At 71.3% G+C, this 55,873-nt stretch carries 53 protein-coding genes and 1 pseudogene (2 of these 54 cut by a window edge); 19 read left to right on the top strand and 35 right to left on the bottom strand.

Annotated elements, in window-relative coordinates; translation table 11 throughout:
* Positions 1-267, bottom strand: the beginning of a protein-coding gene (locus ACFWPQ_RS06645) for a ZIP family metal transporter (protein ID WP_384030599.1). It extends 462 nt beyond the left edge of the window; only the first 267 of its 729 coding nucleotides appear in the window; it begins with the start codon at positions 265-267; the stop codon falls past the left edge of the window.
* Positions 268-351: 84 nt separating this feature from the next.
* On the opposite strand from ACFWPQ_RS06645, the gene cobM reads away from it, so the two are divergent.
* The 6 genes from cobM to cobC are packed head-to-tail and all read left to right on the top strand — an operon-like array spanning position 352 to position 6,765.
* Complete coding sequence (gene cobM, locus ACFWPQ_RS06640; protein ID WP_384030597.1) at positions 352-1,188, top strand: precorrin-4 C(11)-methyltransferase; 837 nt, start codon at positions 352-354, stop codon at positions 1,186-1,188.
* Complete coding sequence (gene cbiE, locus ACFWPQ_RS06635) at positions 1,185-2,441, top strand: precorrin-6y C5,15-methyltransferase (decarboxylating) subunit CbiE (protein ID WP_384030595.1); 1,257 nt, start codon at positions 1,185-1,187, stop codon at positions 2,439-2,441. The genes cobM and cbiE overlap by 4 nt, the downstream gene beginning before the upstream one ends.
* On the top strand, positions 2,438-4,141 hold the full coding sequence (gene cobJ / locus ACFWPQ_RS06630) for a precorrin-3B C(17)-methyltransferase (RefSeq protein WP_384030593.1): 1,704 nt from the start codon (positions 2,438-2,440) through the stop codon (positions 4,139-4,141). Before cbiE ends, cobJ begins: the two co-directional genes overlap by 4 nt.
* The gene (locus tag ACFWPQ_RS06625) at positions 4,138-4,722 is read left to right on the top strand and encodes a precorrin-8X methylmutase (RefSeq protein ID WP_384030591.1); all 585 of its coding nucleotides are present in this window, start codon (positions 4,138-4,140) and stop codon (positions 4,720-4,722) included. Before cobJ ends, ACFWPQ_RS06625 begins: the two co-directional genes overlap by 4 nt.
* Entirely contained in the window at positions 4,719-5,645 is a 927-nt protein-coding gene (locus tag ACFWPQ_RS06620) for a sirohydrochlorin chelatase (RefSeq protein ID WP_384030589.1), read from the top strand. Before ACFWPQ_RS06625 ends, ACFWPQ_RS06620 begins: the two co-directional genes overlap by 4 nt.
* A complete protein-coding gene (gene cobC / locus ACFWPQ_RS06615) occupies positions 5,635-6,765 on the top strand; it encodes an Rv2231c family pyridoxal phosphate-dependent protein CobC (RefSeq protein WP_384030587.1) in 1,131 nt (376 codons plus the stop codon). The genes ACFWPQ_RS06620 and cobC overlap by 11 nt, the downstream gene beginning before the upstream one ends.
* Positions 6,766-6,884: 119 nt before the next feature.
* Here the strand turns inward: cobC and ACFWPQ_RS06610 are convergent, their stop codons facing one another.
* From ACFWPQ_RS06610 to ACFWPQ_RS06590, 5 genes are all read right to left on the bottom strand, one after another.
* The gene (locus ACFWPQ_RS06610; RefSeq protein ID WP_384030585.1) at positions 6,885-7,805 is read right to left on the bottom strand and encodes an SCO1860 family LAETG-anchored protein; all 921 of its coding nucleotides are present in this window, start codon (positions 7,803-7,805) and stop codon (positions 6,885-6,887) included.
* 142 nt (positions 7,806-7,947) lie between these two features.
* Positions 7,948-9,045 (bottom strand): amidohydrolase family protein, encoded by a 1,098-nt coding sequence (locus tag ACFWPQ_RS06605; protein WP_384030582.1) that lies wholly within the window; start codon positions 9,043-9,045, stop codon positions 7,948-7,950.
* Between the two features lie 115 nt (positions 9,046-9,160).
* Positions 9,161-9,931: an amino acid ABC transporter ATP-binding protein gene (locus tag ACFWPQ_RS06600; protein WP_384030580.1), complete on the bottom strand. Its 771-nt coding sequence runs from the start codon at positions 9,929-9,931 to the stop codon at positions 9,161-9,163.
* The gene (locus ACFWPQ_RS06595) at positions 9,928-10,764 is read right to left on the bottom strand and encodes an amino acid ABC transporter permease (RefSeq protein WP_384030578.1); all 837 of its coding nucleotides are present in this window, start codon (positions 10,762-10,764) and stop codon (positions 9,928-9,930) included. The genes ACFWPQ_RS06600 and ACFWPQ_RS06595 overlap by 4 nt, the downstream gene beginning before the upstream one ends.
* Entirely contained in the window at positions 10,761-11,615 is an 855-nt protein-coding gene (locus ACFWPQ_RS06590) for an ABC transporter substrate-binding protein (protein WP_384030576.1), read from the bottom strand. The genes ACFWPQ_RS06595 and ACFWPQ_RS06590 overlap by 4 nt, the downstream gene beginning before the upstream one ends.
* Positions 11,616-11,845: 230 nt before the next feature.
* Between ACFWPQ_RS06590 and ACFWPQ_RS06585 the strand changes: the two genes are divergently transcribed.
* From ACFWPQ_RS06585 to thpD, 5 genes are all read left to right on the top strand, one after another.
* Entirely contained in the window at positions 11,846-12,967 is a 1,122-nt protein-coding gene (locus tag ACFWPQ_RS06585; protein WP_384030760.1) for a pyridoxal-phosphate-dependent aminotransferase family protein, read from the top strand.
* Positions 12,968-13,189: 222 nt separating this feature from the next.
* Entirely contained in the window at positions 13,190-13,705 is a 516-nt protein-coding gene (ectA, locus tag ACFWPQ_RS06580) for a diaminobutyrate acetyltransferase (protein WP_361284303.1), read from the top strand.
* Positions 13,706-13,714: 9 nt separating this feature from the next.
* Positions 13,715-14,986 carry a diaminobutyrate--2-oxoglutarate transaminase gene (ectB, locus tag ACFWPQ_RS06575; RefSeq protein ID WP_384030573.1) on the top strand — a complete coding sequence of 424 codons (1,272 nt, stop codon included), beginning with the start codon at positions 13,715-13,717 and terminating at the stop codon, positions 14,984-14,986.
* 24 nt (positions 14,987-15,010) lie between these two features.
* Positions 15,011-15,409 carry an ectoine synthase gene (locus ACFWPQ_RS06570; protein ID WP_361284297.1) on the top strand — a complete coding sequence of 133 codons (399 nt, stop codon included), beginning with the start codon at positions 15,011-15,013 and terminating at the stop codon, positions 15,407-15,409.
* Positions 15,410-15,412: 3 nt separating this feature from the next.
* On the top strand, positions 15,413-16,348 hold the full coding sequence (thpD, locus tag ACFWPQ_RS06565) for an ectoine hydroxylase (protein WP_384030570.1): 936 nt from the start codon (positions 15,413-15,415) through the stop codon (positions 16,346-16,348).
* A gap of 122 nt (positions 16,349-16,470) precedes the next feature.
* Here thpD and ACFWPQ_RS06560 read toward each other — a convergent pair whose 3' ends face one another.
* Both ACFWPQ_RS06560 and ACFWPQ_RS06555 read right to left on the bottom strand, forming a co-directional pair.
* A complete protein-coding gene (locus tag ACFWPQ_RS06560; RefSeq protein WP_384030568.1) occupies positions 16,471-17,121 on the bottom strand; it encodes an NAD(P)-dependent oxidoreductase in 651 nt (216 codons plus the stop codon).
* Between the two features lie 202 nt (positions 17,122-17,323).
* Positions 17,324-18,384 (bottom strand): annotated as a pseudogene (locus tag ACFWPQ_RS06555) (alkene reductase).
* Positions 18,385-18,543: 159 nt separating this feature from the next.
* Between ACFWPQ_RS06555 and ACFWPQ_RS06550 the strand changes: the two are divergent.
* Positions 18,544-19,044 (top strand): MarR family winged helix-turn-helix transcriptional regulator, encoded by a 501-nt coding sequence (locus ACFWPQ_RS06550; protein WP_384030566.1) that lies wholly within the window; start codon positions 18,544-18,546, stop codon positions 19,042-19,044.
* 24 nt (positions 19,045-19,068) lie between these two features.
* Here the strand turns inward: ACFWPQ_RS06550 and ACFWPQ_RS06545 are convergent, their stop codons facing one another.
* From ACFWPQ_RS06545 to ACFWPQ_RS06525, 5 genes are all read right to left on the bottom strand, one after another.
* Positions 19,069-20,130, bottom strand: coding sequence for an aminotransferase class V-fold PLP-dependent enzyme (locus tag ACFWPQ_RS06545; protein WP_384030564.1), 1,062 nt, complete (start codon positions 20,128-20,130; stop codon positions 19,069-19,071).
* A gap of 175 nt (positions 20,131-20,305) precedes the next feature.
* Positions 20,306-21,022 carry a DsbA family oxidoreductase gene (locus tag ACFWPQ_RS06540; RefSeq protein WP_384030562.1) on the bottom strand — a complete coding sequence of 239 codons (717 nt, stop codon included), beginning with the start codon at positions 21,020-21,022 and terminating at the stop codon, positions 20,306-20,308.
* A gap of 63 nt (positions 21,023-21,085) precedes the next feature.
* On the bottom strand, positions 21,086-21,589 hold the full coding sequence (locus ACFWPQ_RS06535) for a GNAT family N-acetyltransferase (RefSeq protein WP_384030560.1): 504 nt from the start codon (positions 21,587-21,589) through the stop codon (positions 21,086-21,088).
* Between the two features lie 109 nt (positions 21,590-21,698).
* Complete coding sequence (locus ACFWPQ_RS06530) at positions 21,699-22,307, bottom strand: DUF1349 domain-containing protein (RefSeq protein ID WP_361284281.1); 609 nt, start codon at positions 22,305-22,307, stop codon at positions 21,699-21,701.
* Positions 22,308-22,434: 127 nt separating this feature from the next.
* Positions 22,435-23,964, bottom strand: a complete 1,530-nt coding sequence (locus tag ACFWPQ_RS06525; RefSeq protein WP_384030558.1) for an aldehyde dehydrogenase (NADP(+)) — start codon at positions 23,962-23,964, stop codon at positions 22,435-22,437.
* Positions 23,965-24,120: 156 nt separating this feature from the next.
* On the opposite strand from ACFWPQ_RS06525, the gene ACFWPQ_RS06520 reads away from it, so the two are divergent.
* Together ACFWPQ_RS06520 and ACFWPQ_RS06515 are read left to right on the top strand one after the other, a co-directional pair.
* Positions 24,121-24,894: an IclR family transcriptional regulator gene (locus tag ACFWPQ_RS06520; protein WP_123978118.1), complete on the top strand. Its 774-nt coding sequence runs from the start codon at positions 24,121-24,123 to the stop codon at positions 24,892-24,894.
* A gap of 84 nt (positions 24,895-24,978) precedes the next feature.
* Positions 24,979-26,439, top strand: coding sequence for a peptidoglycan D,D-transpeptidase FtsI family protein (locus ACFWPQ_RS06515; protein WP_384030556.1), 1,461 nt, complete (start codon positions 24,979-24,981; stop codon positions 26,437-26,439).
* A gap of 113 nt (positions 26,440-26,552) precedes the next feature.
* Here the strand turns inward: ACFWPQ_RS06515 and ACFWPQ_RS06510 are convergent, their stop codons facing one another.
* The gene (locus ACFWPQ_RS06510) at positions 26,553-28,004 is read right to left on the bottom strand and encodes an NCS2 family permease (RefSeq protein WP_384030554.1); all 1,452 of its coding nucleotides are present in this window, start codon (positions 28,002-28,004) and stop codon (positions 26,553-26,555) included.
* 283 nt (positions 28,005-28,287) lie between these two features.
* Here ACFWPQ_RS06510 and ACFWPQ_RS06505 point away from each other — a divergent pair, with 283 nt between their 5' ends.
* Both ACFWPQ_RS06505 and ACFWPQ_RS06500 read left to right on the top strand, forming a co-directional pair.
* Entirely contained in the window at positions 28,288-28,860 is a 573-nt protein-coding gene (locus ACFWPQ_RS06505) for a SigE family RNA polymerase sigma factor (RefSeq protein WP_384030552.1), read from the top strand.
* The gene (locus ACFWPQ_RS06500) at positions 28,857-29,708 is read left to right on the top strand and encodes a hypothetical protein (RefSeq protein ID WP_384030550.1); all 852 of its coding nucleotides are present in this window, start codon (positions 28,857-28,859) and stop codon (positions 29,706-29,708) included. The genes ACFWPQ_RS06505 and ACFWPQ_RS06500 overlap by 4 nt, the downstream gene beginning before the upstream one ends.
* Positions 29,709-29,778: 70 nt before the next feature.
* Here the strand turns inward: ACFWPQ_RS06500 and ACFWPQ_RS06495 are convergent, their stop codons facing one another.
* The 19 genes from ACFWPQ_RS06495 to ACFWPQ_RS06405 form a co-directional block, all read right to left on the bottom strand.
* Positions 29,779-30,933, bottom strand: coding sequence for a right-handed parallel beta-helix repeat-containing protein (locus ACFWPQ_RS06495; protein WP_384030548.1), 1,155 nt, complete (start codon positions 30,931-30,933; stop codon positions 29,779-29,781).
* Between the two features lie 145 nt (positions 30,934-31,078).
* Entirely contained in the window at positions 31,079-31,876 is a 798-nt protein-coding gene (locus ACFWPQ_RS06490; protein ID WP_384030546.1) for an HAD family acid phosphatase, read from the bottom strand.
* A gap of 117 nt (positions 31,877-31,993) precedes the next feature.
* On the bottom strand, positions 31,994-33,106 hold the full coding sequence (locus tag ACFWPQ_RS06485) for a pectate lyase (protein ID WP_384030544.1): 1,113 nt from the start codon (positions 33,104-33,106) through the stop codon (positions 31,994-31,996).
* Between the two features lie 22 nt (positions 33,107-33,128).
* A complete protein-coding gene (locus ACFWPQ_RS06480; RefSeq protein WP_384030542.1) occupies positions 33,129-34,166 on the bottom strand; it encodes a pectinesterase family protein in 1,038 nt (345 codons plus the stop codon).
* A gap of 1 nt (position 34,167) precedes the next feature.
* Entirely contained in the window at positions 34,168-35,283 is a 1,116-nt protein-coding gene (locus tag ACFWPQ_RS06475) for a pectinesterase family protein (RefSeq protein WP_384030540.1), read from the bottom strand.
* Positions 35,284-35,386: 103 nt separating this feature from the next.
* Entirely contained in the window at positions 35,387-36,673 is a 1,287-nt protein-coding gene (locus ACFWPQ_RS06470; protein ID WP_384030538.1) for a polysaccharide lyase family 1 protein, read from the bottom strand.
* 43 nt (positions 36,674-36,716) lie between these two features.
* Positions 36,717-37,490 (bottom strand): rhamnogalacturonan acetylesterase, encoded by a 774-nt coding sequence (locus ACFWPQ_RS06465; protein ID WP_384030536.1) that lies wholly within the window; start codon positions 37,488-37,490, stop codon positions 36,717-36,719.
* 95 nt (positions 37,491-37,585) lie between these two features.
* Complete coding sequence (locus tag ACFWPQ_RS06460; RefSeq protein WP_384030534.1) at positions 37,586-38,920, bottom strand: ABC transporter substrate-binding protein; 1,335 nt, start codon at positions 38,918-38,920, stop codon at positions 37,586-37,588.
* Between the two features lie 107 nt (positions 38,921-39,027).
* Positions 39,028-40,167: a Gfo/Idh/MocA family protein gene (locus ACFWPQ_RS06455; protein ID WP_384030532.1), complete on the bottom strand. Its 1,140-nt coding sequence runs from the start codon at positions 40,165-40,167 to the stop codon at positions 39,028-39,030.
* A 70-nt stretch (positions 40,168-40,237) separates the two neighbouring features.
* Positions 40,238-41,122: a carbohydrate ABC transporter permease gene (locus ACFWPQ_RS06450; protein ID WP_384030530.1), complete on the bottom strand. Its 885-nt coding sequence runs from the start codon at positions 41,120-41,122 to the stop codon at positions 40,238-40,240.
* Entirely contained in the window at positions 41,119-42,054 is a 936-nt protein-coding gene (locus ACFWPQ_RS06445) for a carbohydrate ABC transporter permease (RefSeq protein ID WP_384030528.1), read from the bottom strand. Before ACFWPQ_RS06445 ends, ACFWPQ_RS06450 begins: the two co-directional genes overlap by 4 nt.
* A 105-nt stretch (positions 42,055-42,159) precedes the next feature.
* Positions 42,160-43,908: an L-arabinonate dehydratase gene (gene araD / locus ACFWPQ_RS06440; protein ID WP_384030526.1), complete on the bottom strand. Its 1,749-nt coding sequence runs from the start codon at positions 43,906-43,908 to the stop codon at positions 42,160-42,162.
* Positions 43,905-44,816: a dihydrodipicolinate synthase family protein gene (locus tag ACFWPQ_RS06435; RefSeq protein ID WP_384030524.1), complete on the bottom strand. Its 912-nt coding sequence runs from the start codon at positions 44,814-44,816 to the stop codon at positions 43,905-43,907. The genes araD and ACFWPQ_RS06435 overlap by 4 nt, the downstream gene beginning before the upstream one ends.
* Complete coding sequence (locus ACFWPQ_RS06430; protein ID WP_384030522.1) at positions 44,813-45,469, bottom strand: GntR family transcriptional regulator; 657 nt, start codon at positions 45,467-45,469, stop codon at positions 44,813-44,815. Before ACFWPQ_RS06430 ends, ACFWPQ_RS06435 begins: the two co-directional genes overlap by 4 nt.
* A gap of 164 nt (positions 45,470-45,633) precedes the next feature.
* On the bottom strand, positions 45,634-48,021 hold the full coding sequence (locus ACFWPQ_RS06425; protein ID WP_384030520.1) for a caspase family protein: 2,388 nt from the start codon (positions 48,019-48,021) through the stop codon (positions 45,634-45,636).
* Positions 48,022-48,038: 17 nt separating this feature from the next.
* Entirely contained in the window at positions 48,039-48,410 is a 372-nt protein-coding gene (locus tag ACFWPQ_RS06420) for a hypothetical protein (RefSeq protein ID WP_384030518.1), read from the bottom strand.
* Positions 48,411-48,628: 218 nt separating this feature from the next.
* Positions 48,629-49,381 (bottom strand): MBL fold metallo-hydrolase, encoded by a 753-nt coding sequence (locus tag ACFWPQ_RS06415; protein ID WP_384030516.1) that lies wholly within the window; start codon positions 49,379-49,381, stop codon positions 48,629-48,631.
* A gap of 96 nt (positions 49,382-49,477) precedes the next feature.
* On the bottom strand, positions 49,478-50,059 hold the full coding sequence (locus ACFWPQ_RS06410) for a TIGR03086 family metal-binding protein (RefSeq protein WP_384030514.1): 582 nt from the start codon (positions 50,057-50,059) through the stop codon (positions 49,478-49,480).
* Positions 50,060-50,099: 40 nt separating this feature from the next.
* Positions 50,100-50,507: a DUF6010 family protein gene (locus ACFWPQ_RS06405; RefSeq protein WP_384030512.1), complete on the bottom strand. Its 408-nt coding sequence runs from the start codon at positions 50,505-50,507 to the stop codon at positions 50,100-50,102.
* Between the two features lie 144 nt (positions 50,508-50,651).
* Between ACFWPQ_RS06405 and ACFWPQ_RS06400 the strand changes: the two genes are divergently transcribed.
* Positions 50,652-51,881 carry an MFS transporter gene (locus tag ACFWPQ_RS06400; RefSeq protein ID WP_384030510.1) on the top strand — a complete coding sequence of 410 codons (1,230 nt, stop codon included), beginning with the start codon at positions 50,652-50,654 and terminating at the stop codon, positions 51,879-51,881.
* Here the strand turns inward: ACFWPQ_RS06400 and ACFWPQ_RS06395 are convergent.
* Both ACFWPQ_RS06395 and ACFWPQ_RS06390 read right to left on the bottom strand, forming a co-directional pair.
* Complete coding sequence (locus ACFWPQ_RS06395; protein WP_384030757.1) at positions 51,824-52,981, bottom strand: hypothetical protein; 1,158 nt, start codon at positions 52,979-52,981, stop codon at positions 51,824-51,826. The genes ACFWPQ_RS06400 and ACFWPQ_RS06395 overlap by 58 nt on opposite strands.
* 116 nt (positions 52,982-53,097) lie before the next feature.
* Positions 53,098-54,039: a 5-dehydro-4-deoxyglucarate dehydratase gene (locus ACFWPQ_RS06390; RefSeq protein WP_384030508.1), complete on the bottom strand. Its 942-nt coding sequence runs from the start codon at positions 54,037-54,039 to the stop codon at positions 53,098-53,100.
* 284 nt (positions 54,040-54,323) lie between these two features.
* Here ACFWPQ_RS06390 and ACFWPQ_RS06385 point away from each other — a divergent pair, with 284 nt between their 5' ends.
* Positions 54,324-55,133 (top strand): NAD-dependent epimerase/dehydratase family protein, encoded by an 810-nt coding sequence (locus ACFWPQ_RS06385; protein WP_384030506.1) that lies wholly within the window; start codon positions 54,324-54,326, stop codon positions 55,131-55,133.
* A 245-nt stretch (positions 55,134-55,378) separates the two neighbouring features.
* Positions 55,379-55,873: the 5' portion of a DeoR/GlpR family DNA-binding transcription regulator gene (locus tag ACFWPQ_RS06380; protein WP_384030504.1), read on the top strand. 276 nt of this gene lie beyond the right edge of the window; the window shows 495 of its 771 coding nt (coding positions 1-495); it begins with the start codon at positions 55,379-55,381; the stop codon falls past the right edge of the window.

Raw genomic sequence — 55,873 nt, 5'->3', positions numbered from 1 at the left:
GTGCGCGGCCTGGCGGAGGGCCAGGGTGCGTTCCACCAGATGGGCCAGCAGGAATCCGGCCACGAAGAGGAGCAGGGCGGCCGGTACGCCGAAGACCTCGCGGCCGGCCGCGCGCAGCGCCTCCGGCAGCAGGTCGAGGCCGACCACCCCGAGCATCAGACCGCCGGCCAGGCCCAGGACCAGGTGGCGACGGTCGGTCACGCGCTGTGCCGTCCAGCCGCCGGCCAGCGTCATCAGGAACGCGCCGAGCGCGACGAAGACCGCCATGTGCCCTTGCTATCCGATCGACCCGCCTCAGCGCACATCCAGCAGCACCCGTAGCACCCTTTGTCCAGAGAGGACCGAATTTCCATGGCCGATGCCGCCGCCGCAGCAGGCGCTCCCGCCGGCAAGGTGACCTTCGTCGGTGCCGGCCCCGGCGCCGCCGATCTGCTGACGTTCCGGGCCGCGCGCGCGATCGCCGAGGCCGACGTCGTGATCTGGGCCGCGAGCCTGGTGCAGGCGGAGGTCCTCCAGCACGCCCGCGAGGACGCGGAGGTCCTTGATTCCGCGACGATGTCCCTCGAGGACGTCGTCGCCGTGTACGAGCGGGCGCGCGCGGAGGGGCTGCGGGTCGCCCGGATCCACTCCGGGGACCCGGCGCTCTGGGGCGGTACGCAGGAGCAGGTCGACCGGTGTGCCGGGATCGGCATCGAGGTCGAGATCGTGCCGGGCGTGTCCTCCTTCTCCGCCGTGGCCGCGCTCGCGCAGCGCGAGCTGACCATTCCCGAGGTGGCGCAGTCCGTCGTCCTCACCCGGCTCGGCGGCGGCAAGACACCGATGCCGCCCGGGGAGGAGGTGCGGGAGTTCGCCCGGCACGGGACCACCATGGCGATCTTCCTCTCCGCCGCGCGCAGCGGGCAGCTGGTGCGGGAGCTGCTGGAGGGCGGCTACCCGACCTCCACCCCGGTCGTCGTCGCCTATCAGGCGACCTGGCCGGAGGAGCTGGTCGTGCAGTGCACGATCGAGACGCTGGAGGAGACGGTCAAGGAGCACAGGCTCTGGAAGCACACCCTCTTCCTGGTCGGCCCGGCCCTGGCCGCCCACGGCACCCGCTCGCACCTCTACCACCCCGGCCACTTCCACGGCTTCCGCAAGGCCGACCCCGAGGCCCGGCGGGCGCTGCGCGAGCGGGGGGCCAGTACATGATCACGGTGGTCGGCACGGGGACGGGCGCGCCGCTGCCCCCCGGCGTACTGGCCGGCGCCCGGCTGGTCGTCGGCGGGCGCCGGCACCTGGACGCCGTGCGGCTGCCCGAGGGGGTCGAGCGGATCGTCCTCGGGCCGCTGGCGCCCGCCCTCGACACCATCGAGGAGTACCTCGGCAAGGACCTGCCCGTGACCGTGCTGGCCTCGGGGGATCCCGGGTTCTTCGGCATCGTGCGGGTACTGGCCGAGCGGTTCGGCGCGGACCGGCTGGACGTGCGGGCCGGGGTGTCGTCCGTCGCCGCCGCCTTCGCGCGGGTCGGCCTGCCCTGGGACGACGCGGTGGTCGTCAGCGCGCACGGACGGGAGCCGCGGACGGCGGTCAACGTGTGCCGGGCGCATCCGAAGGTGGCGGTCCTGACGGGGCCGGGGGCCGGGCCCGCCGAACTCGGCGCGGCGGTCCCCGCGGACCGGCTGCTCGTCGTGGCGAGCGCGCTCGGTGATCCGGAACGGGAGCGGGTGGAGCGGGTCACCCCGGCCGAGGCCGCCGCGCGCGACTGGGGTACGGCCGTGAGTGTCGTCCTCTGCCTCGACGAGTCGCGGGCGCTCGGTGCCGTGCGGACGGTGGCGGGCGGCCGGGCGGAACCCGCCGGGTGGGCGCTCGGCGAGGACGCGTTCGCGCACCGTGACTCGATGATCACCAAGTTCGAGGTACGGGCGCTGGCCCTGGCCCGGCTCGGGCCCCGGCTGGGCGACCTGGTCTGGGACGTCGGCGCGGGGTCCGGGTCGGTGGCCGTGGAGTGCGCGCGCCTGGGCGCCGCCGTCGTCGCCGTGGAGAAGGCGGCGGACGGGGTGGAGCGGATCGCCGCGAACGCGCGGGCGCACGGCGTGTACGTGGATGTGGTGTGTGACATAGCACCTGCTGCCCTGACCGGACTCCCCGATCCCGACGCCGTGTTCATCGGCGGGGGCGGGGCCGAGCTCCCCGCCGTCGTGACGGCCTGCGCGGCCCGCGCCCGGCGGACGGTGGTGGTCGCGATGGCCGCCCTGGACCGGGTGCCGGCGGCGCGGGCGGCGCTCACCGGTGCCGGGTTCTCCTGCGACGGGGTGCTGCTGCAGTCCTCCCGTCTCGCGCCGCTGCCGGGCGAGGTGACCCGGCTGGCGGCGACCAATCCCGTGTTTCTGCTGTGGGGGTCCAGGATCCCCGTTTCCGACCACGGACCCGAAGAAGGATCCGAAGAAGGAGTTGCTCTGTGATCGGCCTGATTTCCGCCACCGCGGCGGGGGCGGCGGCGCGCGACCGGCTGGCCGCGGCGTGGCCGGACCGCACGCGCGTGTACGACGGCCCCGTCAAGGACGCCGTACGGTCCGCGTTCGCGGAGTGCGAGCAGCTGGTGTGTTTCCTGGCCACGGGTGCGGTGGTACGGCTGATCGCCCCGCTGCTGGGCGAGAAGGCGACCGACCCGGGTGTGGTGTGCGTCGACGAGGGCGGGCGGTTCGCCGTGTCGCTGGTCGGCGGGCACGGCGGCGGTGCGAACGAACTCGCCGGGGAGGTCGGTGAGTTGCTGGCCGCGCAGCCGGTGGTGACCACCGCCACCGACTCGGTCGGGCTGCTCGGGCTCGACGCCCTCGGACTTCCGGTCGAGGGCTCGGTGGCGGCCGTGTCGCGGGCCCTGCTGGACGGCGAACCGGTGGCCCTGCGCGCCGAGTTGGGATGGCCGCTGCCCCCGCTGCCGCTGGCGGAGGAGGGCGCCCACTCCGTCCGGCTGACCGACCGCGCGGTCGAACCCGCCGAGAACGAGGTGCTGTTGCGGCCGCCGTCCCTGGTCGTCGGCGTCGGTGCTTCCAGGGGCGCCCCCGTCGAGGAGGTGCTCACGCTCGTCGACACCGCCCTGCGGGAGGCGGGGCTGTCGCCTCGCAGCATCGCCGAACTCGCCACCGTCGACGCCAAGGCCGAGGAGCCCGGGATCGTCGTGGCGGCCGCGCGGCTCGGGGTCCCGCTGGTGACGTACTCCGCCGAGGAGCTGGCCGGGGTCCGGGTCCCCAACCCCTCGGACGCTCCCCTCGCCGCCGTCGGCACCCCGTCCGTCGCCGAGGCCGCCGCGCTGGTGCGGGGCGGCGAACTCCTCGTCCCCAAGCGGAAGTCGGAGCGGGAGGACGGCCGGCCCGCGATGGCGACCTGTGCCGTCGTACGGCGTCCCGCGCGGGGGCGGCTCGCGGTGGTCGGGCTCGGCCCGGGTGCCCGGGACCTGCTCACCCCGCGTGCCAGGGCCGAACTCCGCCGTGCCGCCGTACTCGTCGGCCTCGACCAGTACGTCGACCAGATCCGTGACCTGCTGCGGCCCGGCACCCGGATCCTGGAGTCGGGGCTCGGCGCCGAGGAGGAGCGGGCGCGTACCGCGGTCGCCGAGGCGCGCGCCGGGCATGCCGTCGCGCTGATCGGCAGCGGGGACGCCGGCGTGTACGCGATGGCCTCCCCCGCGCTCGCCGAGGCCTCCGACGACATCGACGTGATCGGCGTGCCGGGGGTCACCGCGGCGCTCGCGGCCGGGGCGATCCTGGGCGCGCCGCTGGGCCACGACCATGTCTCGATCAGCCTGTCCGACCTGCACACGCCGTGGGAGGTCATCGAGCGCCGGGTGCGCGCGGCGGCCGAGGCGGACATCGTCGTGACGTTCTACAACCCGCGTTCCCGGGGCCGCGACTGGCAGCTGCCCAAGGCGCTCTCGATCCTCGCCGGGCACCGCGAGCCGGCCACGCCCGTCGGTGTCGTACGCAACGCCTCGCGCCCCGACGAGTCGAGCCGGCTGACCACCCTGGGCGCGCTGGACCCGGCCTGGGTGGACATGATGACCGTCGTGACCGTGGGCAACACGGCGACCCGGAACATCGCCGGGCGCATGGTCACCCCGCGCGGCTACCGCTGGCAGGAGAGCGCTCCGGAGGAGGCCAGGTGAACCGGATCGTCCATCCCATCGAGCAGGAGTCCTACCGGCGGCTGCGCGCCCGCCTGGACACCTCGCACTTCCCGCCGCTCACCCGGGCGGTCGTGGAGCGGGTCATCCACTCCGCGGCCGACCTGGAGTACGCGGCCGACCTGGTGACCGACGAGGGCGACCTGGTGAAGGCCCATGCGGCGCTGCACGCCGGGGCGCCGGTCGTCGTGGACGTCGAGATGGTCGGCGCCGGGATCACCCGCCGGGAGACCGTGTGCCGGCTGAAGGACGCCGAGGCCGGGCCGGGCCTGACCCGTTCGGCACACGCGATCCGGCTCGCCTACGAGCAGGTCGGGCCCGGCGCCCTGTGGGTGATCGGCAACGCGCCGACCGCCCTGGAGGAGTTGCTGACCCTGGACGCCTCCCCCGTGCTCGTCATCGGTCTGCCCGTCGGCTTCGTCGGCGCCGTCGAGTCCAAGGCCGCGTTGCGCGAGAGCGGGCTGCCCGCCGTCAGCAACGTGTCCGAGAAGGGCGGCTCGGCGGTCGCCGCCGCCGCGCTCAACGCCCTGCTGTACCACCCCACTTCCGAGGAGATGCTGTGACCACCCCGCCCGCCCTGCTCATCGCCGGCCACGGAACCCGGGACGAAGCCGGGGCCGAGGCGTTCCGCGACTTCGTACGGGAGCTGGGGCGCCGCCACCCCGAACTGCCCGTCGCGGGCGGTTTCATCGAGCTGTCCCCGCCGCCGCTCGGCGATGCCGTCGCCGAGCTGGTGGAGCAGGGGGTACGGCGTTTCGCCGCCGTGCCGCTGATGCTGGTCTCCGCCGGGCACGCCAAGGGCGACATCCCGGCCGCGCTGGCCCGGGAGAAGGAGCGGCACCCGGGGATCTCGTACACCTACGGCCGTCCGCTCGGTCCGCACCCTGCGCTGCTGTCGGTCCTCGAACGGCGCCTGGACGAGGCGCTGGACGGTTCCTCGCGGGCCGCGCAGGACCGCGCGGACGTGACCGTGCTGCTGGTGGGCCGTGGTTCGACGGACCCCGACGCCAACGCCGAGGTGCACAAGGCGGCCCGGCTGCTCTGGGAGGGACGCGGGTACGCCGGCGTGGAGACGGCGTTCGTGTCGCTGGCGGCGCCGGACGTGCCGAGCGGGCTCGACCGGTGTCTGAAACTGGGGGCGCGCCGGATCGTCGTCCTGCCGTACTTTCTCTTCACCGGGATCCTGCCGGACCGGGTGCGGCAGCAGACCGAGGGCTGGGCGGCCGCGCACCCGGAGATCGAGGTGCGTTCGGCGGACGTCGTCGGGCCCGAGCCGGAACTGCTCGACCTGGTGATGGAGCGGTACCGGGAGGCGGTCGAGGGTGATCTGCGGATGAACTGCGACTCGTGCGTCTACCGGATCGCGCTGCCCGGCTTCGAGGACAAGGTCGGGCTGCCGCAGCAGCCGCACTTCCACCCGGACGACGACGGACACCACCACGGACACGGACACCACCACCATGGCGGGCACGCGCATGCACACTGAGGACGGTTCCGGCGGCCCCGGAGGCGACAGAGGCTCCGGCGGCCCCGAGGGGACCGGAGGCTCCGGAGGCGGGCACGATCTGCGCCACCACGGGGACGCCGAGGTCCGGGACGGCGGTCCGGCGCTCGTCGACCTCGCGGTCAACGTGCGCACCGGCACTCCCCCGGTCTGGCTGCGGGAGCGGATCGCCGAGTCGCTGGGCGGGCTCGCGGCCTACCCGGACGGGCGGGCGGCGCGGGCGGCGGTCGCGGCGCGGCACGGGCTGCCGGTGGAGCGGGTGCTGCTGACGGCGGGCGCCGCCGAGGCGTTCGTCCTGCTGGCGCGGGCGCTGAAGGTGCGTCAGCCGGTGGTGGTGCACCCGCAGTTCACCGAGCCGGAGGCGGCGCTGCGGGACGCCGGGCACACCGTGGACCGGGTGCTGCTGCGGGAGGCGGACGGGTTCCGGCTGGATCCGGCGGCCGTCCCCGAGGACGCCGACCTGGTCGTGATCGGCAATCCGACCAACCCGACGTCGGTGCTGCATCCGGCGGAGGCGATCGCCCGGCTCGCGCGTCCCGGGCGGACGTTGGTGGTCGACGAGGCGTTCATGGACGCGGTGCCGGGCGAGCGGGAGGCGCTGGCCGGGCGTACCGACGTGCCGGGTCTGGTGGTGCTGCGCAGCCTCACGAAGACGTGGGGGCTGGCCGGGCTGCGGATCGGGTACGTGCTGGCCGCGCCGGAGATCATCGCCGAGCTGGAGCGGGCGCAGCCGTTGTGGCCGGTGTCCACGCCGGCGCTGGCGGCGGCCGAGGCGTGTGTGGCGCCGCGCGCGCTGGCGGAGGCGGCGCATGCGGCGCACCGCGTCGCCGCCGACCGGGCCCATCTGGTGGCGGGGCTCGAGGAGTTCGCGCCGGAGGGGGTGCGGGTCGCGGGGCCCGCGGAGGGGCCGTTCGTGCTCGTCCGGATGGCGGATGCGGCGGCGGTCCGCCGGCAGCTGCGGGTGCTGGGGTACGCCGTGCGGCGGGGGGACACGTTTCCGGGGCTGGACGAGGAGTGGGTGCGGATCGCGGTGCGGGACCGGGTGACGGTGAACCGGTTCCTGCAGGCGCTGGATCAGGCGTTGATGTTGATACGGGTGTGAGTGGGGAACTGCGCGCCGTGGCCGACCGGCGGGTGCGTCGTGGCTCGTCGCGCCCGCGCGGCGGTAGCCGCAGATCGACTACCGCCCCGCGCCCCTTCGGGGCGCTTCAGCGGGCGCTTCTAAGAACGCCTGCGGCGCGCCAGGAGAACGGCTCCCCCGCCCGCCACTACGAGCGCGAGGGCTCCCCCGGCCACGTACGGCGTCACCGAACTCCCGCCCGTCTCCGCCAGCTTCGTCTCCTTCGCCGGGGCGCCCTGGACCTTCACGTCGGACACCGGGTCAACCGGGTCGGCCGGATCGGCCGGGGCTGCCGCGGGGTCCGGCGGCATCTCGCAGGTCGTCCTCGCGAGGGTCAGCGTTCCTTCCACCTCGGCCACGTTGAGCTTCAGCGGGTTGACGGAGACCTTGAGTTCGAGGGCGCTGGCCACCGCCGAGGTCGACGTCGTCTCGCGCTTGGACAGGTCGAGGCGGACCTCGCCGACGCCGGGGACCCTGACGTCGGTGGGGCCGCCCGCGCTCAGCGTCACGCGCTTGCCGAACACGGTGACGGCGCCGACCACGTTGGCGTCGGCCTCCGGCTGCTTGCCGGTCTCGCAGACGGCCTTGGACGTGACCGTGTCGAGTTCGATCAGGGACAGCAGGGGCAGGCCCGGCAGGTGCAGCCGGGCGTGGGCGAGGTGGACGGAGGCCTCGGCGCGGCCGTCGGAGACCGTCGCCTTCGCCGCGGCGACGTCCGCGCCGAGGACGTGGAACGGCTTGCCGCCGTCCACTCCGTCGAGCGTGGCGGTGAGCGCGGTCCGGTCGGAGCTCTGCGGTGCCTGGACCTCGTTCAGGGAGACCGCGAGCGGGACGTTCACGGTCTTGTTGACGAGGGAGACGTCGAGCCCGGTGCGCAGGACGACCGCGCTCGCGCGACCGTGGTCGGCGGTCGCGTGTGCGGTGCCCGCGCCGGCCAGGACCGCGGGACCGGCGGCCAGGGCCGTGGCCGTCGCGAAGGTCGCGAGACGGCGTGCGGGCATACGGAATGTGTCGCTGTTCAAGGTGGTGGGACCCCCAGAGGAAACTTGCTCGGGACCCGCCAAGAATTACGCACTGTGGGTGAACGGGCGGCAATCCTGCGTTACTTCACTCCATAGTGGACTTTCCGTGCACGCATTCGAGTCGGCGGGCACAGGCGTTCCTTTACTCGACGACCTGCCCGTTCAGCACCACCCGGCGGGGGGACGCGAGGACGCGTACGTCGGCGCGCGGGTCGCTCTCGTACACCACCAGGTCGGCCGGTGCGCCCTCCTCCAGCCCGGGCCTGCCGAGCCAGGCGCGGGCCGCCCAGCTGGTCGCCGCGAGCGCGTCGAGGGGCGGGATCCCGGCGGTGACCAGTTCGGCGACCTCGCCCGCGACCAGGCCGTGGGCGAGGGAGCCGCCGGCGTCGGTGCCGACGTAGACCGGGATGCCGGCGTCGTAGGCGCCCCGGACGGTGTCGTAGCGGCGTTCGTGGAGCCGGCGCATATGGGCCGACCAGCGCGGGAACCTGGTGTCACCGCCCGCCGCGAGCTGCGGGAAGGTGGCGATGTTGACGAGGGTCGGGACGATCGCGACACCGCGGGAGGCGAAGAGGGGGATCAGGTCCTCCGTCAGTCCCGTCGCGTGCTCGATGCAGTCGATGCCGGCCTCGACCAGGTCCCGGAGCGAGCTCTCGGCGAAGCAGTGGGCGGTGACCCGGGCGCCCAGCCGGTGGGCCTCGGCGATCGCCGCCTCGACGGCGTCCCGCGGCCAGCTCGGCGCCAGGTCGCCGAGGTCGCGGTCGATCCAGTCGCCGACCAGCTTGACCCAGCCGTCGCCGCGCCGGGCCTCCTGGGCGACGTACGCGACCAGGTCCGCGGGCTCGATCTCGTGGGCGAAGTTCCTTATGTAGCGGCGGGTGCGGGCGATGTGCCGGCCGGCCCGGATGATCTTCGGGAGGTCGTCGCGGTCGTCGACCCAGCGGGTGTCGGAGGGCGAGCCGGCGTCCCGGATGAGGAGCGTGCCGGCCTCGCGGTCGGTGAGGGCCTGCTTCTCCGCCGTCGCCGCGTCGACCGGGCCGTGCGGGCCGAGGCCGACGTGGCAGTGGGCGTCGACGAGGCCGGGGAGGGCCCAACCGTCGACGGTTCGGATGTCGTCGGTGTGGGTGGGGCGGTCGTAGGTGACACGGCCGCTGACCACCCACAGTTCGTCGCGGATGTCCTCGGGTCCCACAAGGACCCGGCCCTTTACGTGCAGCACCGCCGCCGCTTGATCGGTCATGGGACGCACGATAGTTCGTCGGGTGCCGGTGCGTCGGGGCTGGTCGCGCCCACGCGGCGGAGCCGCATATTGATATAGCCCCGCGCCCCTTGCAGTGCGCTCTCCCAGCGGCGCGCTAGGACGGCTCCTCCTCCACATCAGCCATGGCCGGATTCAGCAAGCGGGACAAGAAGTGGCGGGTCCGGTCGTGCGTAGGGTTGGCGATGACCTGGTCGGGGGAGCCCTCCTCCACGATCACTCCGCCGTCCATGAAGACCACGCGGTCGGCGACCTCACGGGCGAAGGTCATCTCGTGGGTGACCACCATCATGGTCATGCCCTCCTGCGCCAGCATCCGCATCACCGCGAGGACGTCCCCGACCAGCTCCGGGTCGAGGGCCGACGTCGGCTCGTCGAAGAGCATCACCTCGGGGCCCATGGACAGCGCGCGGGCGATCGCCACCCGCTGCTGCTGGCCGCCGGAGAGGGAGGCGGGGTAGGCGTCCGCCTTCTCCGAGAGGCCGACGCGGGCCAGGTTCTCCGCGGCCGTCTTCGCCGCCGTCGCCTTGTCCCGCCGGAGCACCCGGCGCTGCGGCAGCGTGAGGTTCTCGGTCACCGTGAGGTGCGGGAACAGGTTGAACTGCTGGAAGACCATGCCGATACGGCGGCGCACGGCGTCGATGTCGACGTCCGGGTCCGTCAACTCGGTGCCGCCGACGAACACCTGGCCTTTGGCGGGTTCTTCGAGGAGGTTGACGCACCGGAGCAACGTGGACTTGCCGGAGCCGGACGGGCCGATCACGCAGACGACCTGGCCCTGGCCGATCTCCAGGTCGATGCCGCGCAGCACCTCGTTGTCGCCGAAGGACTTGTGCAGGTCCTTCACCTCGATCTCGGGTCGGCTCATCGGACGGCCTCCTGGGCCTTCGCCTCCATGCGGCGGACGACGAAGCCGAGCGGGATCGTGACCAGCAGGTAGCACAGGCCGGCGACGAGGATCGGCGTGGAGTTGGCGGTCGTACTGGCCAGGTCGCGGCCGTACTTGGACAGTTCGCGTTCTTCCAGGGTGACGCCGAGGAAGAGGACCAGGGAGGAGTCCTTGAAGAGGAGGACGAGTTCGTTGGTCAGCGGCGGGAGGATGATGCGGAACGCCTGGGGGATGATGATCGAGATCATGGCGCGTGCGGGTGAGAACCCCAGGGAACGGGCCGCTTCCAGCTGACCCTTGGGGACCGCCTGGATGCCCGCGCGGATCGTCTCCGCCATGTAGGCGGCGGCGACCAGGCCGAGCGCGAGGGCCACCTTGCCGTAGGTGCCGCCGACGATCTCGGTGCCGGGGAAGGCGAGCGGGACGGCGACGCCGATGAAGATGAAGATCAGCAGGGCGGGCAGGCCGCGGAAGATCTCGATGTAGACGCCGGCCAGCCAGCGGTACGGACCGACCGACGACAGCCGCATCAGCGCGATCACCATGCCGAGGGCCAGTCCGACGACGAAGCCGGACAGCGTGTAGAGCACGGTGTTCTTCAGCGCCAGCGTGATGACGTCCGGGAACATCTGCCTGGCGATGTCCCACTGGGCGAACTGGTTCTGCAGCCGTCCCCAGTCGGCGCCGGCCGCGAACGCGACCACGGCGGCGACGAAGACGACGTACTGGGCTCCGCGCGACAGCCGGCGCTTCTGCCGCCGGGACAGGCCCTTCCTGCGCGGCTGGAGTCCGGTGTCCGTGCCTGCGGTCATGAGGCGGCGGGGGACGCGGCCGAGGCGTCGTAGGGGCCGATCCACTTCTCGTACAGCTTCTTGTACGTGCCGTCGGCCTTGGCGTCGGCGATCGCCTTGTCGACGGCGGCGAGGAGCTTGGTGTTGCCCTTCTTCACCGTGAAGCCGTACTGCTCACCGGTGTTGATGTTGCCGGCGACCTGGAAGGCGTTCGCGTTGGCCTTGTCCTTGAGCCAGCCCTGGACCACCGGGTAGTCGATGACGACGGCCTTGACCTGGCCGGTGCGCAGGCCGTTGAGGACGGCGTCGGAGGACTCGAAGGAGACCGGGTCGAAGCCCTGCTTCCTGACGTAGTCCTCGCCGGTGGTCTGCGCCTGGGCGCCCAGCTGGACCTTCTTGGCCTTGGCGTCGGCGAGCGAGGTGATGCCGCTGTCCTTGTCGACGAGGAGGGCCTGGGTGGCGTCGAAGTACGGGGCGGAGAAGTCGACGTTCTTCTTGCGCTCGGCGGTGATGGTCATGCCGGCCGCGGCCAGGTCGCACTCGCCGGAGTTGAGGAAGGCGCCGGTCTTGAAGTTCTCGAACGGCGTGTCGAGGATCTGCTGCTTCACGCCGAGGTTCTTGGCGACCAGGTCGATCATCGACACGTCGAAGCCCTGCACCTTGCCGTCGATCTCCGACTGGAACGGCGGGTACGGCAGGTGGGTGCAGGTGGTGAGCTGCCCGGCCTTGACGAGGACGACCCCGCCGGCGGCCGTCCTGGAGGCGCTGGAGCCGTTGCCGCTCGACGTGCAGCCGGCCACGAGGGCCAGCCCGGCCGCGGCGGTGACGGCGGCCAGGGCGCGAGCCCGGCGGCGCCCGAGGAGCGTGGTCACGAGACCTCCCGTGGGTCTGTGGGGGCTCCCCGCGAAGCTGTGAGGGAGCTTTGGATTCCGATTCTGCGGGTTCCGATTATAAGGAGATGTTTGGGTTCCTCAAACCAAACCCATGGCGGTGGAGCCGTCCGGCCTAAGAAGTCGCCGGTCACAGGCGTGGACGGGGGGATGGACGGGTGCCGGTTACGCTCGTCTTGATCCACCTGTCCGTGACTGAGGAGAGCACCGCCGTGACCCACCCCTTCCTCGATCTGCCCCCGCTGACCGCCGCCCGCTTCGCCGCGATCGAGGACCGGGTGGCCCGGTTGCTGGACACCCGGCAGGACGTCGTGATCACGCAGGGCGAGGCGCTGCTGCCGCTGGAGGGCGCGATCAGGGCGACGGCCGGGCCCGGCACCACCGCGCTGAACGTGATCACCGGCCCGTACGGGCAGACGTTCGGGAACTGGCTGCGGGACTGCGGCGCGACCGTGATCGACCTCGCGGTGCCGTTCCACACGGCGGTGACGGCCGGGCAGATCCGGGAGGCGTTCGCCGCGCACCCGGAGATCGACTTCGTCTCCCTGGTGCACGCGGAGGCGGCGACCGGCAACACCAACCCGGTCGCGGAGATCGGGGAGGTGGTGCGGGCCCACGGCGCCCTGTTCTACCTGGACGCGGTCGCCTCGGTCGGGGCGGAGCCGGTGCTGCCGGACGCGTGGGGCGTGGACCTGTGCGTGATCGGCGCCCAGAAGGCGATGGGCGGCCCGGCGGGCGTCTCGGCGATCTCGGTGAGCGCGCGGGCATGGGCCCGGATGACGGCGAACCCGCAGGCCCCGCGCCGCTCCTACCTCTCCCTGCTGGACTGGAAGGAGCGCTGGGTCGACGGCGGCCGCAAGGCGCTGCTGCACGCGCCGGCGCAGCTGGAGATGCTGGCGCTGGAGGCGTGCCTGGAGCGGATCGAGGCGGACGGCCTGGACGCCGTGACGGCCCGGCACCGCACGGCCGCGCTGGCCACCCGGGCGGGCGCGGTGGCCCTGGGCGGCGGCCTGGAGCCGTACGTGTACGCGGAGTCCGACGCGGCACCGGTGGCCACCACGCTGCGGGTGCCGCCGGGCGTGGTGGCGTCCGAGCTGGTCGCCGAGGCCCTGGCGGGCGACGGCGGCCTGCCGCTGGCCGCGGGCGGGGGCACGCTGGCCAAGGAGATGGTCCGGGTCAACCACTACGGGGCGGACGCGACGGCCGACGCCGTCCGGTCGAGCCTGGCGGCACTCGGCGCGGGACTCACCGCGCGAGGGCTGACGGTGGACCCGGAGGCGGCCCGGCAGGCGGTGGAATCCGCCTGGCAGCACCCGAATTCAAAGCAATTTTGAATTCCCTTTCGGTCGATGGCTTTCCCGAGTTCTCCTGCCCGCTTTTTGCAGAGCTAAACGGGGGGAATTTCATCCGGATTTCAACCCTGTGACACATTCCACAAACCAGGGCTTTTTGCCCGCTTCGTGGTGGTGTATATCGGCACATACCCGCACGGCCGACGGAATCATCGATTCCACCGGCCGTGCGTTTTTGTATTTGCCTCGCTAAATTCAGTCCGCATGACTGCCCCACAAGCAGACCTGATCGTCGACCGCCCGCTGGTGACCGACGGCCCGGCGCTCTGGCGTATGGCCAGGGATTCCGGAAGCCTCGATCTGAACTCCTCCTACAGCTATCTGCTGTGGTGCCGGGACTTCGCCGGCACCTCGGCGGTGGCGCGCGGCGCGGACGGCGAGCCCGTCGGGTTCGTGACCGGGTACACCCGGCCGGACCGGCCGGACACGCTGCTCGTCTGGCAGGTGGCCGTGGCCGCCGCGCAGCGCGGCCGCGGCATCGCGGCCCGGCTGCTGGACGGACTCACGGCACAGGTGGCCGCCGACCGGCCGCTCACCGCCGTCGAGACCACCGTCACGCCCGGCAACACCGCCTCCGAGCGCCTGTTCACCTCGTACGCCGCCCGGCACGGCGCCACCGTCGAGCGCTCGGTGCTGTTCGAGGCCGGCGAGTTCCCCGACGGTCCGCACGACCCCGAAGTCCTGTACCGCATCGGCCCCTTGACCCCCACATCGCACTGAGGAGCCCCCGTGACCATCACCCCGCCCGACCTCGGCGTCTTTGAGACCCTGGAGTCCGAGGTCCGCAGCTACTGCCGCGGCTGGCCGACCGTGTTCGACCGGGCCCGGGGCAGCCGCATGCACGACGAGGACGGCCACGCGTACCTCGACTTCTTCGCCGGCGCCGGATCGCTCAACTACGGCCACAACAACCCCGTACTGAAACGGGCGTTGCTGGACTACCTGGAACGGGACGGCGTCACCCACGGCCTCGACATGTCGACGGTGGCCAAGCGGTCGTTCCTGCAGACCTTCCAGGACCTGGTGCTGCGGCCGCGCGAGCTGCCGTACAAGGTCATGTTCCCGGGGCCGACGGGGACCAACGCCGTCGAGTCGGCCCTCAAGCTCGCCCGGAAGGTGAAGGGGCGCGAGGCGATCGTGTCGTTCACCAACGCCTTCCACGGGATGTCCCTCGGGTCCCTCGCGGTCACCGGCAACGCCTTCAAGCGGGCCGGGGCCGGGATCCCGCTGGTGCACGGGACGCCGATGCCGTTCGACAACTACTTCGACGGGACCGTGCCGGACTTCCTGTGGTTCGAGCGGCTGTTGGAGGACCAGGGCTCCGGGCTCAACAAGCCGGCCGCGGTGATCGTGGAGACCGTGCAGGGCGAGGGCGGCATCAACGTCGCCCGGCCCGAATGGCTGTGCGCCCTCAAGGAGTTGTGCGAACGGCAGGACATGCTGCTGATCGTCGACGACATCCAGATGGGCTGCGGACGGACCGGTGCCTTCTTCTCCTTCGAGGAGGCGGGGATCGTCCCCGACATCGTCACCGTGTCCAAGTCCATCAGCGGGTACGGACTGCCCATGTCCCTGTGCCTGTTCCGGCCCGAGCTGGACGTGTGGGAGCCGGGCGAGCACAACGGCACCTTCCGCGGCAACAACCCCGCCTTCGTCACCGCGACCGCCGCCCTGGAGACCTACTGGACCGACGGCCCCGCGATGGAGAAGCAGACCCGGACCAAGGGCGAGCAGGTCGAGCAGGGGCTCGTCGCGATCGTCGAGGAGAACCTCGCCGACGTGAAGGAGTACCGGGGGCGGGGCCTGGTGTGGGGTCTGGAGTTCCACGAGAAGGAGCGGGCCGGGCGGATCGCCGCCCGCGCCTTCGAACTCGGGCTGCTCATCGAGACGTCGGGGCCGCAGAGCGAGGTCGTCAAGCTGCTGCCCGCCCTGACCGTCACCCCGGACGAGCTGGACGAGGGGCTGAGCGTCCTCGCCCGGGCCGTCCGCGAAACCGTCTGACGCACGAGGAGGCATCGCAGAACCGTGATCGTCCGTTCGTTCAAGGAAATCGAAGGCACCGACCGGCACGTGAGGTCCGCGTCCGGGACCTGGGAGAGCAGACGCATCGTCCTCGCGAAGGAGCAGGTCGGCTTCTCGCTGCACGAGACGGTCCTGTACGCGGGCACGGAGACGTCGATGTGGTACGCCAACCACGTCGAGGCCGTGGTCTGCGTCGAGGGCGAGGCCGAGCTGACCGACCACGAGACCGGGAGGTCGTACCGGATCACGCCCGGGACCATGTACCTCCTCGACGGGCACGAGCGGCACACGCTGCGCGTCAAGGAGGACTTCCGCTGCATCTGCGTGTTCAACCCGCCGGTGACCGGCCGGGAGGACCACGACGAGAACGGCGTCTACCCCCTGCTGACGGAGGAGGACTGACTCATGCCCACGCCCACGCCCACGACTGCGACCACAACCACGACCACGACCACGACCACGACCACCGATCGGTACCCGAGCCGTGGCCCCGTCGAGGTCTCCGTCCCCCGTAGGGACCCCGTCGTCTGGTCGGCACCCGGCGCGCCCGGACCGATCGCCGCGGACGGGCTGGAGGCGTTCGACCGCGACGGCTTCCTCGCCGTCGAGCAACTCCTCGGCGACGACGAAGCAGCCGTGTACCAGCGGGAGCTGGAGCGGCTGCTCGCCGACCCGGCGGTCCGGGCCGACGAACGCTCCGTCGTGGAGCCGAAGTCCAGGGAGATCCGGTCCGTCTTCGAAGTGCACCGGATCAGCGAGGTGTTCGCGGACCTGGTGCGCGACGAGCGGGTGGTCGGCCGGGCCCGGCAGATCCTCGGCTCGGACGTGTACGTCCACCAGTCCCGGATCAACGTCAAGCCCGGGTTCGGGGCGGGCGGCTTCTACTGGCACTCGGACTTCGAGACCTGGCACGCCGAGGACGGCCTGCCGAACATGCGCACGGTGTCCGTCTCCATCGCCCTGACGGAGAACCACGACACCAACGGCGGCCTGATGATCATGCCTGGCTCGCACCGGACGTTCCTCGGCTGCGCCGGTGCCACGCCCGAGGACAACTACAAGAAGTCGCTGCAGATGCAGGACGCGGGCACGCCGTCCGACCAGGCGCTCACCGCCATGGCGGGCGAGTACGGCATCAAGCTGTTCACCGGCCGGCCGGGGTCGGCGACCTGGTTCGACTGCAACTGCATGCACGGCTCCAGCGAGAACATCACCCCCTTCGCGCGCAGCAACGTCTTCATCGTGTTCAACAGCGTGGAGAACACGGCGGTGGAGCCGTTCGCGGCACCGGTGCGGCGACCGGAGTTCGTCGGGGCGCGGGACTTCACGCCCGTGCGGTGATCAGCTCCCGCTGACGACGCGGCCTGGGCGGCCGGATGCCGCCCCGGGCCGCAAGCCCCGAGCCCCGAGCCGCGACCCGAGCCCCGAGCCGCGACCCGGGGCTCGGGGCTCGGGGCTCGGGCTCAGTAGCCGACGGTGAAGCGCTCGCCGATGTGCCGGGGTCGTTCGATCTCGTCGAGCAGGGCGACCGCGTAGTCCTCGGCGGAGATACGGCTGCTGCCGTCCTGGGCGACGATCAGATCCTCCGTGGCGGTGCGGTAGGCGCCGGTACGCTCCCCCGGCTCGATCGTCGCGGCGGGGCTGAGGCTGGTCCACCGCACGTCGCTGACGGTGCGGCAGAAGTCCAGGGCGTCCCCGTGGGCGTGCATGATCTGGAGCAGGGGCTCCGGCAGGCCCTCCGCGTCCCAGACCTGCCTGCCGTCCGGCAGGCGCAGGGAACCCGCGCCGCCGACCAGGACGAGCCGGGGTCCGTCGCCCTCCACGGTGCGGATGCCGGCGACCAGGGCTTCGGCGCTGGGCCTGATGGTGGCGACGTGGCCGGGCCCGTCGCCTCCGCCGACCGCGCTGATGACGACGTCCTGCCCCGCGGCCACCCCGGCGACGGCTGCGGGGTCCAGAACGTCACCGGTGACCACGGTCAGGTCGGGGTCGTCCCGGGTGAGCTTCGCCGGGTCGCGTACCACCGCCGTGACCATGTGCCCGCGACGGAGTGCCTCGTCCAGCACGCGGGATCCGATGGTGCCGGTGGCGCCGAACAGGATGATCTTGGACATGCCGGTCTCCAGTTCCCGTTGATCGTCTCAGGATCCGCAGGTTAGTGAGACCTCCCGTGACGGACCCGAGGCAGCGGGCCGGTCCGGAGGAACATGACCCGTTCAGGCGACTGCGTGTCCTGCTCGCCGGGTGCTTCCCCGGGGCCCCCGCACGATCCCGCAGGACCGAGCGGGGGCGTGTCCGTGCGGCCTCCGGGCCGTGTCACAGTGCCGGGTAGTCCGTGTACCCCTCGGCGCCGCCACCGTAGAACGTCGCCGGGTTCGCGGTGTTGAACGGGCCGCCGGCCCTGAGCCGGGCCGGGAGGTCCGGGTTGGCGAGGAAGAGCTGTCCGTAGGAGACGAGGTCGGCCGTGCCGTCCTCGACGAGGGCGAGGGCCGCCGGCCCGGTGGGGCCCTCGGTCGCCGGGTTGAGGACGAACACCCCGCTGAACCGCTTGCGCAGCGCGGTGGTCAGCTCCCGGGTGCCCGGCACCTCCATCACGTGCAGATACGCCAGGCCCAGCGGCTCCACGGCGTCGACCAGCGCGGTGTACGTCGCCTCCGGTTCGGGCTCGTCGATGTCGTTGAGCGGGTTGCCCGGGGACAGCCGCAGGCCGGTGCGTTCGGCGCCGACGGCCTCCGCCACCGCCTTGACGGCCGCCACCGCGAACCGGGTGCGGGCGGCCGGGGAGCCGCCCCACTCGTCGGTGCGCCGGTTGCTGCCGGGGGCCAGGAACTGGTGGATCAGGTAGCCGTTGGCGCCGTGCAGCTCGACGCCGTCGAAGCCGGCCTCGACGGCGGCCCGGGCGGCGGCCGCGTACTCGGCGACCGTGGCCTGGACCTCGCCGTCGGTCAGCGCGCGCGGCTCGACGAAGTCCTTCGGGCCCTCGTGGGTGTACACCTGGCCGCGGGCGGTGACCGCGGAGGGCGCGACGTTGACCAGTCCGTCGGGCAGCAGGTCGGGGTGGCCGATCCGGCCGGTGTGCATGAGCTGGGCGAAGATGACGCCGCCGACGGCGTGCACGGCGTCGGTGACGGTGCGCCAGGCGGCGATCTGCTCGGCGGTGTGCAGGCCTGGGGTGTCGGGATAGCCCTGGCCGACCGCCGAGGGCTGGATGCCCTCGGTCACGATCAGGCCCGCGGAGGCGCGCTGGGTGTAGTACTCCGCCATGAGCGCGGTGGGCAGGCCTCCCAGCGCGGCACGGCTGCGGTCATCGGGGCCATGGCGATGCGGTTGGCCAGGCGGTGGCCGGGGAGGTCGATCGGGTCGAAGGCAGTGGTCACAGCGTCTCCAGGGATATTTTCATTGGTCGGCCAAGCAAAACGGCGCGGCCTACTCTACTCCAATCATTGGCCGACCAATTAAATGCCCGCGGGAGGCTCTGAGTAGGCTTCGAGGACGGTTACCCGGAAGTCGGAGATCGGAGAGGTGCGGGAGCGACGATGGACGCCACCAAGGAACCGGCGGCGCACGCGGCCGGAGGCGGCTGCGTACTGCCCGCGGCCGCCCAGGGCGGTCCGGTCAGCCACGCGCTGAGCCGTGTGGCGCGGCTGCACCGCACCGCTGCCGCCGGGCTGCTGCGCGGGCTCGGCCTCTACCCCGGTCAGGAGCTCGTGATGATGCACCTGTGGGAGAACGGCCCGGCCCGGCAGGCGGACCTGATCAAGATGCTCGGCCTGGACCCCTCCACGGTGACCAAGATGCTCCAGCGGCTGGAGCAGGCCGGCCAGGTGCGGCGGCTGCCGGACCCCGCGGACCGGCGCGCGGTACTGGTGGAGGCCACCGAGTCCGGGGCCCGCCTGCTGGCCGAGGTGGAGCGGGTGTGGACCGCGCTGGAGGACGAGAGCCTCGCCGGCCTGGACCCGGCCGAGCGCGAGCAGTTGCTCGCCCTGCTCGACCGGGTCGAGGCCAACCTGTGGACCCGCAACGCGGCACAGGCCTGACGTCCCGGGCGCGGCCCCCGCAGGTCAGCCCGCGAGGGCGTCCAGCAGACGGTCCACGTCGGCGGGCGTGTTGAAGAGGTGGAAGGCCGCGCGCAGGTTGCCCGCGCGGTTGGAGACCTCGATGCCGGCCCGGCTCAGCCCGGGCTGGCGGCCGCCGAGCCCGGGGACCGAGACGATCGCCGAGCCGGGGGCGGGCACCGGCTCGTGCCCGAGGGCCGCGAGCCCGGCGCGGAACCGGTCGGCGAGGCCCACGTCGTGGGCGTGCACGGCGGCCACGCCGAGTTCCTCGATCAGGTCGAGCGAGCGGCGCAGGCCCGCGAACGTGAACAGGGCGTGGGTGAGGTCGAACCGCCGCGCGGAGTGGGCGAGTTCGGCGACCGGGCCGTAGCAGCTGTCCCACGGCTCCTCGCCCGCGACCCAGCCCGCGAGGACCGGGGTCAGGCCGCCGAAGTCCTCGGGGACCACGAGGAAGGCCGCGCCGTGCGGGCCGAGCAGCCACTTGAAGGAGACGGACGCGGTGAAGTCGTACGCGTCGGCGTCCATCGGCAGCCAGCCGGCGGCCTGGGAGAAGTCGACGTAGGTGCGGGCCCCGTGCGCGCGGGCGGCCTCGCGCAGTGCGGACAGGTCGGCGATCCGGCCGTCCGCCGACTGGGCCGCGCTGACCGCGACGAGGGCGGTGCCCGGACGGACGGACTCGGCGACGCGCTCCAGCGGCACCGCGCGGACCTTGAGGTCGCCGCGGACGTGGAAGGGGTTCAGTACGGAGGTGAAGTCGTCCTCGGCGGTGAGGACTTCGGCGCCGGCCGGCAGCGAGGCGGCGATCACGCCGGAGTGCGCGGCGACCGAGGCGCCCGCCGCGACCCGGGTGGCCGGGACGCCGGCGAGCCGGGCGTAGGCGGCCCGGCAGGCCTCGACGTCCTCGTACAGCGAGGTCAGGGGCCGCCCCTCGGCCCGCAGCAGCGCCGCCTCGTGCAGGGCGGCCACGGTACGGGCGGGCAGCAGGCCGTTGCTGGCGGTGTTCAGGTAGGTGCTCTTCGGGGTGAACTCGGCGCGGACGAGGCTCTCGAACGTCTCCGTGGTCTCCATGCGTCCACTCTGCGGCCCGGGGAACCCCCCGTCCATTGCGGATTTCTACGTGGATCCGCCAAGCAACGCTTATACGACGACCCTGACCTGGCCTTTCCCATCGGCTGCCCGGCTGCCGCCCGCCTCCTGCCCAGCTGCCGCCCGGCCGCTACCCGGCCGCCGCCCGGCCGCCTTCTCAGTGCTGCGGCACCGCGCACCCGTCCGGCCCGCAGGCCTCCGCGCCGCCTTCGTCGATGAGCTTCAGCGGGGAGCGCGCTCCCCAGGCCTGGCTGAGCGCCTGCGTGAACACCTCGGCGGGCTGGGCCCCCGAGACCCCGTACTTCCGGTCGAGGACGAAGAACGGCACCCCGTTCGCACCGAGCTCGGCGGCCTCCCGCTCGTCGGCGCGGACCTCGTCGGCGTAGCGGGACGGGTCGGCGAGCACCTCGCGCACAACCGCCGCGTCCAGCCCGGCCTCCACGGCCAGCTCCACGAGCCGCTCCTCGCCCTCGCTGAAGACGGAGCGCTCCTCGGCGAAGTTCGCCCGGTACAGGATCTGGACCAGCTCGTCCTGACGGCCCTGCTCCTTGGCGAGGTGCAGCAGCCGGTGCAGGTCGAAGGTGTTGCCGTGGTCACGGCCCCGGGTGCGGTACTCAAGACCCTCGGCGGCGGCCTGCGCGCCCAGGTTGTCCTCGCCGGCCTGGGCCTGCGCCTCGCTCATGCCGTACTTCCTGGTGAGCATGGTGAGCACGGGCTGGACGTCGCCCTTGGCGCGGCCGGGGTCCAGTTCGAAGGAGCGGTGCACGACCTCGACGTCGTCGCGGTGCGGGAAGGCGGCGAGCGCCTTCTCGAAACGCGCCTTTCCGACATAGCACCAGGGGCAAGCGATATCGGACCAGATCTCGACGCGCATGTTGTCGGCTCTCCAGGTAGTCACAAGAGGTCTTCAACTACCTGAACCTTCAAACAGCCCGAGTCATTCCCCGCCCACCGCGTACCGCAGGAACACGTGGTGATCACCTTCGGCCGGCGGGTTCTCCGGGTCCGGCACCCAGCCCTGGCGGGCGTAGAAGGCCTGGGCCCGCCGGTTGTCGACGTGCACGTCCAGCACGGCGGTCCGCCGGTGGTCGGCGCGCCACTGCTCCAGACAGGCGGCGTGCAGGGCGGTGCCGACACCGGCCCGCCAGCGGTCGGGGTCGACATGGAACTGGAACAGCTTGACCGTTTCGGCGGCGGCGCCCTCCGGGGTGCGGAAGGAGGCGACCCCGATGATCCGGCCGCCTTCCACCACGCACAGCACCTGCCCGTCGGGCCGCTCGACCGCGCCGCGCCAGGCGGCGGTCCAGTCGAAGCCGTCCTCCGGGAGGCCGTCCGGGTAGTACGTCGACCGGGCCCGGTGGTGCAGCGCGGCGATCGTCTCCGCCTCGGCGGACAGCGCCGTACGGATCACCCGGACACTCTTCTCACGGTCACTGATCACGCAACGGAGGACGTGACCGCGTCCGTGCCGGTTGCGTTTCCGCTCTCCTTCCAGCAGGGCCACGACCGTTCGGCACCGGCCGCGGCCCTGTTCGCCGTGGCCTTCGTGCTCAGCTTCCGTCGCGCAGGTCGGCCGGCCAGTCGGGCCTGAACTCGATGTGGTCGTACGTCACCACACACCCCTCCCCCATCGGCGACTGGGTCATGAAGCCGACCAGGGCGTCCTCCGTCTCCTTCTCGCCGCCTAGGGTGAACAGCCGCACGAAGACCCACTTCTTGCCGTCCCGGGAGGCGTGGAAGGCGAGCGCCCGCCCGGTCCGGCTGATCCGCAGCCAGACCGAACTGCCCTCCACCGTGAAGGCGTTGGAGTCGTCGGAGTGCCCCCGGGTGACCACGGTGCAGACGGTGGGCACGTCCGGGGAGTTCTCCAGGCAGAGCTTGGCCCAGGCGCGGTCGCCGACATGGACGTACAGCACACCGGCGTCGAAGGCGGCACCGAACCCGACGGTGACCCGGGCGATCAGCTGGAAGTCCCCTTCGGGCGCCCCGAGCAGCCGGGGCGCGTCCGAGGCGGGATCCAGCGCCTCACCGGTGGGCGACACGAACCGGTCCTGCCGGGCCCCGGCCCACCCGGTGAGCACCCCATCCTCGTAGAACCAGTGCCCGTCGGGCCCGTAGGTACGGAGGGAGAAAGGAAGTTCGGGAAGTTCGACGTCCATGGTCGGATTGTGTCAGGAGAACTTCTCGACGAACGCGCGGGTCGACGCGCCCCACAGGGGCGCGGGGAACTGCGCGAGGAACCACGACGAACCGGCACCCTGCGACGCACCCCACGCCCCCACGGCGCTACCGCTCCAGAACCCCGTTGAACCGCCGAGGAAGCCCCAGCGGATTGCCGTCCTTCAGCTCGGCCGGCAGCAAAGCCTCCGGCGCCCCCTGATACGCCACCGGCCGCAGCCACCGCTCAATGGCGGTACCGCCCACGGAAGTAGACGTGGAGGTGGTGGCCGGGTAGGGCCCGCCATGATGCTGGGCCGGGGCCACGGCGACCCCCGTCGGCCAGCCGTTCACCAGCACGCGCCCGGCCAGCGGCGTCAGCTCCGCGAGGATCTCCGCCCCCTGCCCCTCCCCCGCGGCCTCCTCGGCGGAGACATGCACCGTCGCCGTGAGGTTCCCCGGCAGCCGCGACAGCACCGCCGTCGCCTCGCCCCGGTCCTCGTAGCGGACCACCACGGTCACCGGCCCGAAGCACTCCTCGAGGAGCAGGTCATGGTCCCCCTCCTCGGCCAGGCTGGCCGCCGGCACCGTCAGGAACCCGGCGCTCACGGTGTGCTCGCCGCCCGCCCCGGGCGTCACCGGGGTCTCCACGTCGGGGAGTCCGGCGCGCTCGGCGACCCCGGCGACGAAGTTGTCCCGCATCCGGTGGTCGAGCAGTACGCCCGCGTCGGTGTTGCTGACCGCGTCCGTGAGGGACTTGACCAGACCGTCACCGGCGGCACCGGCCGGCACCAGCACCAGGCCCGGCTTCACGCAGAACTGCCCGACGCCCAGCGTCATCGACCCGGCGAGCCCGGTGCCGATCTCCTCGGCCCGCTCGGTGGCCGCGGCCTCCGTGACGAGGACCGGGTTCAGGGAGCCCAGCTCGCCGTGGAAGGGGATCGGCACCGGACGCGCGGCGGCCGCGTCGAAGAGCGCGCGCCCGCCCCGGATGGAACCGGTGAAGCCGGCCGCGGCGACCAGCGGGTGCCCGATCAGCTCGATGCCGGCCTGGAGACCGTGCACGAGACCGACGACGGCCTCCGGGATGCCGTGCTCGGCCGCGGCCAGCCGCAGCACCTTGGCGACCAGCTCGGACAGGGCCGGGTGGTCGGGGTGGGCCTTGACGACGACCGGGTTGCCGGCGGCCAGCGCGCTCGCGGTGTCGCCGCCGGCGACGGAGAACGCGAAGGGGAAGTTGGAGGCCGAGTAGACGGCGACGACACCCAGCGGGACCTTGTAGCGGCGCAGGTCCGGGATCGGCGGGGTGGCCGTGGCGTCGGGGTGGTTGATGATGACGTCGAGGAAGGCGCCCTCGTCGACGATGTCGGCGAAGGCCCGCAGCTGGTAGACGGTGCGGGCGAGTTCCCCGGTCAGCCGGACGGGGCCGAGCGCGGTCTCCGCGTCGGCGGCCTCGACCAGCCGGTCCTTCGCTCCGTCGAGTCCGGCGGCGGCCGAGCGCAGGAAGGCGGCGCGGACCGTGCGGTCGGCGAGGGAGCCGCGGGCGGCGTGCGCGGCCGTGACGACGGCGTCGACCTCCTCGGCTGTGGCCTCCACCGCAACCTGTTCACGCTGCTTCCCGGTGCGCGGGTCGACACTCCAGACTGGTGCTGCTGCCACCGCGGGTCCCTCCATGGTTGCGTCCTGCCGCGATATCCGGGTCATATCCGGGTCATTCACCAGGGATGTTCGATATACTGAACGCTGTCTCTGATGATGAATACACTGTTGGAGACTATAACCTCGGTTTCTCGTCCAACGAAGGGGTCAAGGGCGATGTCGGCAGGCGAGACAGGCGGCGGGGCACAGGTCAAGTCCGCGGTACGGACCGTGGAGTTGCTGGAGTACTTCGCCGGCCGGCCCGGTATGCACTCCCTCGCGGCCGTCCAGGAGGCCGTCGGATATCCCAAGTCCAGCCTCTACATGCTGCTGCGCACGCTGGTGGAACTCGGCTGGGTGGAGACGGACGCGACGGGCACCCGGTACGGCATCGGGGTGCGGGCGCTGCTGGTCGGCACGTCGTACATCGACGGCGACGAGGTGGTCGCGGCGGCCCGCCCGACCCTGGACCGGCTCTCCGACGACACCACGGAGACCATCCACCTCGCGCGTCTCGACGGCACGAACGTGGTCTACCTGGCCACCCGCCAGTCCCAGCACTACCTGCGCCCCTTCACCCGGGTCGGCCGCCGGCTGCCCGCGCACTCCACCTCGCTCGGCAAGGCGCTGCTCGCCACCCACACCGACGAGCAGGTCCGCAAACTGCTGCCGGAGACGCTCCCCGCGCTCACCGAGCACACCATCACGGACCGCGAGAAGCTCATCGAGGAGCTCCACCAGATCCGCGAGCAGGGCTTCGCGATCGACCGCGAGGAGAACACGCTCGGGCTGCGCTGCTTCGGCGTGGCGATCCCGTACCGCACCCCGGCCCGGGACGCGATCAGCTGCTCGGTGCCGGTGGCCCGCCTCACCCCCGCCCACGAACAGATGATCAAGGACGCCCTGTTCGACGCCCGGGACCGCCTGACCCTGGCGACGCGCCGGCTCTGACCCGGCGGCGCCCGCATGAGCGGTCGATGAGAAATCCGGCCGGAGGGAACGGACACCCCGTCTTCGCTCGTCTGTCTGAGCGGGATGAACAAGACGATCAGGCGGGCGTCCGTCTTCGCGCTGCTGCTCGTGCTCACTCTGCTGGTCAGGGCGACATGGGTGCAGTTCTACGACGGCCAGGCCCTCGCGGACGACACGGACAACCGGCGCAACGTCATCGAGACGTACTCACAGCCGCTCGGGAACATCATCGTGGCCGGTGACTCGATCACCGGCTCGGCCAGGACGTCGGGGAGCAGCGACCTCAAGTACAAGCGCACGTACACGGACGGCGAGCTGTACGCGGCGGTGACGGGCTATGCCTCGCAGAGCTATGCCCCGACCCAGCTGGAGGGCATCTACCAGGACCTGCTCAACGGCACTGACAGCCGCCTCAAGACGGTCATGGACACGGTCACCGGCGAGCGCGCCGAGCCGGGCAACGTGATCACGACGATCGACCCGGCCGTCCAGAAGGCGGCCTACAAGGCGCTCGGCGACAAGAAGGGCGCGGCGGTCGCGATCGACCCGAAGACCGGCAAGATCCTGGCGGTCGTGTCGACCCCGTCGTACGACCCCTCCTCGCTCACCGACGCCAACACCGCCGGCTCGGCCTGGAAGAAGCTGACCTCCGACAGCGACAAGCCGCTCACCAACCGGGCGCTGCGCCAGCCGCTGCCGCCGGGCTCGACGTTCAAGCTGGTGGTCGCGGCGGCCGCCCTGGAGGACGGCCTCTACGCGAACGTCGACACGAAGACCGACAGCCCGGACCCGTACACCCTGCCCGGCACGACGACCCCGCTGAAGAACGAGAACACCTCGGCGCCCTGCGAGAACGCCACGATCCGCACGGCCCTGCGCTACTCCTGCAACAACGTCTTCGGGAAGATGGCCGTCGACCTGGGCCAGGACAAGGTCAGGGCGATGGCCGAGAAGTTCGGCTTCAACGACGCCAAGCTGGACGTGCCGGTGCGGGCCTACGCCAGCGTGTACCCCTCGAACATGGACAAGGCCCAGACCGGCCTCTCCGGCATCGGCCAGTTCGACGTCACGGCGACCCCACTCCAGATGGCCATGGTGTCGGCCGCCATAGCCAACGGCGGCAAGCTGGTCTCGCCGCATATGGTCTCGCAGATCACCGACAGCGGCGGCGACGTGCTGAAGGACTACGACGACGAGGCGGACAGCGAGCAGATCGTCAGCTCCTCGACCGCGGAGCAGTTGCAGTCCGCGATGGAGACGGTCGTCAAGGACGGCACGGGCACGAACGCGCTGATCGACGGCGTGACGGTGGGCGGCAAGACGGGCACGGCCCAGCACGGCGAGAACAACAGCAAGACGCCGTACGCCTGGTTCACGTCGTACGGCAAGTCCGACAGCACGGGCAAGGAGGTCGCGGTGGCGGTCCTGGTCGAGCAGTCGGACGCGGCCCGGTCGGAAGTGAGCGGCAACGGGCTGGCGGCGCCGGTGGCGAAGGCGATGATGGAGGCGGCGTTGAAGAAGTAGGGGGTTCTCTGCGCGATCAGGTGCGGGTTTCGTCGTGGCTGGTCGCGCCCGCGCGGCGGTAGCCGCATATCGACTACCGCCCCGCGCCCCTACGGGGCGCTTCACTCACGATGTCACTTCACGCCCAGCACCTGCTCCACCGGATCGATCGCGAAGTACACCAGGAACAGCGCCGACACGGCCCACAGCAGCCAGTTGACCTCCTTCGCCTTCCCCAGCACCGCCTTGATCAGGACGTACGCCAGGAACCCGGCGCCGATGCCGTCCGTGATGGAGTAGGTGAACGGCATCACGCCGATCGTCAGGAACGCCGGGATGGCGATCTCGTACCTGTCCCAGTCGATGTGCTTGACGTGGGTCATCATCAGGAAGCCCACGGCGATCAGCGCGGGCGCCGCCGCCTGGAGCGGGACGATGGTGAGCAGCGGCGTGAGGAACAACGCGAGACCGAACAGGCCGCCGGTGATCAGGTTGGCGAACCCGGTGCGCGCGCCCTCCCCCACGCCCGCCGCCGACTCGATGTACGCCGTGTTGGAGGAGGCCGAGCCGAGGCCGCCGGCCACCGCCGCCGCGCCGTCGATGAACAGCACCCGCCCGATGCCCGGCACCTGCCCCTGCTCGTCGAGCAGCCCGGCCTCCGCGCTGATGCCGACGATCGTGCCCATGGCGTCGAAGAAGTCGGACAGGATCAGGGTGAAGACCAGCAGTACGGCCGTCAGCACACCGGCCTTGCCGAAGCCGCCGAACAGGCTGAAGTGACCGACGAGCCCGAAGTCGGGCGTGCCCACGATCTTGTCGGGGATCTTCGGCGTGGTCAGGCCCCAGCTCTTGATGTCGGCGACGGAGTCGATGACGATCGCCACGGCGGTCATCGTGACGATGCTGATCAGGATCGCGCCCTTCACCTTGCGCGCGACCAGCGCGATGGTCAGGAGCACGCCAACACAGAAGACGAGCACGGGCCAGCCGGTGAGCCGGCCCACGGCACCCAGCTGCACCGGCACGGTGGTGTCCGCGGCGTCCGGGATCCGGCTGACGAAGCCCGCGTCGACGAAGCCGATGAACGCGATGAACAGGCCGATGCCGACGCCGATCGCCTGCTTCAGCTGCTGCGGAATGGCGTTCATGATCGCCTCGCGCAGGCCGGTCAGCACGAGCACACAGATCAACAGGCCTTCGAGGACGACCAGCCCCATCGCGTCGGACCAGCTCATCAGCGGTGCCAGCTGGAAGGCCACGACGGCGTTCAGGCCGAGTCCGGCGGCGATGGCCAGCGGCAGGTTGCCGCCGACACCCATGATGATCGTCATCACGCAGGCCACCAGCGCGGTGGCGGTGACGAGTTGGCCGGTGTCGAGGGTGTGTCCGAACTTGTCCTTGGCGCTGCCGAGGATGATGGGGTTCAGGACAAGGATGTAGGCCATGGTGAAGAACGTGGCGAAGCCGCCGCGTATCTCACGGCCGAACGTGGATCCCCGTGCGGAGATCTTGAAGAACCGGTCGACGCCGTTCCCGGCAGGTGGCGCGGCCCCCTGCGGCCGGGCCGCCTTCTGCGTCTCGGACATGGTCGTACTCCTCGTCCCCTGAGCGTGCGTGTGCGGATGCTGGCTGGATTGTTCCCGCGCCGAACCTGTTTCAGGTTTTCCCCGTGTTACGGAATCAGGCTCGGTGTGGTTCGGTGGACCACACCGCGTCCGACCCTTCGCACCGGACACATCGAACCCCCGTACGACGCACACGAAATGATCACTGCTACGCTCCGGATCTCGCCGGAACGTTCCTCCGGATACTCACAAGCCACCGCATGTCATCTACATGACACAGAATCCCTGACAGAAGAGGTCACCCGTGGGCTCAGTCGTCGACGACGCCGCCTCCGTGGAGTTCCATGCCTTCTTCGAACGCCACTACGCCGAACTCGCCCGTCTCGCCCATCTGCTGACCGGTGAGGCGGACGCCGCCGACGATCTGGCCGCCGACGCCCTGCTGGCGCTGTGGCACCGCTGGGACCGGGTCCGGGCCGCCGACCACCCGGTCGCCTACGCCCGGGGTGTCGTCGCCAACCTGGCCCGCACCCGTATCCGCAGTGCCGTGCGCGAGCGGCGCCGGATCGCCCTGTTCTGGTCGCACCGCGAGGAGACCACCGAGAACCCGGACGTCGCCGGAGTGGTCGACGTGCAGGGGGCGTTGCGCCGGCTGCCGTTCCGCAAGCGGGCGTGTGTGGTGCTCCGGCACGCGTTCGACCTGTCGGAGAAGGACACCGCGCTCGCCCTGGGGATCTCGGTGGGTACCGTTAAGAGCCAGACGTCGAAGGGCATGGCGGAGCTGCAGCGGCTGCTCGGCGACTCCCAGGGTGTTCCGCAGAGGGTGCACGCGGCGATGGCGCCGCGCACCGGCCAGAGCGGAGGAAGGAACCGATGAGGCAGCAGGACGTGCACGACGAGCTGCGCGCCCGGCTGCACGAGGCGGCCGAGGCGCACGAACCCGACCGCGCCCGCATCCTGGCCCGGGTCGAGCGGGGCATGGCCGCGCAGGGCCGCCCGAACCATCGCGCCACCCTTCCGCCCCTGTTCGGCTGGGTCCGGGTGGTCAGCGCCACGGCCGCGGTCGCCGCGGTCCTCGGGGTCGGCGGCTACGCGGTCGCCTCGGCCGTGAAGGACACGCCCACCGAGAAGACGGTCGCGGTGTCGCCGACGCCCTTGTCGTCCCCCGACGCGACCAGCCGCCCGCCGTCCCGCACGGCCGCCCCGCCGGCTTCCGGTGCCCCCTCGAAGGCCTCCTCCCCCGAGGCGAGTTCGACGCCCTCGTCGACCCCGAAGGCCTCCGCCACCCCCGCGTCGCCCGTCGCCGAGGGCGAGACGGACGGCCCGCTCTGGTCGGACGGCTCGGTGGACCCGCACAGCAACGACTTCTGGGCGCAGTCCAACGTGACCCTGAAGACCTCCGGACAGCTGACGGCGCTCACGGTGCAGCTGAAGGTGGCCCAGACGGGCGGAGTGACCGACGCCGGCGCCTGGCGCTCCCTGCCGGAGACCGACTTCACCCAGTCGGTCACCGAGCAGAACGGCTTCCTCGTCTACACATGGACCCTCAAGCCGGGCAGCAAGGTCGCCGCCGGAGAGTGGGTGTTCGCGGGCCAGTACAACCACAAGCAGGGCGGCCGCGACGCGAAGAACGACACCTACACGATCACCGGCACGGCAGCCGGCAAGCAGTACGCGGTGACGGGCGACTTCGCAACCCACACGACAGCCGACGGCGACTCCTGAGAAGCGCCCCAAAGGGGCGCGGGGAACTGCGCGACCAGCCCCCACGGCCGCGCAGCCCGCGACGCACCCGTCAGTCCATGGTGGATCCGATCGTCGTCGACCCCGTGGTCAGAAACACCGTCAGCGGCAGCGCCCCACTCGCCGACCTCGCCGCATACGCGGACGTCGCGTCCGTCGACTTGAACGCCGGCGTGGCCACCCCGCCGTCCCAGCTGTTCGCCGCCGACACCGCCCTGGACCCCAGCTTGTCCGCCCCGCCCCCGTTGCTCACCGCGAGGTTCCGCGCCAGCCGGGCCTTGCCGGTCTCGAAGAAGAACCCGGCCTGGGCGTTCGCGTAGGCCGTGTTGCGGTTCAGGACGATCGCCCCGGTGTTGGAGTTCTCGGTGAACCCGTTCAGCGTGTTGTCCCAGGCCGCGTTGTCGTTGACGACGTGCGCGACGGCGACACCCCCGCCGCCCAGCTTGAACCCGTTGCCGTTGCCCTCGAACGCGGAGTCGTTCCACCGGTTCCTGCCGTTGCCGAAGGCCCAGCTGTGTTCGATCCTGACGGGCGACGAGAACTGCCACAGGTCAAGGCCGTCGTCCGAGTTGTTGTACAGACGCGCGCCGGTCACCTTGTTGCCCGTGCCCGAGCCGAACTTGATGGCGATGCCGTCGGCGTTCTGCCCGTGGCCGGCCTTGTCGTAGTTGCCGTAACTGTCCAGGTTCTGGACGAGGTTGTTCACGGTGTTGTCGCCGCGCAGCGTGAACCCGGAGTCCCCGTTGTCCGCGGTGACGAGGTTCTTGAAGATCCCGCCCGTGGACGAGGTGACGACGAAGCCCTGGGCCGGGGAGTTCTGGAAGGTGAGGTCCTGGACGGTCCAGTAGCTGCCGTAGATCCCGGTGAGCCACTGGCCGGCGGGCAGCTTGGAGCCGTCGATCCTCACCTTCTCGCCGCTGTAGGCCTTGAGGGTGATGCGGTTCGCACTCGTACCGCTGGCCGTCGACTTCAGGGTGGCGGTCGGGTAGTAGGTGCCCGCGCGCACCTGGATGACGGTGCCGGCGGTGGCGTTCGCGACGGCCGACTGCAGTTGCGCCGTGGTGGAGACGGTGACCGTGCTGGTGGCGGCCTGGGCACCGCCGTTCGACAGGCCGAGGTAGACGCCTCCCGCCCCCGCGGCGACGGCCACCGCCGCGGCGATCGAGAGGGTACGCGTCCTGCGGTGGCGTCCGGTGCTGAAGCGCACTGGCCGTTCCTTTCCTTGACGTCCGTGACGTGCTGAACGTGCTGGACGTGATCGACGAGGGAGCGAAACGGGCCGGAGGGGCCGCCCCGGCCCGTTTCTGTCTCCCAGTCGCCGCGGCGGCCGGAAAGGGTTGCCGCCTTTCCGGCTACGACACGAAGTACGTCGGGTTCGGCAGCTTGTAGGTGCGGTTCGCGTAGCCGCCGTCCAGGTCCGAGTACTGGTCGCCGAAGTTGGCGACGATGTCGTACCCGAGGTCGTCCTCGATGTGCTTGCGGGTGCCGGACTTGTACTGCACGGTCGTGCAGTTCCAGGTACCCGGGGTGGCGCAGGAGCTCAGGTAGGACGGCGGGTTGGCCTTGTCCTTGAGGAACATGTGGGCGGCGTCGAGGTTGACGTCGGCGCCGATCTTCTTCAGGTTCTCGACGGCGGCGGTGCGCTGCGCCTCGCTGAGCCCGGAGTTGTAGAAGACCTCGACGCCTTCGCTCTTCGCGTACTGGACCAGCTCGGCGCTGCCGAACACGCCCGGCCGGTCGGCCTTGTTGACGTAGTCGGCCCAGGTGGTCGAGTTGTACGTGTAGTTGTAGCGCTTCTCGTAGTCGAGGCTGAGCAGCAGCGTGTCGTCGATGTCGAAGACGACCGCGGCCTTCTTGCCGTGGCGGTGCGCCTTGCGCGCGGCCCGGTCGATGTAGCGCTTGGCGTCCGCGTCGATGCGCGCCAGGTCCTTGGCGTAGGGGCTGGTCGGCGACGCCTGGTAGACGCCGTTGGCGTCGGCGGCGGTGCCGTAGTAGGTGTCGATGTCCTTCACCAGGAGCCCGATGTTGTACGGCTCGTGGGTGGAGTTCGCGGTCGACTGGCCGGCCGTGGCGGCACCGGCGCCGTAGAGGGCACCGCCGGCGACCGCGCACACGGTGGCGATCGTCGCGAGACGAAGTGACTTATGCATGACAGGGTTTCTACGCGCGTCACCCGGGTGGGCGCGAGACCCGTTGCCTGATCGATATCTCATCGGCGGGCAAAAAGCGGGTCAAGCGCCCTGGAGGGAGTCCTTCCGGTTCTCCGTTCAGTTCATGGTGGCCCCGATGGTCGTGCTCCCCGTCGTGAGGAAAGTGGTGGCCGGCAAAGAGCCGTCCGACTGGCGGGAGTTGTACGTCGTCGAGGCGTCCGTCGACTTGAAGGCGGGGGTGCTGATGCCGCTGTCCCAGTTGTTGCCGGCGGACACCACCGACGAGCCCTTGCTGACCGTCCCGCTGCCGTTGCCCACCGCGAGGTTCTTGCCGAGCCGGGCCGCGCTGGTGGCGAAGTAGTAGCCCCAGTTGCCGTTGGCGTAGGCGGTGGTGCGGTTGATGACGAGCGCGCCGGTGTTGGAGTTCTCGGTGAACCCGTTGCCCGCGTTGCCCCAGGCGGCCGAGTTGTTGACGACGTGCGCGACCACCTCGCCGTCGCCGCCCAGCTTGTAGCCGTTGCCGTCACCGGCGAACGCCGAGTCGCCCCAGCGGTTGACGCCGTTGCCGAAGGACCAGGTGTGCTCGACGGTGACCGGCGAGGAGAAGGACCAGAAGTCGATCCCGTCGTCCGCGTTGTTGTAGGTCCGTGCCCCGGTGATCAGGTTCCCGGTCCCGGAGCCGAACTTGACGGCGATCCCGTCGGCGTTCTCCCCGTGGGTGGCGGCGTCGTAGTTGCCGTAGGTGTCGAGGTTCTTGACGGTGTTGTTGACCGTCCCGTCCCCGGTGAGCGTGAAGCCGGAGTCGCCGCCGTTGATGGTCTTGATGTTGTTCCAGTTGGTGCCGGTGCAGGACTGGCAGACCACCGCACTGTCCGGGGAGTTCTGGAAGGTGATGTTGGAGACGTTCCAGTAGTCCGCGGTCAGCTTGAAGATCCAGGAGCCGGAGGGCAGCGAGGAACCGTCGATCTTGACCGTCTCCGAGCCGTACGCGGTGAGCGTGACCGGCGCGGACGAGGTGCCGTTGGAGGTGGACTGGAGGGTGGCGGTCGGGTAGTAGGTGCCGCCGCGGACCTGGATGACGGTGCCGGCGGTGGCGTTGAGGATGGCGTTGGACAGGTCGGTGGAGTTGCTGACCACGACGGTGGCCGCCTGTGCCGGGGTGGCGATCACGGCAAGTCCGAGCGATGCGGTGGTCACCGCGAGCGCGGTGAAGGTGCTGATTCGACGCATGACGTGCGGGTCCTTTCGTCGATCAGAGGGAACTGGTCTGTTGCGGTCTCCAGTCGCCGAGGTAGGTCGCGGGGGTGTGCGACGCGGCCTCGGCGTCGGTGAGCTGGGGCCGGTTCCCGGGGACGGTGATCACCGAGCCCGGCCCGGAGTTGCGGAACTCGGCGAACCGCATGGACTGCCAGGGGTAGGCGTCCCGCATGTTCGTGTAGGGCGCGACGGGGTCGATCCCGGGGCCGATGAGGCTGTCCCGCACGACCAGCGAGGGCCAGGCGGTGGTCTCGTACGACGGCACCCAGGGCCGCGCCAGTTTGTACGCCCCGTCCTCCGCGCCGGAGGTGAACCGGCAGCGGACGGCGAGGAACCCGTGCGGGTTGACACGGGCGGTCGAGGGGGCGAACACCATGCCCTTGGGGGTGAAGGTCACGTCCCGTTGCAGGGTCCGGAAGTGGCAGTGCGCGTACACCGCGGTGGCCCGCCCGAAGACGAAGTCGACGTCGCCCTCGATGTAGCACCCGCGGAAGTACTGCCGGTCGAAGGAGCCGAGTGCGGTGGTGTCGGCGAACAGGGTGTCCTGGTGGGCGAGGAGCCGGACGTTCTCGACGTGGGTGCGGTCCCCGGTCAGGTAGGCCGCGACGGCCTGGGTGCCGGTGATGTCCGGGTGGTCGGCGCGCAGCCAGTCGTTGGCGAGGGTGAGGTCGCGCACCCGGAGCCCGGCGGCGGCCGAGGTGAAGGTGGCCGAGCCGGCCGTGCCGTAGGTCCCCGAACCGTCCGGTCGCTGTGTCCCGTTGGCGTTGTCGAAGACGACGACCGCCGCCCGGGGGTCGCGGCTCGCGCCCCGCAGCGTCAACTCCTCCTTGTCGGCGGGCACGTTGACGGTCTCGCGGTACGTTCCGGGATGCACGACGATCGTCCACCCCCGCCCCGGCACCGCGTCCACGGCCGCCTGGACGGAGTCACCGGGCCGGACGTGCAGGACCCGGCGGTCCCGGGTGAGGGCCGAGGCGGATCCCACGGCCACCGCGGCCGCTCCGGCGGCGAGAAGTGCGCGTCGGGTCGGCACGTCAGCACTCCTTCCACGGGGTCCAGTCGCCGAGAAACGTCTCCCGGGTCGCGGATCCGGCCTGTTCGGCGGTGAGCTGGGGCCGGTTCCCGGGGACGGTGATCGCCGCGCCGGGTCCGGAGTTGCGGTACTCGGCGAAGCGCTGGCTCTGCCAGGGGAAGGCGTCCGACATGTTGGTGTAGGGGGCGACGGCGTCGATGCCCGGGCCGAGCCAGGAGTCGCGCACGACGAGCGAGGGGCGGGCCGTGGTGTCGGAGCTGGGTACCCAGGGGCGGGCCAGTTTGTAGGCGGCGTCCGGGGCCGCGCTGCTGATCCGGCTCCGGCTCACCAGGTACCCGTACGGGTTGGCGTTCGCCGTGGACGGGGCGAGCACGAACCCGTAGGGGGCGGCCGCCAGGTCGGTTCGGTCCAGGGTGCGGAAGTGGCATCCCTCGTACACCGCCGTGGCCCGCCCGAAGACGAAGTCGACGTCGCCCTCGACGTAGCAGTGCGCGAAGTACTGCCGGGCGAAGACGCCGAGGGCCGTCGAGTCGGCGTACAGGGTGTCCTGGTGGCCGAGGAACCGGCAGTGGTGGAAGGCGCTGCGGTCGCCCTGCACCTTGAGGGCGACGGCCTGGGTGCCGGTGCTGTCGGGGTGGTCGGCGCGCAGCCAGTCGTTGGCGAAGGTGATCCAGCGGGCGGTGAAGCCGTCGGCCTGCACGGTGGTGGTGGCCGAGCCGGTGGTGCCGTGGGTCCCGCCGCCGGGCTTGGGGGTGCCGGCCGCGTTGTCGTACACGATGACGACGTCCCGCGGGTTCTCGGTGGCGCCGATCCAGGTGGCCTCGGTGCGGGTGGTGTCGACGGCGACCGTCTCCCGGTAGACGCCCGGGGCGAGGACCAGCGTCCAGCCGCTGCCGGTGGCGGCGGTCACGGCGGCCTGGACGGTGCTGAAGTCGCCGCGGCCGTGCGGGTCGACGTACAGGGTCCGCGGGGTGCGGCGGTGCTCCGGGGAGCCGTAGCGCCCGAAGGGGCGGGCGGTGGCGTGCGCGGGCAGGGCGGCCAGGGCGAGCGCGGCGCCCGCCGCGGCGCCCGCGAGCAGGACACCCCGTCTGGACAGGGGGAGGTGGCGCGAGGACATGCGGGTGCTCCTTGAAGAGGGAAGGGGGTGGCGGTACTCCTTGCCGTGGGGGGGTGGGGCCGGGGCGGACCGCGTCGCGCGCCCCGGCCGCGTCGAACGCGTGTCAGCGCAGGTGACCGGCGCCCGCACCGCAGTCGACGATGCGCGGCACGGCCTGTGCCGGATCGACCTTCGTCCGCAGGGTCGGGGTCCAGGTCGAGCCCGCGGTGAGGGTCTCCGCCGGGATCTGCGCGTTGTGGACGGCGATCAGGTCCGTCGGCTCACCGTTGACGTAGTTGTCGTCGGCGGTGAGCGTCGACTCGTTCCACTTCTTCAGGATCGAACCGGCCCTGACGGTGTCGGGCAGGGTGAACGCGTTGTGTTCCGCGACGAGTTGGGACTCGATCCCGATGCCGTAGCTGTAGCCGTAGCCGTCCTCGGCGACGAAGTGGTTGTTGTAGGAGTCGACCTGCCCGAACCGCACCCGCGGCGCCCGCTCCACCAGGTTGCTGAACAGGTTGTGGTGGAAGGTGACCTTGAGGTGCCCCCGGTCGACGGCCGCGGTGGACGCGCTGTCGCTGTTGCCGATGAGGATCGTCTTGTCGTGGTCCGCGAAGACGTTCCAGGAGGCGGTGACGTAGTCGGCGCCCTTGACTATGTCCAGTTCTCCGTCGTGCTGTTCGTAGATCCGCCCGAAGTAGTACGGCAGGGTGCTGTCCGGATGATCACCGTCGGTGAACGTGTTGTGGTCCATCCACACATGGGTGGACCCGTAGATGACCGCGCTGTCGTACTCGGAGTTCCAGTTGCCGTCGGCGGTGTCGGTCGGGTCCCACTGCGGGAAGCAGTCGAGGGGACTCTCGAAGCTGAGGTTGCGGACGATGACGTTGTCGACGGCCTTGATCTGCAGGCTGGCACCCTTGAAACCGGCGTCCTCGCCGATGCCGACGATGGTGGTGTCGGCCGGGACGTACGCCTTGATGTACGCGTCCTGAGCGGCCTGTGAGGCGCGGCGCAGCCCCTCCGGACTGTCGTCGGGCTCGCTGTCGAGGTTGGTGGAGTGCCCCCAGGCCTCGGGAGAGTACTTCGCGAGGTAGGCGTCGAAGTCGTAGCCGGGCACGGCGAACGAGTCACAGCTCGGCCCGTCCGCGTCGATCGTCCCCTCGACTCTGACGATCTTCGGCGCGCTGCCGCCGTCCGCGAGCGCGGCCTTGAACTCGTCCCAGGTGGTGACGGTGTAGACGTGCGCGGCGTCGGCGGCGGAGCCACCTGTGGTCCCGGTGGTGGCCGCGCCCCAGCCGTCGTTCGCGGCCAGCACCTGCCGGTCCGGCCCGACCCGGTGGGCTCCGGCGGCCTGGGCGGTTCCGGTCACGGCCAGCACGAGAGCCGTGCAGCCCACGACCGCCATCATGACGCGTCCATGACATCTCTGAATTCGCACTGTGCGGGTCTCCTCAGCTTGCGGGTGGCCAGGTGATCCAGGACGTGGGGATGTCCTTGTGCAGCCGGACGACGTCGTGCCGGGCCAGCACCCGGGTACGCAGCAGCTCCTGCGCCACGAGGCGGGCCACGGCGATGGCCCCCGGCGGGTTGAAGTGCGTGTTGTCCTGCTCGGTGTCCGTCCAGTTGAAGTACGTCTTGGTCGCCTCGACCCCGAGCGACTGCCACAGCGCGAGCGACAGCGCCTCGATGTCGAGCAGCGCGACGCCCTCCCGCGCGGCGAGCGCGCGCATCGCCGCCGGGTACTCCCCGTGCGTCGGCACGGCATTGCCGTCGGCGTCGAACCGCCGGCGCTCGACGGGCGTGGCGAGCACTGGCCGGGCACCGTGCGCACGGGCGCCTTCGATGTACAGCCGCAGGTAGTCCTGGTAGGTGGTCCAGGGCTCGGTGTACCGGGTGGGGTCGTCGCTCTTCTCGTCGTTGTGCGCGAACTGGACGACCAGCAGGTCGTGCGGCCGGATGGTGGCGAGGACGGCATCGAGCCGCCCCTCGTCGACGAAGCTCTTGGAACTACGGCCGTTGACCGCTTGGTTGGAGACGGGAATTTCCTTCCGGAGAAAGAAGGGGAGCGCCATTCCCCACCCGGTCTCGGGTGCCGCGTCGGCGTATTTCTGGGCGGCGGTGGAGTCGCCGGCGATGTAGAGCGTTCGCTTCCCGCCGGGAGAACGGCCGCCGAGAGGAACGGCGGCGAGGGCGGCCGCGGTGACCTGTCTACGGGTAAGTGACACAAGAGGCTGCCTTTCAGGTCTTTTAGGGGCGCGGGGAACTGTGCGACCAGCCACGACGAACCCGCAGCTCCCCACAACCGAAACCACCCGAGCGCTCAGTGATGGGCCTTCCAGTCGGCCTGCGCCTTGTCGAGCTGGTCGGCCAACGTGTCCAGGAACTCCTTCGCCGTCATCTTCCCGAGCAGCACCTTCTGGAAGTTCGGCTCGTTGTCGGCCTTGGAAATGGTGTTCCAGTCCGGCAGGTAGTAAGGAAGCTGCACGATCTTGGTCGACGCCCCGTTCAAGGCCTCGGCGGCCAGAGCCGTCGGCTCCGACGCCTGGACCCACGCATCCTGCGCGGCCTCGTTGTTCGCCGGCACCTGCCCCGCCGACTCGTTCCACTTGCTGTTGGCCTCGTGCGAGGCGGCGAACTCGACGAACTTCCAGGCGGCGGCCTTGTTCTTGCCGGACTTGAAAAGGGCGAGCCCGTCCACGGGGTTGGAGACCTGCACCCGGGTGCCGTCGTCCAGCGTCGGATTCGGGATCCCCTTGAACTTCCCGCTCAGCGCCTTCTCGTGGTCGGCATAGGAACCGAGGTTGTGGCTCAGCATCCCGATCGTGCCGGAATCCCACTGCGCGACCATCTTGGTGAAGTCGTTGTTGACGTCGGCGGACGGGGTGTCCTTCTTGTACAGCCCGACGTACTTCTCCAGGGCGGCGACGTTCTCCGGGTCGTTGACGGTGGTCTTGTCACCGTTCCAGAAGGAGGTGATCCCGCTCTGTCCGTACATGGCGTCCAGCGCCTGGGCGATGGATCCCTCGCCGCCCCGGATGGTGTACCCGAACCTGTTCTTCCCCTGGTCGGTGAGTTTCCCGGCGGCCTCGTAGAACTTCGTCCAGGTGGTCGGCGGATCCAGCTTCGCCGCGCTGAACAGGTCGGTCCGGTACCAGAGCGTGCCGTTGTTCGCGGAGGTCGGCACGGAGTACGTCTTTCCGTCCCCGCCCGCGGACTTCACGCTGTCCAGGAACTTCTCGTTGAGCTTGCCGTTCAGCGAGCTCTTCGCGAGCCGGCTGTCCAGCGGCTCCAGCGCGCCCTGCGCGGCGATCTCCGCGAGCATCGCGGTGCCGACCCCGCCGACGTCGGGCAGCCCGCCGCCCTGGATGGCGGTGTCGTACTTGGACTGGACACTGGCCGCGGGCACCCCGACGTACTTGACCTTGATGTCGGGGTTCTGCTTCTCGAAGTCGGCGATGATCTCCTTCCAGACGTCGGTGCGGACACCGCCGTTGTTGTCCCAGAAGGTGATCGTGCCCTTCCCGGAGCCCTCGCCGCCCTTGCCCCCCGCGCTGCCGCTGCCGTCGTCACCGCAGGCGGTGGCGGTCAGCGCGAGTACGGAACCCAGGGCGACGGCGACGGCCGCGCGCCTGCTTCTGCGGATGCTGCTCTTCATTGGTCGGCTCTCTTCTGTCTCTTCTACGGGTCGCTTCGTCGGGATCCAACGGAGAAAGGGAGCTGTGGAGTGGTGAGGAGACGGCGTCCGCGGCGGCAGGCCGTCCGTCAGCCGTGCACCTCGTTCGGGGGTGCCCAGGGGGCGCCGAGTTCGGAGTAGAGGGAGAGGGTGTCGGCGCTGGCCGTGACCAGTGCGTCGATGCCGGTCACCACCCTGCGCTCCGCCTCGGGCAGGTAGTGCCAGGCGTCGGCGGGCAGCGCGGCCGGGTCGCCGGCCAGCCGGATCGCCTCGACGACCTTCATGAAGGCGCCGGTCGCGTCCGGCTCCACCAGCAGGGCGGCGCCGGTGGTGAGATGGTCGGCGAGGTTCTCCAGCAGGTCCGTGCTGCCGTACTCGATCTCCTCCGGGCCGTGGCCCGCCCGCTGCACCAGCACCCGGTCCTGCTTGTACCAGTGGGTGATCCGGCCGCCGGTGCCGTGCACCAGGACGTACGGGTCGCCCGGCTCCTCGGCGCAGAGCGTGGCGGCGACCGTGACCGGGCCGCGCGGGGTGGTGACGCGGACGCAGGAGGTGTCGTCGGACTCGATGTCGTTGGCGCGCAGCAGCTCGGTCTCGATGCCGGTGACGTCCTCGGCGCGGTCGGTGCCGAGCAGGGCGAGGCCGGTGGCGACGGCGTGCGCGAGGGGGTTGGTGAGGACCCCGTCGACGACGTCGACGCCGTTCAGCCGCCGCTTGCCGGCCCAGGGCGCGCGCCGGTAGTAGGACTCCGGGCGGGCCCAGGCCCCCGCGCCGCCCACGCCCACCACCTCGCCGATGGCACCCTCCGCGATCAGCCGCCGGATCGCGGGCACGGCGTGCGAGCCCAGTGACTGGAAGCCGATCTGGCAGGCCACGCCGGCTTTGGCGACCCCGTCGGCCATCCGCCGGAACTCGGCGTACGACGGCGCCGGCGGCTTCTCCAGGAGCACGTGCACGCCCCGCTCGGCGGCCGTCAGGGCCAGGTCGGTGTGGGTGGGGATCGGCGTGCAGATCACGGCGATCCGCGCGCCGGTGGCATCGAGCAGGGCGCCGAAGTCGGCTGACTGGGCGGGCTGCCCGAGCCCCTCCGGCAGCTCGTCCGCGCCCAGCGGGGTCAGCTCGCAGATCCCGGCGAGCCGTACGACGCCCTGCTCCTGGAGCCGGCGGATGTTCTCCAGGTGCCAGCGGCCGTGGCCGCGCGCACCCGCCAGGACGAGGTCGATGGTCATGGGGTCCTCCCTGCGTCGTCGATCTTTGCGTGCAGGGTAAGCGTTTTCCCCGGGCCGCCCGTGACGTGTCTCATCCCTTCACCGCCCCCGCGCCGAAGCCGGTGATCAGCCACTTCTGGATGAAGGCGAAGACGATCACGACGGGTACGGCGGCGATGATCCCGCCCGCGGCCAGCGCGCCCAGGTCCACGCTGTCGGAGCTCATCAGGGTGTTGAGGCCGACGGGGATGGTCTGCTTGCTCTGGTCGGAGAGGAACATCAGGGCGAACAGGAAGTGGTTCCAGGCGTGCACGAAGGCGAAGGAGCCGACCGCGATCAGCCCGGGCCGCAGCAGCGGCAGGACGACGATCCGGAAGGCGGTGAGCCGGTTGCAGCCGTCGACCCAGGCGGCCTCCTCCAGGGAGTACGGCACGTTCCGGATGAAGCCGCTGATCAGGATCATCGACAGCGGGAGCTGGAAGACCGTCTCGGCGACGATCACACTGCCCAGAGAGTTGATCATCTGGAGCCTGGCGAAGATCTGGAAGAGCGGCACGAGGAGCAGCGCGCCCGGCACGAACTGGGAGCAGAGCAGGGCGAGCATGAAGCCGCGCTTGAGCCGGAAGTCGAACCGGGCCAGGGCGTAGCCGCCGGCCAGCGCGACGACCGTGGTCAGCACCAGGGTCGAGACGCCGACGTAGACGCTGTTGGTGAAGTAGGTGCCGAAGCTGCGCTCGGTCCACACCTTGCGGAAGTGGTCGAAGGTGGCCGGCCAGGGGACGAGGGAGGTGGAGCCGGCCGGGCGGAGGGCGAAGAGCAGGATCCAGTAGAAGGGGATCAGGGTGAAGAGGAGGTAGATGCCGAGGGGGAGGTAGATCTGCCAGCGGGGGGCCTCGTCCCAGGCGCGGCGCCTCCTCCCCGGCCGGGCGGGCTCGGACACGGCGGGCTCGGACACGGGGGCGATCTCGGTGATCACTTGGCCTCGCCCCCGAACTTGCTCAGCCGCAGGTAGGCGATGGAGCAGAAGAGCAGGATCACGAAGGCCACCGTGGTCAGTGCGGACGCGTAGCCGAAGTTGTGGGCGTCGACGCTGGTGTTGGCGATGTAGAGGGGAAGGGTCGTCGTCTCCCCGGCCGGGCCGCCTCCGGTCAGGGTGTAGAGCAGGTCGACGTTGTTGAACTCCCACACCGCGCGCAGCAGCGTGGAGAGGACGATGGCGTCCTTGAGGTGCGGCAGGGTGATGTGCCAGAACTGCTTGAGGCGGCTCGCCCCGTCGACTTCCGCCGCCTCGTACAGGTCCTTGGACACGGACTGGAGGTCGGCGAGGATGAGGATCGCGAAGAACGGCACGCCCCGCCAGAGGTCGGCGACGACGGCCGCCGGGAAGACGGTCGAGGTGTCCGACAGCCAGCTGGTGCCGTACGACCCGATTCCCGCGTCCGCGAGGTAACGCGTGATGCCCGTCTGGGAGTTGTAGAGCAGCACCCAGATCGCGGAGGTCAGCACCCCGGAGACCGCCCACGGCGAGAAGACCAGTGCCCGTCCCAACGCCCGCCCCGCGAAGGTCTGGTTGACGATCAGCGCGAGCGCGAGCCCGAACAGCAGCTGCAACCCGACCTCCGCCACGACCCACTTGGCGCTGAAGGTCAGCGTGTCCCAGAACTGCGGGTCGTGCGCGAAGGCCTGCGTGAAGTTGCCGAAGCCCGCGAAGCCGTTCCGCCAGGGCTTGGTCGGGTTGTAGTTCTGCAGGCTGTAGTAGAAGACGCTGAGCACCGGGTAGGCGATGAAGCCCAGCATCAGCAGGGCCGCCGGGGCGATCAGCAGGTACGGCAGCCTGCGCGGCGTCGCCAAGGCACGGCGCGGCCGGGGTGGCGCGGGCGGTTTCGCCACGGCTGCGGCTTGGGCCATGACCTGTTCTCCGTTCGCAGTGAGCCAGTTACAGCGGGTGCAGGAAGCGCTTGCTCGACGGGCGTGGTTGAAGCGCTTCGACGATCGTCGAAGGAAGCCGGGCGGTCAGCCCGCGTACGGGTCCGGGACTTCTCCCGGCCGGGCCAGGAACTCGAAGTCGCAGCCGGTGTCGGCCTGGGTGATCTGCGCGTCGTAGAGCGCGCCGTATCCGCGCTCGTACCGGGCGGGCGGCGGCGTCCACTCCGCCCGGCGCCGCGCCAGCTCCTCGTCGTCCACGTCGAGCCGGAGGGTGCGCGCCTGGACGTCGAGGGTGACGGAGTCCCCGGTGCGGACGAGTGCGAGGGGTCCGCCGACGTACGACTCGGGCGCGACGTGCAGCACGCAGGCGCCGTAACTCGTGCCGCTCATCCGGGCGTCGGAGATCCGCACCATGTCCCGCACGCCCTGTTTGAGGAGGTGGTCGGGGATGGGCAGCATGCCGTACTCGGGCATGCCGGGGCCGCCCCTGGGCCCGGCGTTGCGCAGGACGAGCACGCTGTCGGCGGTGATCCCGAGGGACGGGTCGTCGATGGTGCGCTGCATGGTCCGGTAGTCGTCGAAGACGACGGCGGGACCGGTGTGCTTGAGCAGGCGGGGCTCGGCGGCGATGTGCTTGATGACCGCGCCGTCCGGGCAGAGGTTGCCGCGCAGCACGGCGACCCCGCCTTCGCTCGCGACCGGGTTGTCACGGGGCCGGATGACGTCGTCGTCGTGCACCCGGGCGCCGGCGAGCTGCTCGCGGTAGGTGTCGTACGACACCGTCGGCCGGTCGAGGTGGAGCAGGTCGGGGATGCGGGAGAGGAAGCCGGGCAGGCCGCCCGCGAAGTGGAAGTCCTCCATGAGGTATCTCCGGCCGCCGGGGCGGACGTTGGCGAGGACGGGCACGGTGCGGGCGATGCGGTCGAAGTCGTCGAGGGTGAGCCGCACCCCCGCGCGGCCGGCCATGGCGATGAGGTGGATGACGGCGTTGGTGGAGCCGCCGAGCCCGAGGACGGTGGTGACGGCGTCCTCGAAGGCCTCGGGGGTGAGGAGCCGGGAGAGCCGCAGGTCCCGGTGGACGAGTTCGACGACGCGCATCCCGGACCTGGCGGCCATCCGGTCGTGCCCGGAGTCGACGGCCGGGATGCTGGACGCGCCCGGGACGGTCACGCCGAGCGCCTCGGCGGCGGCGGTGAGGGTGGAGGCGGTCCCCATGGTCATGCAGTGACCGGGCGAGCGGGCGAGCCCGCTCTCCAGCTCCGCCAGCTCGCAGTCGCCGATGAGACCGGCGCGCCTGTCGTCCCAGTACTTCCACATGTCGGTGCCGGAGCCCAGCACCTCGCCCCGCCAGTGACCGGGGAGCATGGGCCCCGCGGGCACGAAGACGGTGGGCAGGTCGACGGAGGCCGCACCCATGAGGAGGGCCGGGGTGGACTTGTCGCAGCCGCCCATCAGCACGGCCCCGTCGACCGGGTACGACCGCAGGAGTTCCTCCGTCTCCATGGAGAGGAGGTTGCGGTAGAGCATGGGGGTCGGCTTCTGGAAGGTCTCCGAGAGGGTGGAGACCGGGAACTCCAGCGGGAATCCGCCCGCCTGCCAGACGCCCCGCTTCACCGCCTGCGCCCGGTCGCGGAGGTGTACATGACAGGGGTTGATGTCGGACCAGGTGTTGAGGACCGCGATGACCGGCTTGCCGAGGTGCTCCTCGGGGAGGTAGCCGAGCTGGCGGGTGCGGGCGCGGTGGCTGAAGGAGCGGAGCCCGTCGGTGCCGTACCACTGGTGGCTGCGCAGTTCCTCGGGCTTCCTGCGGGGCGGGGTCGTGTCGGGTGCGTTCATATCGACCATCCGGCGGCTATGGCGGCGACCTCGGCGCGCTCTTCCTCGGGCAGCTGCCTGCTGGGCGGGCGGACGTCGCGGCGGCAGAGGCCGAGGGAGGCGAGCGCCTCCTTGACGACGGTGACGTTGTCGGCGGAGCCGTTCGCGGCGCGGAGCTCCTCGAAGCGGCGGATCTGTTCCCAGACCTTCATGGCGGCCGGATAGTCACCCGATCGAAGCGCTTCGATCATGTGCAGCGAAACGGCCGGGGAGACGTTCACGAGGCCGGAGGTGAAGCCGGTGGCGCCGGCCGAGAAGTAGGAGGGTGCGTAGGGTTCGGCGAGCCCCGCGACCCAGACGAAGCGGTCGAGCCCCGCGTCCCGGGCGAAGGCGGCGAACTTGGCGGCGTCCGGGACTGCGTACTTGACGCCGATCACATTGGGGCAGGCGTCGGCGAGTTCGGCGAGGCGGGCGCCGGGGAGCTGGGCGTTGCGGATGTACGGGACGACGCCGAGGTCGGGGACGGACGCGGCGACGGCCCGGTGGTAGTCGACCCAGCCGGCCTGCGAGACGTACGGGTGGACGGGCTGATGGACCATCACCATGTGTGCGCCGTGCTCGCGGGCGTGCCGGGCGGAGGCGACGGCGGTGGGGAGGTCGTGCCCGACACCGACGAGAACGACGGCCGCGCCCCGGACCTCGTCGAGGGTCGACTCGGTGACGAGCCGCCGCTCCTCGGGGGCGAGGGCGTAGAACTCGCCGGTGTTGCCGTTGGGGGTCAGGGTGCGGACGCCGCCGTCGAGGAGCCGGCGCAGCAGGGCCCGGTGGGCGTCCTGGTCGACGCTGCCGTCCGCGGCGAAGGGGGTCACCGGGATGGCCACCACGTCGGCCAGGGCCGCCCGTTGGGTCTCGAACGCCACGCTGCTCATTCCTGGCCTTCCTGGTCGGCCGCCCGGGGGAAGGCCCGGTCGACGAAGGACGCGATGTGGGCGTGCAGGGTGCGGGCGGCACCGTCGGCGTCGCCCGCGAGCGCCAGCCGCAGGATCTCGCGGTGCTCACCGGCCTCCTGCTCCCAGGAGGGGGAGGCGGCCCAGGCGACGGCGGAGACGAGCGCGGCCTGGTCGCGGACCTCGTCGAGCATCCGGCCGAGGAGCGGGTTGCCGCACGGGAGGTAGAGGGCGCGGTGGAAGTCCCGGTTGGCGAGGGAGCGTTCGGCGGTGTCGCCGGCGGCGTCGGCGCGGGTGAGGGCGTCGCGCGCGGCGTCGAGGGAGGCGCCGAGCCGTACGGCCCGCCGGAGGGCCTCGGGTTCGAGGAGCAGCCGTACGTCGTAGACCTCGCGTGCCATGTCCGCGTCCACCATGCGCACCGTGACGCCCTTGTACTGGCTCATCACGACCAGCCCGGTCCCGGCGAGGGTCTTGAGCGCCTCCCGCACGGGGGTCTTGGACACCCCGAACTGCGCGGCGAGCTCGGTCTCCACCAGGGCCTGACCCGGCGTCAGCTGCCCGGTCAGGATGCGGTGTTTGATCGCGTCCAGCACGAACTGCGTACGGGACGGAATCGGCATGGGCACAGAGGTCATGCGCGCCTCTCGGGGTCACGTATCAGGTGCGGGACCTGATCTGACGTATCTGATCTCACGTATCGCGTCTCATATATGACGTATGAAGTGCGACGCGGATGAAGGTAGGAGGGCGGCTGTGTTTCGTCAATGCTTCTGACAGAGGTGGCCGGTGGGGTGGCTGACTACGTCCTCTGTGTGCCGGTGTGTACCGCCTCGACGACGAGGTCGGTGCCGGTCGAGCTCTCCACGACGATCGTGTGCTGCCCGTCTTCCGTGGTCGTCTGCCCGTACCTCACCGGGCCTGTACACCCGATGGTCACGACGCTGCTGAAGCGGTCGAGAGGCAGCTCGTGCTCCAGGACGAGACGCAGCAGCATGGTCCGGGACTCCCACACGGACGCGACAGCCCAAAGGAGCTGCAGGTCCGTGATCCCGTCCTGTCCTCGGTCCCGCAGCTTGACGAAGTCCAGCGCCGCCTGCGCCTCCCGCCAGGCAGCCGGCTCGTGGTTCAGCAGCCACCTGATCGTGGCGGAGTCGGTCGTCGCGACGAACCAGGGGTCCTGGAGGAGGTCCCGGACGGCGCCGGCGTCCGCGGCGTGGGCCGGCAGACGGGTACGCAGATAGGGGTCGACGGGGCGGTCGCTCTGCTCGCGGTATCGCTCCTTGAGTTCCTCCCTCAGCGCGGCGGCGATGTCCTCGCGGGCGCGTGCCGGTGCCGTGGCGCGGAGTTCCTCGGCGAATGTCTCGTGATACAGCCGGTAGACGGTCCGGCCTGCGGAGTCGAGGGTCTCCACCAGGAAGGGGCCGGCCACGTCCAGCAGCCGTCGGACATCCCTGCTGCGGAGCGGTTCGCCGTTGTTGAAGACCTTCGCCATCACCCGTGGCCACAGCCGTCCGCCCCACGGAAGTCCCGCTCCGTGGGAGAAGGCCAGGCCGCTGAGAAGAGCCGCCATGGTGGTGAACTCACGGTCGTCGGAGCACCGCGCTCGCAGCGCCTCGCGGAACACCTGCCCGATCGTCGGCGGGTCGGCGCTCGGCGTACGGTCCGCGGTCTCCGGGCGGTACTGCGCCAGCAGCCGGATCAGGAGACGGTTGCCGCGGGCGCCGGCCACGATCGCCGCCGCCTGCCGGGAGGCCTCGTCGGCGGAGCGGACCGCTTCGCCTCCGGGACCGTCCGGATGGAGCAGCAGCCGGGTGGCGCAGGCGTGCAGGTCGGCTTCGCTGTCCCAGCGGGGGTCGTCCAGGTCGAGGCGGTCGCCGGGGCCCAGATCGGTGAGGAGCGCGGAGGGCACTGCCGTGATCACGCGCAGCGTGGGCAGTTCGGCCAGGTCCTTCAAGAGCTCGACGATTTCCCCGGGACCCGGTGAGCCCGCCGTCTCGGGTGCCTCGCCCACGGCGTCGACCAGCAGGATGAACGGGCGAAGGCGGGTCTTGAGTGCGTCATAGTGCGATTCGGGAGCGACACCCTCGGCTGTGGCGACCTCTCTGACGATGTCGGCCCTTGATTTGTCACGCGCGTCGACGAGAACGACCGTCACCGGGGGCAGCGGGCCCGGCCCTCCGGTCTCCGCCTCCAGCAACCGCCGGAATTCCGTCAGCAGCGCCGTCTTCCCCGTTCCCGGTGCTCCGGTCACCGCGAGCGGGCGGCTTGTGTCCTCGGTGTCGAAAACCCAGGCCCTGAGGTGTTGGAGAGCCGCATTCCGACCGGTGAAGCAGCTCGCCGCCGCTGCCCGCTTCTCCTTCGGGGGCAACGCGCTGCGGGACCAGTTCCTCAGTTCCGCGACGCTGACGGATTCCGGCGGAGCGTCCGGGTCGTAGCGCGGGTTGGGGAGGAACGGCGGATCGTCACGATCGGTCAGCAGCGTGGCGAGGGTGGCGTCCTGTTGGTCGTGGCCCTGCTCCTTGAGTTTCTCACTGACGACTTCGACGACCGTCTCCAGCAGCAGTTTCCTGGAGCGTATTCCACCGCACTCGCCACTCTCGATCGCGCTTTCCAGTGCGGTGCGGAAGGCGGAATCGGCGGCCCTCTGGTATTTGCGCGCGGCGGAGATGATCGAAAAGGAGACCAGCCTGCCGTTGAACGCCTCGTTCTGCCTGCCCATGTTGAGGGCGACCTGGTGGGCGACTTCGCGTATGGCGTCGGCCGCGCCACGGGCCGCGTAACAGGTGTCGACGACGAGCAGCAGCCGCCGCACGTTGCGCTCGGTGAAAATCCGCACCAGGTCCTCGGTGGGCAGAGCCGTCGAGGTGGGCTTCCCGCGCCGGCTGTCCGGGCACATCAGGTAGTGACGGTCGCCTATGTGCTCCCCGTGACCGGCGTAGTAGACCACGACCGTGTCCGCCTCGGTGAACGGCTCGTCGCCGGGAGAGACCAGGTGCGTGCGCACCTCTTCCGCGGCTCTGTCGAGGAACGGTTCCGACGGGCGGGGTTCGTAGGCGAACTCCCGCGTGAACAACTCGGTCATCCGGATGAGGTCCTCTTCCACGCCCGCGAGCGGAGCGAGTTGCCGGTCCGCGTGATAGTTCGCCGCGCCCAGCGCGTAGAAGAGCCGACGCACATCGTGTGTCATCGCCTCGGCCTCTCGTTTCAGGAGTCGGCAGCGATACGGTCCAGAACTGCCTGGATGATCCTCTGCTGCTGCTCCGGCGTCGCCCTTGTGAGTTTCATTTCAACGCCGTCCACGGAAATCTCCACCGCACGATCCGTACGCGTCATCCAGTTGAACAGGGAATGCAGCAGGTCCCGCAGCCGGCCGACTTCCTCCAGCCGCACCAAAAGTGCGCCCACCACCGCCAGGGTTCCTCGCGTCACAGGAGCACCAGGCTCCGCCTCCTCGAACAGGAGGTCGACATCACCCTTGCCGGAATGCGTGAGTTCCGATTTCAGATCATCGGCGAACTCACTCAGGTCACCGGATTCTTCGCCGGGTTGCTGCTCGATGAAGAGCTTCACGTCCACGGGAACCATCCCCCACAGCGCATCGGGTGCGGCAGAAGACGACGAGATCAGATGGATCGTAGCGTGAACTCCGCGCACTCGAAGGCGAGTTGACGGATTCGGACCATAACCGCGCGCGGTGGGCGGTATGACGCGGAAAGCAGGGAATGCAGTGAATGCAGTGCGGTCCCGGGAATGGGCGGGTGCCGACAAGCGGATGCCGCCGTGTCGCGAGCACCTCAGAAACCCCTCGACTCCCCCTCCCGCGCCACGCTGGTGGGCCGTTCCGACACGACTCCCGCCCGGGTGGCCGCCATCTCGCGGGTCAGGGCCGGCCCCACATGGGTGATGAGCAGCTCGCGCGCCCCCGCGTCCCGGGCGATCCGTCCCGCGTCCTCCGGGGTCAGGTGAACCCGTTCGTCTTCGCGATGCCTGTCGAGGTCGGCCTCGCACAGGAAGACGTCCGCCCGGACGGCCAGCTCGGCCAGGGCGGCGCACGGTCCGCTGTCTCCGGAGTACGCGAGCACGCTCCCCTGGCACTCGGCGCGCAGCCCGTAGGCCTCCGTGCCGTGAGCCACCGCCCGGGTGGCGAGCCGCAGGTTCCAGTGCTGGACGGCGTGGCCGTCGTACAGCGGCCGGAAGTCGAACACCCCGCTCAGAAAGTTCAGATCCGGCCGGCCGAAGAAGCCCGCCAGCCGCTGCGCGCACGCCTGTGGCGCGTAGACCGGGATCGGTGCGGCCGGTGTCAGTCCGCCGAAGGCGTAGGCGTACGCGGCGGCCAGCAGATCCGCACTGTGGTCCGCGTGCAGATGCGAGATCCAGATCGCCGTGAGCCGCGCCGGGTCCGTGTGCCGCTGCAGTTCCGCGAACGTCCCCGTCCCCGCGTCCACCCACACCTCGGCGCCCCCGCCGCGCACCAGGTAACCGGAGCACGGGCGGCCGGGCCGCGGGTGGGGAGCGGCGGTACCGAGGACGGTGAGGCTCAAGGGCATGGCGAGGAGAGTACGGATCCGGGTCCCCGCCCGCTCACGGATCGCGCCCTTTCGCAGCTCGGCTCGCTTGTGGGTTGATCCTTCGCGGCCGGTCCGCTATGGCTTCCAGCCCGGGTCCCGGCCGCTCAGGCCCACCGCGCGGTCCAGCAGCGGCGCACCCTCCGGCACCGGCACGAGGGGGCCGAACGGGCCGCGGTCGCCGGCCGCCGCCATCCGCAGGAAGCCGTACGCCGCCTCCAGCGCCGCCGGGTCCGGGACGTACTCCTGGCCGGTGGCCCGGGCCAGGTCCCAGCCGTGGACGACCAGTTCGTCGGCGGCCACCGCGCCCGCCACCCCGCCGGGCAGGTCGACCCCGCCGGCACGCGTCATGCCGTCCCACGCGGACGGGTCCCGCCAGGCCTGTGCCAGTGCGTCGAGCGCCTTGGGCAGTTCCTGCCGCCACTGCGGCCCGAGCACCGGCAGCGACGCGTCGGGGCGGTGGTCGGTGGTGGTCCCCAGCTTCTTGTGGGCGGCGTCCCGGAAGGCCACGGACAGGCCCGCCACATGGCCCAGGAGGTGGCGGACCGCGTAGTCCTGACACGGCGTCGACTCCGCCAACTGCCCGTCCGCCACCCGCTCCGCGAGCTCCGCGACGATCCTCGCCTGCGGGCCGAGGTCGATCATGGTCGTACCAGTCATCGTGCTGCCTCCCGGTGCACCGGCTCGGTCGCCGTCTGCTTCAGGGGGTGGACCGGACCGCCTTGCGAAACTCATCGATCCGCCATACCGACACCCCGCCCAGGAAGCACCACAGCGCGATCACCGGATCGCAGATCGCGCACCCGAACGACGAGTCGAGGAGGGACGGGATCAGCGGCGAGCCCTTGATGTCATGGACGATGTCCCACGCCGTGTGCATGAGCCAGCCGACGCCGATGAAGGTCCAGGAGTCCAGGCCCCGGTAGGCGACCCAGGTGGCCAGTGCGGTGAACGCGAACTCCCAGCCGCCCAGGCCGCCGCCGCTCAGGTACGCGGCGCCCGCGCCGGCCACCATCACCGCGTTGAGGCGGCGCCGGTGCGGTTCGCGGAGGAGGGACATGAGGAGGACGTAGGCGAGACCGATGAGGATCGGTGCGAGGTAGCGCATGAGGCCGACGCTAGAGTTGCGGCCGCACCTGCCCCATGGGCAGGACGGACAGGTTCCGACGGATTCCCGCCGGGCGGTCCGCACCGCGTCCTAAGGCACCTTCCCGATCCCCGCACCCCCGCCTTAGACCGACGATGACCAGGCATGACGACCAGTTCCTGGGCCGTGGCCCGCCTGCTCCGCGACCGCAACGCGGCCCTGTACCTCACCGGCGTCGTGGTCTCCGGCTTCGGTACCTCCGCGCTCTGGCTCGTGTGCGGCGTCTGGGTCAAGGACCTCACCGGTTCCGACGGCCTCGCCGCCCTGTGCACCGCCGCCCTCTGGGCCCCCGCCCTCCTCGGCCCCGCCCTCGGCACCCTCGCCGACCGTGTCCGCCGTAAACCCCTCCTGATCTGCGTCAACCTCGGTCTCGCCGGCCTGCTGCTGCCCCTGGTGGCCGTCGACTCCCCCGCCTCGGTCTGGCTGCTCTTCACCGTCCTCGTCCTCTACGGTGCCGCGGGCGTGGTCGAGGACGCGGCCGAATCCGCCCTCGTCGTCGCCGCCGTCGACCCCGCCCTCCTCGGCGACTTCAACGGGCTGCGGATGACCGCCCGCGAGGGCATGAAGCTGGTCGCCCCGCTGACCGGCGCCGCGCTGTACACGGCGTACGGCGGGCCGAGCGTGGTGCTGCTGGACGCCTGCACCTTCGTGCTGGCGGCAGGGCTGTGTGCGCTGCTCCGGGTGCGGGAGGAGCGGCCCGGACGGGCGCGCGGCGGCTGGCGGCGGCAGACCGCCGAGGGGGTCCGGCTGCTCTGGGGGCACCCCGCCCTGCGGCCGCTCGTCCGGGCCGGCGGCGCCACGATGTGCCTCGCCTCGCTCGGCAGCAGCCTGAACTACGCGGTCGTGGCCGCCCTCGGCCACTCCCCCGCCTACACGGGGGTGATGTACGCCGTCCAGGGCGTCGGCTCGGTCGGTGTCGGGCTGGTGGCGGGGCCCGCGCTGCGGCGGCTCGGGGAGCGGGGGTTCGCGGCGTGCGGGATCGCGCTGACGGGGGTGGCGGTGGCCGGGCGGGTGGTGGAATGTGACATAGCACTGCTCGCGTGCAGCCTCGCCGGCGGCCTCGGCCTGCCCTGTGTCCTGATCGCCGCCTACACCGCCGTACAGCGCGAGATCCCGGCCGCCGCGCTGGGGCGGGCGACCGCGACGGCCGACACGCTGATGTTCACACCGAACGTGGTCGGGCTGGCCGTCGGGGCCGCCCTGGTCGAACTCGTCGACCACCGACTGCTGTTGCTGCTCTTCGGCGGCGCGCTGCTGGCGACCGCCGGGTCACTGGCTCAGCGCAACGCCTCCCGGACCGCCGCCAGGTCACCGTCGGACGCCAACCCGGCGTGATACAGCCGCAGTTCGGTCGCGCCCCGGTCACGGGCACGCTCCGCGTCGGCGGCGAGGGTCCCGGGGCTGCCGCCCATCCCGGTGACCACCGTGAGGTTGGCGGCCAGGACGGTGTCGTCCCGCGCGTGCTCGGCGAAGGGGGTCAGCAGGGCCGTTCCGCCCGTGCAGGGGACCACGACGCCGTCCGCGACGGACAGGATCCAGGCCGGGTCCACGCCCACGTTGGCTCCGCAGTGGTACGTCACCGGGTCGGCGTGCAGCAGCACCTGGAAGCCTTCGGGGGCCGCCGCTCGCACCGCGGCCACGGCCGTCTCCTGGAGCGTGCGGGCCTGTCCGTCGCGCCACGCACACGTGGCCGCCGCCACCGGCTCGCCGAGCAGCTTCTCCACCGTCGGCCAGCCGGCGTCGTCGGCGGCGCCCCGCCAGAGCGGCTCCAGGGCCTCCCGTACGGCGGCGGCCAGCTCGTCGGCGGCCAGGCCCTGTTCGCCGTACCCGGTGCGGCAGGTGGGGCAGAAGCAGAGCGCCATCAGGTACTGGCCGGCGTCCCCCAGGCCGACCCCGGCCGTCTTGTCGTGGGCGTGCAGGTGCTGGAGGCCGTACCAGCCGAGGGACTCCAGTTCGGTGCCGGCCGCGCCGGGGCGTACGGCGGCCTCGGCGGCGAGGTCGGCCAGGTACGCGCGCGTGGCGGGCCGGGCGATGCAGGGGGCCCAGGGGTAGCGGTCGCCGTAGGCGTTGACGACCGAGGTGTCCGGATGCTCGGCGCCCAGGCGGGAGTTGTGGGCGAGGATCACCCAGGTGTGCACGTCGAGGCCGGCGCCCCGCAGGGCTTCGGCCGCCGCGCCGTAGGCGTCGCCGGGGGCCCAGTCGCCGGCCGGGTAGGGGCGCAGCTCCCGGCCGGTCCAGCGGTCGTCGGTCGGGTAGTAGACGGCGGCGTGTTCGGCGGTGACGATGCGGTGGCGGGGGTGGCGGGGGGTCAGCGCGCGGGTGGAGTGGTAGGCGGAGGCCAGGGTGGCCTGGTGCACGCCGAGCGCGGCGATGCGGTCCGCGGCCTCGGGGTCCCCGGTCACGTCCCAGGGGTAGACGAACGCCGACGCCTTCAGCCGGCCTTCCGCGGACGCGCGCGGTCGTCCTCCTCCGGTCGAGCCCACGCGTCCTTCTCCGGTCGAGCCCACGCGTTCTCCTCCGGTCGTGTTCACGCGTCCTCCTCCGGTCGCGCTCACGCGTCCTCCTCCAGCAGCGCGTACCCGCGCTCGATCAGCTGGGCGAGCTGCTTCACGTGCTCCTCGGCCGGCTCGTGCAGCGGGGGGCGGACCTCGCCGACCTCCAGGCCGCGCAGCCGTACCCCGGCCTTGACGAGCGAGACGGCGTATCCCCGGCCCTGGGCGCGGAGTTCGACGAACGGGCGGTAGAAGCCGTCCAGCAGGCGCTCGGCCGTCGCCCGGTCCCCGTCGCGCAGGGCGGCGTGGAAGGCGAGGGCGATCTCGGGGACGAAGCAGAAGACGGCGGAGGAGTAGAGGTCGATGCCGATGGCCCGGTAGGCGAGCTGGGTCTGTTCGGCGGTCGGCAGGCCGTTGAAGTAGAGGAAGTCGCCGGGGACCTCGGTGCGGACGGCGCTGACGATGCGCTGCATGAGGTCCAGGTCGCCGAGGCCGTCCTTGAAGCCGATGATGCCCTCGGTGCGGGCGAGTTCGACGACGGTGGGCGGGGTGAACACGGCGTTGTCGCGCTGGTAGACGATCACGGGGAGGGAGGTGGCCGCGGCCACCTCCCGGTAGTGCCGCAGCAGGCCCTCCTGGCCGGCGACCACCAGGTAGGGCGGCATGGCGAGGAGGCCGTCGGCGCCCGCGGCCTCGGCGAGACGCGCGTAGCGTACGGCGAGCGCGGTGCCGTAGCCGGCGCCTGCCACCACCGGTACCCGCCCGTCGGCCGCCGCCACGGCCGCGCCGACGCAGGCCTCGAACTCCTCGGGCAGCAGCGCGTGGAACTCCCCCGTGCCGCAGCAGGCGAAGACGGCGGCGGCGCCGGCCTCGACGCCCCGGCGGACGTGCTCGCGGTAGGTGTCGAGGTCGAGGGAGCCGTCGGGCCCGTAGGCGGTGACCGGGAAGAAGAGCGGCCCGCGCGGGTCACGAAGCCGGGCGGCGAGAGGGGCTGGCGTCACGGGCGCTCCCTGTCGAGGCGGTCGACACCGTTCGCTGCAGAACAGACCGGGTAGATCTGACAGATCGGCATGTCGATGCATGTTTCTGATCGGCGTCTATATTCATGAACGTGACCACGTTACGAGGCCGCCTCCGGGCCGGTCAAGGCGACAAACGACCAACAGTCGAGCGGATCCCCGCACTCCACGGCACACTTGACTCGGCACGTCGCACCTCCCTAGCGTGTCCATGAATGTGAATGCCATACACGGACGCGACCGGCACTGATCCAAGGAGACCGTGGATGCCCACTCCCCGCACGCTACTGCTCACCGGTGCCGCCGGCGGACTCGGCACCCTGATGCGGTCCCTGCTCCCGGAGTACGGCTACGAGCTGCGCCTGTTCGACGTGCGTCCGATCGACGGCGAACCGGACGCGATCACCGCCGATCTCGGCGACACGGCGGCGCTGCGCGAGGCGGTCCGGGGCGTGGACGCGGTCCTCCACCTCGCGGGGATCTCCCTGGAGGCACCCTTCGGGAAGATCCTCCGCTCGAACATCGAGGGCACCTACAACCTGTACGAGGCCGCCCGCCAGGAGGGCGTCCCGCGCATCGTCTTCGCCTCCTCCAACCACGCCGTCGGCTTCACCCCGGCCCCGGGCGCGGGCGACCCCGTCATCGCGATCGACACCCCGCGCCGCCCGGACACCTTCTACGGCCTGTCCAAGGCGTTCGGCGAGGACCTCGCCCAGCTGTACTGGGACAAGCACGGCCTGGAGACGGTCTCCGTCCGCATCGGCTCCTGCTTCGCGGAGCCGGCCGACGTGCGGATGCTCTCGGTGTGGATGAGCCCCGCCGACGGCGCCCGCCTCTTCCACGCGGCCCTGACCGCCGAGGAGGTCGGCCACACCGTCGTCTACGGCTCCTCCGCCAACACCAGGCTGTGGTGGGACCTGGGCACCGCGCGGGCGCTCGGCTACGAGCCGCAGGACGACTCCGAGCAGTTCGCCGCCAAGCTGATCGCCGAGCACGGCGAACTGGACCCGGGGAACCCGGCCCACACCCACCTGGGCGGCCGGTTCGTGAACGACCCGCCGATCTGGCCGTACTGAAAACCACCCCTCACGACAGCGGACGGGCACCGAACGGGCCCGTCCGCTTCGCATTCGGGCACGGATCATGCCCGATCTCACGTGACCCACAGCAGCGCCCCAGGTCCGAGACGGGCACGCCCGAGCGCAATCGGGCGTACACGGGCAGCATCGGGTTGGCAACAGGCCTGGTCAGGGCCGTGCGCCGGAGGTACAACTTCCCCCATGGCCCGAACGGGCAGCTCCACAGGGAAGTGGGTGACGGTATGACCACCAGGACGGCGGAAGAGCGCCAGCGCGAGATCGTGCGGGCCGCCCGGACCACCGGTTCCGTGGACGTCACCGAGCTCGCCGCGGAACTGGGCGTGGCCAAGGAGACCATCCGGCGCGATCTGCGCGCCCTGGAGGACCACGGGCTGGTGCGGCGCACCCACGGCGGCGCCTACCCGGTGGAGAGCGCCGGTTTCGAGACCACGCTCGCGTTCCGGTCGACCAGCCATGTCCCGGAGAAGCGCCGGATCGCGTCCGCCGCCGCCGAGCTGCTCGGCGACGCCGAGACCGTCTTCGTCGACGAGGGCTTCACCCCCCAGCTCATCGCCGAGGCGCTGCCCGGGGACCGGCCGCTGACCGTGGTCACCGCGTCCCTGCCGGTGGCCGGCGCGCTCGCGGAGGCCGAGAACGTCTCCGTCCTGCTGCTCGGCGGCCGGGTCCGCTCCGGCACCCTCGCCACCGTCGACCACTGGACGACGAAGATGCTCGCC

Source organism: Streptomyces sp. NPDC058464, assembly GCF_042721035.1.
In the GTDB taxonomy this organism is placed as follows: domain Bacteria; phylum Actinomycetota; class Actinomycetes; order Streptomycetales; family Streptomycetaceae; genus Streptomyces.
Note: the sequence above shows the minus strand (reverse complement) of the source record. Positions and strands in the feature narration are given on the sequence as shown.

Excerpts from the sequence above, each read along its gene's own strand:
- cobM (WP_384030597.1), top strand. The coding sequence starts at position 352 with ATGGCCGATGCCGCCGCCGCAGCAGGCGCTCCCGCCGGCAAGGTGACC.
- cbiE (WP_384030595.1), top strand. The coding sequence starts at position 1,185 with ATGATCACGGTGGTCGGCACGGGGACGGGCGCGCCGCTGCCCCCCGGC.
- cobC (WP_384030587.1), top strand. The coding sequence starts at position 5,635 with ATGCACACTGAGGACGGTTCCGGCGGCCCCGGAGGCGACAGAGGCTCC.
- ACFWPQ_RS06605 (WP_384030582.1), bottom strand. The coding sequence starts at position 9,045 with ATGACCGATCAAGCGGCGGCGGTGCTGCACGTAAAGGGCCGGGTCCTT.
- ACFWPQ_RS06600 (WP_384030580.1), bottom strand. The coding sequence starts at position 9,931 with ATGAGCCGACCCGAGATCGAGGTGAAGGACCTGCACAAGTCCTTCGGC.
- ACFWPQ_RS06595 (WP_384030578.1), bottom strand. The coding sequence starts at position 10,764 with ATGACCGCAGGCACGGACACCGGACTCCAGCCGCGCAGGAAGGGCCTG.
- ectA (WP_361284303.1), top strand. The coding sequence starts at position 13,190 with ATGACTGCCCCACAAGCAGACCTGATCGTCGACCGCCCGCTGGTGACC.
- thpD (WP_384030570.1), top strand. The coding sequence starts at position 15,413 with ATGCCCACGCCCACGCCCACGACTGCGACCACAACCACGACCACGACC.
- ACFWPQ_RS06560 (WP_384030568.1), bottom strand. The coding sequence starts at position 17,121 with ATGTCCAAGATCATCCTGTTCGGCGCCACCGGCACCATCGGATCCCGC.
- ACFWPQ_RS06550 (WP_384030566.1), top strand. The coding sequence starts at position 18,544 with ATGGACGCCACCAAGGAACCGGCGGCGCACGCGGCCGGAGGCGGCTGC.
- ACFWPQ_RS06545 (WP_384030564.1), bottom strand. The coding sequence starts at position 20,130 with ATGGAGACCACGGAGACGTTCGAGAGCCTCGTCCGCGCCGAGTTCACC.
- ACFWPQ_RS06540 (WP_384030562.1), bottom strand. The coding sequence starts at position 21,022 with ATGCGCGTCGAGATCTGGTCCGATATCGCTTGCCCCTGGTGCTATGTC.
- ACFWPQ_RS06530 (WP_361284281.1), bottom strand. The coding sequence starts at position 22,307 with ATGGACGTCGAACTTCCCGAACTTCCTTTCTCCCTCCGTACCTACGGG.
- ACFWPQ_RS06520 (WP_123978118.1), top strand. The coding sequence starts at position 24,121 with ATGTCGGCAGGCGAGACAGGCGGCGGGGCACAGGTCAAGTCCGCGGTA.
- ACFWPQ_RS06515 (WP_384030556.1), top strand. The coding sequence starts at position 24,979 with ATGAACAAGACGATCAGGCGGGCGTCCGTCTTCGCGCTGCTGCTCGTG.
- ACFWPQ_RS06510 (WP_384030554.1), bottom strand. The coding sequence starts at position 28,004 with ATGTCCGAGACGCAGAAGGCGGCCCGGCCGCAGGGGGCCGCGCCACCT.
- ACFWPQ_RS06500 (WP_384030550.1), top strand. The coding sequence starts at position 28,857 with ATGAGGCAGCAGGACGTGCACGACGAGCTGCGCGCCCGGCTGCACGAG.
- ACFWPQ_RS06490 (WP_384030546.1), bottom strand. The coding sequence starts at position 31,876 with ATGCATAAGTCACTTCGTCTCGCGACGATCGCCACCGTGTGCGCGGTC.
- ACFWPQ_RS06485 (WP_384030544.1), bottom strand. The coding sequence starts at position 33,106 with ATGCGTCGAATCAGCACCTTCACCGCGCTCGCGGTGACCACCGCATCG.
- ACFWPQ_RS06475 (WP_384030540.1), bottom strand. The coding sequence starts at position 35,283 with ATGTCCTCGCGCCACCTCCCCCTGTCCAGACGGGGTGTCCTGCTCGCG.
- ACFWPQ_RS06470 (WP_384030538.1), bottom strand. The coding sequence starts at position 36,673 with ATGATGGCGGTCGTGGGCTGCACGGCTCTCGTGCTGGCCGTGACCGGA.
- ACFWPQ_RS06460 (WP_384030534.1), bottom strand. The coding sequence starts at position 38,920 with ATGAAGAGCAGCATCCGCAGAAGCAGGCGCGCGGCCGTCGCCGTCGCC.
- ACFWPQ_RS06455 (WP_384030532.1), bottom strand. The coding sequence starts at position 40,167 with ATGACCATCGACCTCGTCCTGGCGGGTGCGCGCGGCCACGGCCGCTGG.
- ACFWPQ_RS06445 (WP_384030528.1), bottom strand. The coding sequence starts at position 42,054 with ATGGCCCAAGCCGCAGCCGTGGCGAAACCGCCCGCGCCACCCCGGCCG.
- araD (WP_384030526.1), bottom strand. The coding sequence starts at position 43,908 with ATGAACGCACCCGACACGACCCCGCCCCGCAGGAAGCCCGAGGAACTG.
- ACFWPQ_RS06435 (WP_384030524.1), bottom strand. The coding sequence starts at position 44,816 with ATGAGCAGCGTGGCGTTCGAGACCCAACGGGCGGCCCTGGCCGACGTG.
- ACFWPQ_RS06430 (WP_384030522.1), bottom strand. The coding sequence starts at position 45,469 with ATGACCTCTGTGCCCATGCCGATTCCGTCCCGTACGCAGTTCGTGCTG.
- ACFWPQ_RS06425 (WP_384030520.1), bottom strand. The coding sequence starts at position 48,021 with ATGACACACGATGTGCGTCGGCTCTTCTACGCGCTGGGCGCGGCGAAC.
- ACFWPQ_RS06415 (WP_384030516.1), bottom strand. The coding sequence starts at position 49,381 with ATGCCCTTGAGCCTCACCGTCCTCGGTACCGCCGCTCCCCACCCGCGG.
- ACFWPQ_RS06410 (WP_384030514.1), bottom strand. The coding sequence starts at position 50,059 with ATGACTGGTACGACCATGATCGACCTCGGCCCGCAGGCGAGGATCGTC.
- ACFWPQ_RS06405 (WP_384030512.1), bottom strand. The coding sequence starts at position 50,507 with ATGCGCTACCTCGCACCGATCCTCATCGGTCTCGCCTACGTCCTCCTC.
- ACFWPQ_RS06400 (WP_384030510.1), top strand. The coding sequence starts at position 50,652 with ATGACGACCAGTTCCTGGGCCGTGGCCCGCCTGCTCCGCGACCGCAAC.
- ACFWPQ_RS06385 (WP_384030506.1), top strand. The coding sequence starts at position 54,324 with ATGCCCACTCCCCGCACGCTACTGCTCACCGGTGCCGCCGGCGGACTC.